The following is a 57671-nucleotide window of genomic DNA, read 5'->3' on the forward strand; positions in this document are numbered from 1 at the left end:
GAAAATAAGCTAACTTGGAATCATGATGAAATAAACAAAAATCATAGTACAGGTTCAAATTATTATATGAATTTTAATTTAAAAGGAAGAGAGTCAGTTTTATTTGATTTACAAGCTGTAGCTGTAAAAAGGGGAATTGCGAGATGGGAAGCAGTTGAAATTGTCATTACAGATCCCTTTGGATTTATGACGAACCATATAACATATAAACGAGTTGAAACGCCGACCTATTTAGTTTTACCAGCTGTTCCGAAAATGCAAGTTCCTGAATTACAAGAATGGTCACGAGGATTTCGAAAAGCGATGTCATCACCCTTATCTGATGAAACGAAGGTAATGGGAGTGAAGTCGTATGAAAATGAAGATTTTCGTTCTATCCACTGGAGTGCGACAGCGAAAACAGGGGCGATAACTGCAAAAAAATACGAGCGAACACAATCAGATAAATATGCGATTTATCTAAACTTGCAAAACAAAAGTGGTATTTCTTTGAGAAATGATACAGAGGAACTAATTGAATTAACGGCAGGCGTATGTAAACAACTGCTTATGCAAAACTGTTCATTTGAAGTATGGATTAATAGCGTAAAAGATAATGGATTACTACATATAAAAAACGGGGATAATCGGAAACACTTGCAAAATGTATTAAAGGTGCTTGCCTCCATATCAGATCAGGATACACCTGTATCTTCTTCTTATTTTTACACAGCTGGATTCCGGCGAAAGGAACTGGATGCGGTTCCTTTAATTTTTGGTACTTCCCCAAGGAAATACACCAGAACGAATAAATGGGTCGTAATTAAAGAATAAGAAGGGGTTTATGTCATGGCTAATAAAGAACGACATATAAAGGTAAAGATTTGGAGTATTAGAGTTTTCATGATACTTTTCTTTACGGTTAGTGCGATAACGTTATCACAAGGTGTTGTGCATGTACAAGACATAGTGAAAGAACGTTTTTCCAGTAAGACTAAGATAATATCGGAAAGAAATTATGATTTTACTAGTATAAACGAACAGTTTGATGAGCCTGAAAGAATTATAGAGGAAGAAACAAGAGTTGTAGACACCAGAACGAAAATAGATAGGAAAATCCCGCTTTTCAAACAGGGGAATTCATGGAACGACGTGTTTTCTGTTCTTTCAAATGCATGGATTAGTGTCATTTTTTATGTAGTTATTGCAGGGATAATTATATATTTTCTTTATAAATCCGTTAGGAAAAAGGTAACGAAATCAGAAATACAACAGGATAAACAATCGATAACAAAAGAAAATACGGATAGAATCGAAAAGAACGAGAAAGTGAAGCATCAGTTAGAACGGCCGTTACCGACAAATACGATAAGAAAAACGTTAGTTGAATGGGAAAGAACATTACCATTTCATGAACAGAGAAGGTCCTATGAAACGATGCAACAATGGTTAACGAGAATTTGTAGAACGCGAGATATTATTCCGATATATGAGTCTGTCCGTTATGGAGAAAAGACGTATACAGAGTTAGATGTGGAAAAGACTGTGCAATGGATAGAGCGAGACGGGAAGGTTTGAAGTTAATATAAGTAAATAAAATTAACTGTAAATTAATTTTATTTACTTATATTTAATTACGTGGTAATGTATACTTACTTTTTTATATCGCTACCAATGGAAAAAGGTTACCTTAGTAGAGTATTGCTCGTTACATTTTTTGTGAGGCTATCTTCACTTCATCAATATAGAATGAAAAATAGATGAAATAATTACGAGTAGCATGTAAATAAAAAATTATTATTTATGTTTAAATTTTTGTAAGGGTGTGAAAATAGAATGAAACCGGTATTGAAAAACATACTCCTTTCCTTTATTTTTTCTGCAGCAGGGATGTGTTGGTTTCTGTTTATATTAGTTAGAGGAGGCGGAGACTGGTTATTGTCTTGGGTAGGTGTATTAATGGCATTTTTATCTTTATACACGTTAATCGATTTATATTGTAAGTATACATACGATAAAAAATTAAGTAAATTGTTTATTAAAACCACAGTTACTACCTTTAGTTTTGCAGTATTGGGAATTACCTTTGGTATTGTACACGAGCTATTACAGCCATGGAGTCTCAGTCTAATGGTTTGGTATTGGTTGTTAGTATTACTTTTATTTGTAATGACGATAATATTATTAGTGATTTTAGTATTTGTTAATCGTAAAAATCACCATATTCCTAGGAGATATAGAATACTTATACTGCTAAATTTATTTCTTACGTTAGCACCAGTATTATGGCCACTATTACTTTCTATTATCGGAAATGGCATGAACGCTAGTGCAGGATGGTAAAAGTGAATAAACTAAAAAAATGATATAGGGTTTTAAATATAAAAGAGAACGTGTTTTCATAAATTGAAAACACGTTCTCTTTTATTTTCATACATTACTTTTTTCTTGTTGTTAAATTTTAAGAGTAAGTATTTCGTAAGGAATGGATAAGAAAAAAGAGAGTTTTATCATATAGGATAAAAGTATAGCTTGAATCAATACGATAGGAATAGGGGAGAGAATTTTATGAAAAAACGTAATTCAATGAAGTTAGCGAGTTTGACAGTTTTATTAGCGGGTACTACTCTATTTACACCTGGTTTTACTGTGAAGGCAGAGTCTACTCAAAGTATTTCGAATTCGTCAAAAGTACATGATCAAAAGAATCGGAATGGCTGGAAACAAGTAATGCAGGAAACTATACAAATTGGGGCGCCAGGGGTATTAGCTAAGACGTCTAATAAAGGGAAAATTAATAGTTATACTGCTGGCGTGGCGGATTTAAGTACAAAGAAACCGGTGAAATCGGATTATCGCTTTCGGATTGGTAGTGTGACAAAAACTTTTACCGCCACGACTGTCCTTCAATTAGTAGGAGAAAATCGCGTACAACTTGACGATCCAATTGAGAAGTGGCTACCAGGTCTTATTCAAGGGAATGGGTATGATGGTAATCAAATTACGATACGTCAACTATTGAACCATACGAGTGGTATCGCTGAATATTTAAAATCAAAAGACGCTGACGTAATGAATTCGAAAAAAACGTATACAGCAGAAGAAATAGTGAAAATAGGCCTTTCTCTGCCTCCAGATTTCTCGCCGGGCAAAGATTGGTTGTATTCAAACACAGGATATGTAATATTGGGAATGCTAATTGAAAAAATAACTGGTAATAGTTATGGGGAAGAAATTGAAAATCGAATTATTGAACCTTTGGATTTGTCAAATACGTTTTTACCAGGAAATTCACCCGTCATCCCAGGAAAGAATCATGCTCGTGGATATGTGAAAATGGAAGAAACAGGCGAGTTGAAAGACATTACGTATTATAATCCAAGTTTAGCTAATGCAGCTGGAGATATGATTTCTAATGCTGATGATTTAAACAAGTTCTTTTCATCTTTACTCGGTGGTAAGTTACTGAAGGAACGCGAGCTAAAAGAAATGCTTACTACAGTTCCTGTAGAAGGAAAAGGGGTTGGTGATGGATATGGTCTTGGAATCTATGAGACTAAACTTCCAAATGGTGTCTCAGTATGGGGGCACGGAGGATCAATTCCTGGATTTATGACTTTTGCTGGTGGAGTAATTGGAGGCAAGCATACATTTGCTGTCAATGTTAACTCTTTAGGTCCGGTTGATATTCTTACACAGTTTAATAAAATGATGCAAGTTGAATTTAATAAATAATAGATGAAAAGAGTTCTACTATAGAGGTATATAAGGATTTGTATGTGATTTAATTGTTATTAAAATATACTCTTAAAAAATCCCGAATCATGAGCAATTTACTTCCCATGATTCGGGGTTTTTATGTGCTGTTACAAGAAAAGTAATGATGTATTTGAATTTTTTCATTTTACTATAAATCTATTATATTTATTTGATATTTCTTATTTATAGTGACTTTTACATTTTTAAAATATTGAAACATACAAAGGTAAGTAGTTCTAGATTTCGGAGTTAATAATAAGTAAATTCTGATTTTTGTTGAAAAATATTTAAATGCATTTCCGTAATTTACATAATAAGGTACTTTTATCGTATGAATTAATAACAAATAGAATTAAGTATACAAACATAGATAATTATGATTTGCATCAAAATGATTGACTATTATGAAAATAATGATTAATATAGGTTTTATATTTTAATTTCATTTATGTTACAAATATGTATTTTATTTCAAATTTAATTGTGTCGTAAACTATAATTGAATATATTGTGAAAAAGAATAGGGAGCGGGAACAGCAATAGAAAAGGCTATCTTTTCAAATTGTGTAATGAAATCAAAGGGGAGGATAAATATGTATAAACAAGTAGTAGAACTGTTAGAAGAAGCAGCTATATCGTATAAACAATATACATATGAGCCAATATTAGATTATGAAACAGATAGAAAAATTAGAGAAAGGTTTAAATGTCCTATTACGGGGGTAAAGATAAATGATTAGCATGATATTCAGTTATATATTATTAGGGATTTCATTGTCTGCACCAGTCGGTCCGATTAATGTTGCTCAAATAAATAAAGGAATAAAAAATGGTTTTTTGAGTGCATGGTTAGTAGGAGTCGGGGCGATGTCAGCAGATGTTGTAATGATGTTTTTAATTTACTTTGGTATTTCGACTTATTTAACAACTCCCGTTGCTCAACTTTGTATTTGGATTTTTGGTTTTGTAACGATGATTTATTTAGGCTATGAAAGTATGAAAGAAGCTACTAAACAAGTTCAATATATTTCATCAGGTGAAAAAGAACATCCTTTAAAATCTTTTCTATCGGGGTTTGCTATCGCAATTTCTAATCCATTAAATATTATTTTTTGGATAGGGATATATGGATCAGTTTTAACTAGTGCTATGAATACTATTGGAAAAGAACAAGCTTTATGGTATAGTGCAGCCATTTTTGCTGGGATTATGCTTTGGGATATATTTATGGCTACATCTATTCATTTTGGTAGAAGATTTATTAATCATACAGTAATGAAATGGATTTCTATAGTAGCAGGCATTGTTTTAATTCTGTTTGGAATATATTTTGGCTACGAGGCAGTAAGAGGAACTGCTCAACTATTGTGAACTTTTTGATGATTAGAGAGAATAGTGATTTATTAGAAATTTATTCATCGCGAATCTTTTGGTTTTTGGATTTGTTAATCGATGGGTAGGTTAATTCTTTATAGTAAAAGACTTATAGAATCATTCTATAAGTCTTTTTATTGCTGTATAGAAAAATATATAGGCACATTCTCTTCTCACAAGAATAAATAAAATTTTTAACAAGAGTGATAAAATAAATATATAAGCAGTAAACTTTGTTTTAAACCATTACAACCTAAATTAGAAGCAAACTTAAATATTATATGGAAAAAGAATCAAGTGTTTTCAAATGCAGCCTATGACTTTATCAATCAGCTCCGAAATAGTATAAACTAATTATAATTTAAAATGAAAAGTAAAAAACGTGCTGTCTTACTTATTAAGATGACACGTTTTTTACTTTTTGAAATAGTCGTTATTTTTCCGAAGATTTAAGTAAAACAACTGCGGAAATGTTTATGTTCAAAAGGAGAAGTAGTGAACAATAAAAAAGATTTTAGTTCTGAAAATTGTTATTTTGTGATTGATAAAGCAGTTTTAGAAAGAACTCCCTCGCTCTAGTAGTTATGTAAAGTGGGGGAGTTTTATATTTTAAGTGTATTGTTATGAATGGAGTTACATATAAATAATGTTCAACAGCAATAAATAGATAAATTAGAACGAAATACTTTTAAAACCTACTTGACAGATAGGTATTAGTGGATTAATATGTGGGTATTACTTATTTTACCACTCATTATTTTAATGCTAAAACAATTTGAATAGCTGATTGGATAACCAAAGGCACGTATACATTTCGAAATTTTGAAATGTGTTCGTGCCTTTTTGTATTATTCATAGAGCAAGGAGCGGAGGAGATATGAACAAAACGATGCCAACATTAATTGAAGAAACAGATTGGTTGTTTCGTAAAATGGTCCGTAAATTTGTGAAGGAACGCGACAAAATTAAGATTGAAGGTATTATGTTGCCGGGCTTCTTAATATTAAACAAAATTATTCAAGATGGTGAGCAACGTCTAACTGATTTGGCAGAAGAACTGGATTTGACATCAGGAGCGATTACGGCATTATGCGATAAGTTAGAAGAAAGAGGCCTGGCTATTCGGAAACGTCATCAGGAAGATAGACGAATCACTTTACTTGATATTACTGAAGATGGCCTGAAATTTATAAAGCGAAATCATAATATAAGAACAAGTTTTATGTCTGTTTTATTCGATGGATTTTCAACAGAAGAATTACACGTGCAGGCCGAAGTTTTTAAACGCTTAGCCCATAATTTAGAACAACTTTCTCATACGATTATGAAACTAAGTAATGAGAATAGGGAGGAGTAACGAAGAATGCTATTAGTCTAGTTATTTAGGACTGAAAATTCAAAAAAACATCGATAATATGAATAGGAGTGGAAAGAATGGGACATCCAACAATTTATCCAACAGGGGCAACAGTATATAATCCCGGGAAAGCTTGGAGTGGTTATACAATTTATCAAGCTGCAGATCATGGTGCTTTATTAATTGATATGAATGGGAAAGAAGTACACTTATGGAAAGGGTTACGGGGATTTCCAAACAAGGTGTTACCAGGCGGATATGTTTTTGGTCATACAGCACAAAGAGATCCTGAGTTTGGTTTTCAGGATGAAGTCGATTTAGTTCAAGTTGACTGGGAAGGAAACATCGTCTGGAAATTTAACCGTCTGGAACATATTGAAGACCCAGGACATGCCTCGCAGTGGATGGCTAGAGCTCATCATGATTACCAACGTGAAGGAAATCCTGTCGGGTACTATGCGCCAGGATTAGAGCCGAAAACAGAAAGTGGAAATACGCTAATTTTAGCGCATAAAAATGTACATAATCCGAATATCTCCGATAAGCCGTTATTAGATGATGTAATTATTGAAGTAGATTGGAAAGGGAATATTATTTGGGAATGGGCTGTCAGTGATCATTTTGAAGAACTTGGATTTGATGAAAGTGCTAAAAATGTACTATTCCGTAATCCTAATATTAGATCCTTTGGTGGTAATTCGGATGGAGATTGGATGCATATCAATTCTATGTCTACAATTGGTCCGAATAAGTTTTATAATCAAGGAGATGAACGTTTTCATCCTGAAAATATTATTTGGGATGCTAGAGAGTCAAATATAATTGCCATTATTGATAAAAAGACAGGAAATATAGTTTGGAAACTCGGTCCTGATTATTCTAGCCCAGATGTTAAGCATTTAGGATGGATCATTGGACAACATCATGCACATATCATTCCGAAAGGATTGCCTGGAGAAGGGAATTTACTCGTATTTGATAATGGTGGTTGGGCAGGATACGGTCTTCCAAATCCTGCATCTCCATACGGTTCCAAAAATGCTGTTCGTGATCACTCGAGGATTTTAGAAATTAATCCAGTAACTTTAGAAATTGAATGGCAATATACGCCAACTGAAGCTGGGTATCAAGCTCCTTTAGATTCATATCGATTTTACAGTCCATATATTAGTTCTGCTCAAAGGCTGCCAAACGGAAACACATTGATTACTGAAGGAGCAGATGGTCGGATTTTTGAAGTTACTCGTGAGCATGAGCTTGTATGGGAATATATTTCACCATATAAAAATAACAGAAACTCAAATATGGTTTACCGTGCGTATCGTGTACCGTATGAGTGGGTACCTCAACTAGAAAAACCAGAGGAGAAAGAAATTATTCCCCTTGATATAGCAGCATTTAGAGTACCAAATGCTGCAGAAGCTGGTACGGAATCCGTTGTGACAGTCGAAGGGACAATATCTTACGGCACCGGAGATTTTTGTGTAGCGACATTGGAAGAAATAAATAAAAAACGAGATTAACGCTAGTAAATTAAAGTGTGGGGAGAGTAATTTCCCCACACTTATTAAAATGAACTTGATAGGTTCGTTATATGACAAAATGTTGCCATTTCTTTATTTGTAATAATTTAACGTAATATTGTGGTGAAATAAAATCCCGCTTCAAGTTTGAACAAATTGTTATGGAGGAGTGATAAATGGTGAAATTAAAGCCTTTATTTTTAAGCTTATCAATGATTACCAGTTTAGCTGTCGCAGGGTGCTCAAGCTTTTCAAAAGAAAGTGCGGGAACGACGAAAAGTAATGGGAAAGAAACGGCCACGGTGAAAATGGCTATAGATACAGCGGCGGGTGGTTCTTTTCAGTTTAGAGCTGCCGAGAAACAAGGTTATTTTGAGAAAAATAGTATTAAAGCTCAACTATCAAATTTTGCTTATGGAATTGATACAGTAAATGCGGTATTAACCGAACAAGCTGATACAGGTCTTGCTGCTGATTATGCGCTTTTAAATTCGTTAGGAAAAGGGGATATGGTCGTAATTTCAACACTTACGCGAGGAAATGAAAAATCATCAAAAGACAATGAGCTTCTAGTTAGAGAGGGGATTAAAACAGAAAATGATTTAAAAGGTAAAAAGTTAGGCGTACCTAAAGGGACTGTAACGGAGTATGTTTGGGCGAAATATTTGGTAGCGAAACATATTAATGAAAAGGATATTACCTTCGTTCCATATAGTACACCAGACGAAGCTATTGTAGGGATGAAAAATGGTGATATAGATGCTGTTTGGAGTTCTGGTGCGTTAAAGGATAAATTTAAAAATATAAAAGGTGTAACAAAATTAGGTGATTTAGAAAGTGCGGGCGTTACAATTGACAGCTATTTACTAGCAAAAAGATCATTTGTCGAGAAGAATCCAAAAGCAGTTGAAAATGCACTTAAGGCTCTTTCTGAAGGCATAAAATACGTAGAAAACAATAAAAAAGAAACAGCAAAACTTGCTTTTGAACAATTGAAACTACCAGAGAAAGACGCATTAAAAGATATTGAAAGACAGAACTATGTTCTTGGATTTACTAAAGAAGATGCTAAGCATCTAGAAGATATGAAAAAATGGTTAGAAGAAAAAGGGAAGCTGAAAGATAAATATGAATTGAAAGATAAGATTGATCTTGAATCACTAAAGAAAGCTTTCCCTGAATCTGTTACTTATAAATAGAATAGGAGTGAAGTATGGTGAGTACAGTAAGTGAAAAAGAAGTATTGAAATCTCCTGTAGCCATTTCTATTTCTGGGTTATCTAAATCATTTAATAATGAACAATTTGTTTTAGAAAATGTAAATTTAACAATTGGGAATGGTGAATTTTTTATATTACTTGGCCCGAGCGGATGCGGGAAATCTACATTACTCAGTATGATTGCTGGATTTGTTGAAAAAACATCAGGAGAACTTATGGTAAATGATGAAGAAATAAAAAAGCCGGACAGAAATCGCGGTGTCGTTTTTCAACAAGCAGACGCAGCACTTTTTCCGTGGCTAACAATTAAAGAAAATGTTGAATTTGGTTTGAAAATGAAAAAAATGATAAAGCAGACTCGAAACGAAATATCCTCTTATTATATAAAACTAGTTGGGCTAGATGGGCATGAAGGAAAATACCCAAGAGAACTTTCTGGAGGTATGAAACAAAGAGTCCAATTAGCACGTGTTTTAGCCAACGACTCGGAATTTTTATTAATGGATGAACCATTTGGAGCGCTCGATGCAATGACTCGAAGAACGATGCAAATAGAGTTAATTCGAATTTGGAAAGAAACAAACAAAACGATTATTTTTGTCACTCATGATATTCAGGAAGCTTTATTACTTGGGCAAAGAATAGGGGTAATGTCTAAAGGACCTTCTTCAAAAATTGAAAAGATTTACGATATTCCACTACCGTATCAGAGAACATTTACAGATAAAGAATTTAATTACTATTATCAAATGATCCAATCACACTTTGATTGAAAGGAGGTCCCAATATGAGCGCATTGAAAGATGAGAGTGCAAGAAAAGATACTATTTATGAAACAAATAATTTCAAGACTGGTTTAAAAAAGAAGCTATTACAAAGTGGAATTATCGCTTGGATACTTATCCTTGCAATATGGAGTGCTGTGGCGAGTTTTTCTGATCCGCAATTTTTGCCAAGTCCGATAGCAGTTTTGTATGGAGCGATTGAACTGAGTCAAAATGGTTCCTTATTTATATATATAGGAGTTAGTTTTTTAAGAGTAATAGCTGGATGGATTTTAGGGAATTTTGTAGCTATTCCGGTAGGGTTATTAATTGGCCGAATCCCATGGTTAAGAGCGCTATTTGATCCAGTTATCAATTTTATTCGTTTTATTCCACCTCTTGCCTTTATAACATTATTTATGCTTTGGTTTGGTATTGGAGAGCAATCTAAAATTTTCCTCATTACGTATGCAACTTTCTTTATCGTGACGATTAATACAATTACCGGTGTGCAAGCTGTTGAAGAAGATAAAATTCGTTCAGCGAGAAGTATGGGAGCATCAGAATGGCAAATTATGTTCCATGTCATCATACCTGCTGCACTTCCTTATATGTATACTGGAGCAAAGCTTGCGATGGGATCCTCATTTATGGCTATTGTTGGAGCTGAAATGGTTGCAGCTAATGAAGGAATTGGCTATATGATTTGGAATGCAAGGTTATATTTCAAAACAGATTGGATTTTTGTCGGTCTTGTTATTCTTGGATTGATGGGCTTCTTGATGGATCGGATATTTAATAAATTCGGAAGTGTAGTTCTGAAAAGATATAATGTGGTAAAAAAATAAAAAAGAGCCATTTAGCTGACTAAAAACGGTTAGATAAATGGCTCTTTTTTATGAATAAAAGTCGATGCGTGCTTACGTCTTATTATTTTTTTATTTCGGTTTCAATCCTCTTCACCAAATCAACAGACACGTTATGAAAATACCCTAAAACGACCTTCCTAATATCATCGGATATAACTTTCAAATCACCAGCTAAGTTTTCAGCAAGATGTTCTTTTTCTATCGGTTTTAACGTCGCATAAAATTCGCCAGCCTGCGTAAAGTCATCTTGTTTCGATATAGAAGTTCTCTCAAGTTTACCATCAACGTACCTTCCGTCACCGCTCGTTATTTGATTAGCAGGTGTCCAATTTTGCTGTTGGTTAATCGTTAATTTGCGGAATTCAGGACCAATTCTTTTTCTTTGGGAATCACTATAAATGTTAGCTCGCCCTTGCAACATTTTATCATCTGATAATTCAGCACCGTCAAGTAAATTAGAAGGGGAGAAAGCGACTTTTTCTATTTGTTCCATAAAATTTTCAGGGTTTTTATTTAATACCATTTTGCCGACTGGTATAAGAGGATACGCTTTTTCATCCCATATTTTTGTATCATCTAAAGGATCGTAAGAAAGATGCGCTTCATCTTTCGGGTCCATGAGCTGGACATATAAACCATATTCCACTGGTTTACCGTTTGCAATTGCATCATATAAATCTTTCCCGCTATAATCAGGGTTTTCCGCAGCCAGTTTATTTGCTTCCTCGCTAGTAATGAATTGTACACCTTCAAATGGGTACCAATGATACTTTACGTACTTTCGATTACCTTCTGCATTTCTCCAAACATATGTATTTACACTATGTCCTGGAATGTGGCGAAGGCTTTTGGCTGTACCATTATCAGAGTACAAACGGACAACGAAATGTATGGATTCAGGTGCTCTAGCGACAAAGCTCCAAAATCTATTAGGGTCTATTAAGTTATTTTTAGGTGAAGGTGACAACGCTTGAATTGTTTCAGGGAAACGCATCGGATCGCGTACAGAAAAGACAGGAATGTGATTACATAATAGATCGAAAATACCTTCTTTTGTATAAAATTTTGTAGAAAAACCGCGTACATTTCTAGAAGTATCAGGTGTTCCTTTCGTACTAACAGCTAGTGAAAATCGTACCATAACAGGAACTTTCTCATTAGAATGTTGTAGAAAACTTAGTTTCGTATGTTCAGACATTGGATAGATCGTTTGAAAATAACCAAATGCACCAAATCCTTTTACATGAACAGGTCTTTCTAAAATTTTTTCGTGAATAAATTGTTGTAACGCCTCGTGAAGCACACTATCTTGCTCTAGAACAGGTCCACGTGAACCAACTGTTTGAGAGTGAAGTATAGCTTGTTCATTACGTTCTTCATTATCATTAAAGTCTTTCCCTAGTAAAGATTGCCTCTGTTTATCATAGTTTTCATCCATCAATATAGCCTCCAAATCTTTTTTGTCCATTGTTACTAAATATGATTTTATAGCGTTGATTATGTATAACACGCTAAGTTCAAACCAGTAACAGACCGCTAGATGAGAAAAACGCGTATGTAGTGGACCTGTTGAAATAGAAGAAATTATGGAAAAATGAATATCGGGAAGAACATTACTATTAAAATTTTAAACTTAAAAATGAATTTATATATGAATTTAAAGAAAATGAACAGAAATAAAACAGGGAGAATAACTAGGAGGAATGTAACATGTCGGATTGGTTTCAATTAGATAAAGAGTATATGATGTCAACGTACTGTCGTACAAAGCTTGCGATAGAAAGAGGAGAAGGGTGTAAGCTGTATGATGTGGATGGTAAAGAGTATTTAGATTTATTTTCTGGTGTAGGCGTAAATGTATTAGGATACAATCATCCGAAAATTGTGCAAACGACAATGGATCAAGTTACGAAGTCGTTGCATCTACCGTTTCATTTTTTAAACCCAGTTGCAATTGAGTATGCAAAGAAATTAGTTGATTGCTCTTTAAAAAACGGAAAGGTCTTTTTTACAAACTCTGGTACGGAAGCGACAGAAACAACGTTGAAATTAATTGATAAATATAGAGCTATTATGCATGAAGAACGTGAAGGAATTGTAGTGCTGAAGAATAGTTTCCACGGGCGTACGTTAGGAGCACTTCATTTTACGAGACAAGAAAGTGTATATCAAAATTTCCCTAAAACATCGATCCCGGTATATGAAGTTGAGCGCGAGAATATAGAGCAATTAGAAGAAACAATTATTCATGAAAATCCAATTGCAATTATGTTAGAACCTGTATTAGGAAGCGGGGGAATTTATCCATTATCGGGTGAATATTTACATGGTGTTCAAAATTTATGTGAGAAATATAATGTACTACTTATCGTTGATGAAGTTCAAAGTGGTATGGGGAGAACAGGAAAACTATTCGCTTATCAAAATTTCAATATTACACCACATATTATTCAAATTGGTAAAGGAGCAGGAGGCGGGATACCACTTGGCGGAATTATTGTAGGTGAAAAGTTATGTGATGTATTTGCACCAGGAGATCACGGCACCACATTTGCTCATTCATCAATGGGAACGGCTTTAGGTTTAACGGTATTAAATACATTACTTGACGATGGTTTAATGCAAGAAGCATATGAAACGTCACTATATTTGAATGACAAACTGCAAGACATTCAGAAAGAAAATTCTTATTATATTCAGGAAGTGCGTCATGCGGGGATGATGTTTGGAATAAGTGTGAATGACACGAATGAAAATGTGAAGAAATTACAGATTGAGTTAATGAATAAAGGAATGTTAGTCGATGTAACACAAGGGAATATTATTCGATTACTTCCGCCGTATATTATTACGAAAGAGGAAATTGACGCATTCACTTATGAGTTTATTTCTTGTGTTCATAACATAGCTGCTACAGCAAGTATTTAAAAAAATATAAAAAAATATAAAAAGCTGAAGAAGGCGCTATTTTAGCGGCTTCTTCAGCTTTTTAAAATAGTAAATTACTTAACATAGAGAGCATCTCATTGGACAAATAATTAATTATGTGAAACAATAATAACAGATAAGGAGACGTTAATTTTCCTTAAGTGCTTCGAATTAATTTTATTCAATAAGAGAAGGTGTGCTTAAAGAAGTTAAATTAAATAAGGAGCTGTTTTATTATATGCAACAAAATAATGATTTAAATTTTGAACCTCAAGACGTTAATATTGTCAATCCTAAACAAGCCAGGAAAGCAGTAGTTGCTACTGGTATAGGGAATGCAATGGAGTGGTTTGACTTCGGATTATACGCGTATTTAGCGGTAATTTTAAGTCAATTATTCTTCTCAGGTGTTGATAATAGTGGATTGCAACTTGTACTTACATTCGGTACATTTGCTGCAGCCTTTCTCGTTCGACCAATCGGGGGTGTATTCTTTGGTAGAATAGGAGATAAGTACGGCCGAAAAATCGTGTTAAGTACTACTATTATTTTAATGGCACTTTCTACATTATTCATCGCATTACTACCAACCTATGAACAAATTGGTGTATGGGCACCAATACTACTTTTAGTTGCCCGAATGATTCAAGGCTTCTCTACAGGCGGCGAATATTCAGGAGCAATGGTTTATATCGCAGAATCTTCTCCAGATAAAAAGCGTGGTATACTCGGTAGTGGTCTTGAAATTGGAACACTCTCAGGTTACATTGCTGCTTCGGTAATTGTTACCATTTTGACGTTATTGTTAACAGATGAACAAATGCTCAGCTGGGGCTGGCGTATTCCTTTCTTAATAGCTGCACCAATTGGCTTGGTCGGTTTATATTTACGCCGTCATTTAGATGAATCTCCTATCTTTGAAGAGATGGAAAAAGCACAAGAGGAATCTGAAGACAATGAACAATTTTCATTTATGGATATTATGAAATATCACAAAAAAGACTTCTTATTAAGCACAGTAATTGTCGCCTTCTTTAATATTACAAATTATATGATTCTTTCGTATATTCCTTCTTATCTAACTCAAGTACTTAAAGTCAAAGAAACAACTGGCTTATTAATTATTTCAATTACGATGGCACTTATGATTCCGCTAGCACTTTATTTCGGTAAATTAAGTGATAAAATTGGTAATAAACGCGTCGTGCAAATCGGCTTACTTGGTTTAACTGTATTTGCAATTCCAGCATTTTTACTGATTGGTAACGGACATATTGCTGCTATATTTGCAGGTATTTTCATATTAGGTTTCTTCCTAAGTGTGTATGAAGGAACATTACCGTCATTATTACCATCACTCTTTTTCACCGATGTACGTTATCGAGCACTTTCGATCTCATTTAATATTTCTGTATCAATATTCGGTGGAACAACACCACTTGTATGTTCATACTTAGTTCATGCGACTGGTAACCCGCTAGCACCGGCATTTTATTTAACAGGTGTAAGTATCATTGGATTAGTCGTATTTAGTGTTCTATTCGTTACAACATCAGGACGCGCGCTAAAAGGTTCATATCCTACAGTAGAAACGAAAAAAGAAGCACACCAAATCGCTAAAGAAGACCCTGAAGAAACACTTTGGTGGCATGAAGAGTCATTAGAGATTGAAGCAGGGAAAAACGCCTCAATTTAAAAAGTAACGTAGAAGTATAAAAAGACTCCTATGAAAATAGGAGTCTTTTTGTTGTATTATTTTTTTCTTTTCTTTAAATCCTTCTGATACATGTAAAGCTTATGAATTTCATCCTTAAATTCCTGCAAAAGTACGGTGTTTTCCTCATTTGAATAACGCACTGTATTATAAGCATTAATAATAATATGACTCTGAATATTTACACCTTCTTCACTATTTATTCTATCTAACCATGCCTCAATAGTTTCGCCTCGATTTCTATTTAAAGGGGGATTTAACTTACTTTCAAGCTTAAAAATCTCTTTTCGAATTTCGTTATGTGGCGGTTTGTTTCGTTTCAAACGTTTTTGGCTCATGCCTTCTTTATCAGTGATGATAGTAGATTCAAAGACAGGTATATTTGGTAAACTGAATTGTTTTCGTTTTTTTATTATTTTCCAAACGACATAAATAGCAATGGCTGCACAGGCTATTATGGTTATGCTATTTATAAGAGTTGGATCAAAAGGACGTGGCTCCAATCCATCCTTAATTGTAGGATCTTTTAGATTTCCTTTATTCGACCAAAAATCATCTGTTTCTTTTAACGCGGCTGCTGAAAATAATGGATTAATAGCGTATCCGAACCCTAATGCAACTGCTTCTATGATAAATGAAAAAACAAGCCGAATGAAAGGAAACACTTGAATAAGTACTATACTCATTACACCAATCGTAATAATAGAAGCGAAACGTAATAACTGTTGATTACGATTTGCCCCAGTTAACCCAAATGTAATCATAATGTGTATAACTAATAGTAATAGTTTCCCGAGTGGTGGAAAAGGCGCATAAAATATAGCTGAAACCCCAAACCAAACAATACCACCTAACGATTTTTGAACTGGATATCCTGGTCCAACTACATGTACGATAAAGAAGAAAAGCGGTAACATAATGGTGCCAAATAGAGAGAAAGGGAGAAAAATAGAACAACCGATTATTTGAGTTATTAACAGTATGACAAATCCTGTTGTTTTTTTCTTCATTAATTTATGAACAAGAAATACACCAATATAGCCTGTTGCTAAAAATATAACAACAGCAACAAGTTCGTCCCTTTCTGTTAATAACGAAAGGAGGAGCAGCAGAATAAAGTCATTAACGTGATAGAGCCAAGTTTTCAAGCTTTTCCACCATCCCTTCGTTATTTATGAGAAACGTAGGTTGCGATAGAAGAGAGAGGTCATTCTTCTGCAAGCCAATGTAAATCATTGTAGAGAATCGTTCTCCTTTTCTATTTGTATAATGGAGAAATCCTTGTTTCGGAATTAATGTGCTATCGTCTGAAATACGTGCCAATTCCTCTAAAGCTTTGGCGTAATGTGTTTGCCCTTCATTTAATGGTAAGTGCAGAGGACCACCTTCGGCTAATATACTAATAAATAATTCAAACGGTATTTGATGCTTCGTAGCGTATTGACAAATGTATGTTGCAAATGAAATAAGATCTTCTATATTATCTTTCCAACCAAACCCGCGATCAGCAGCTAAAGAAAGACAGATCGTCCAACTATAATTTTTTACAGGTTCATATTGCTTCGCCTGTAATTCCTGCATTTTAGCAGATGCTTTCCAATGAATAGAACGGAAAGACTCACGTTCATATCGTTTCACACCGATAATAGATGTTTCATCATTGTAAAAAGAAAAATTGGTTCGATAAGATCCATTTAAAAGTTGCTGAAGTTCTTGCAAACCTGCTACTTCTTTAGGAGAAGGGTACACAATAAATTCAGTTCTTAATTTATCAAATACAGGTAAATGTACAGATAATAAATGAAAAGGATCTTTCAAAACACATTCGAATTGTTCAATTTGAAACACGCCACGCTTCGTAGCGGTTAATGATAAATCCCATTTTTGCGCTGAATGAGCAGGTTGTGAAAATGGAAAAGAGAATAGTGTTTTTGATATTTGTTCAATTCCTTGATCTTTATTCGGTAGTAGGGACGGATCTAAATGAAAATAACAAACACCATTAACGAGTGGTATATTTGCTCCATTTTTTAAATGAATAAAAAACTGTCCAGATTCATCAGGGAAAAGCCGAGTTGTTTGTTTCTCATTTATTACTTGAAACTTTTTCTCTATGTAAGCGACATATTTATAAATGAAAATCGCAAATAAATAGTAGAAGAAAAAGAAAAACATAATGATTCGTTGCGGCATAAAAAATGTAAATAGTATCGCGCCTGGCACAGATAGTTGAATAATATGAAGTTGAAAAAATAAAGGTACAGTTACAACGCGCTGTCCATTCATGCTTGCTCAATCTCCACTGGTACGTCAACCTCTTTTAAAATCTTTTGCATCATTTCATTTTTTGTCGTACGTAATGCGCCTTCCATTGATAAGACGATACGGTGATTCCAAACAGAAGGAACTAACAATTGTATATCTTCTGGTGTGCAATATTCTCTCTCTCGTAAAAAGGCTAGCGCTTGAACAGCACGTACTAAAGCTAATGTGGCACGTGGACTTACACCGTTAGCGATATAATCATGATTTCTTGTAGCGTGAGCAAGTTTAATAATGTAATGTTCTAACGGTTCTGATACGAAAATTTCTTTCACTCGTTTCTGTGCCTCTAAAATATCATCTAAAGTAATAACAGATGTGACACTTTCTAGTGGTGCATCGTTACGAAAACGTCGCATCATTTGTAGTTCATCTTCAGGATTTGGATAACCTATAGAAATTGTCATTAAAAAACGATCAAGCTGTGCATCTGGAAGAGGGAACGTTCCTTGTGATTCAATTGGATTTTGCGTCGCAATAACAAAGAACGGTTTTGGAAGAGGAGTTGACTGCTTTTCAAGCGTCACTTGTCGTTCTTCCATCGCTTCTAATAAACTAGACTGTGTTCTTGGCATTGCACGGTTAATTTCATCTGCCAATAAAATATTTGCCACGACTGGTCCTAGTCTTAACTCAAATTCGCTCGTTTTCGGATTGAAGTATTCAATACCTGTCACATCACTCGGAAGTACATCGGGTGTAAATTGAACGCGAGAAAAATTACCACCAATACTTTTTGAAAGTGTTTTCGCAAGTAACGTTTTCCCAGTACCAGGTACATCCTCAAGAAGCACATGACCGTCAGCAAGCAAGGAAACAATTAATAGATCTATAACATTTTCTTTACCTACAAAAACTGATCCTATATTTTCTTTCAATTTATTTATCATATGTATCATTCCTTTCAAAATATAAACGGATATTTCTATATTTTAACAAATTATTCAGAAAATTTATACGGTTTTTCAATTCAAAGAAATAAATATTCAATTATTAAATTATATTCTTGCACATTTTGGAATGCAAATATATAATATCGGTATACGATGTATCGTAAGTCGATATATCATGAAGCGATGTATCGGAGGTGGTTATAATGAATACGAAAGCGAGAAAATATATTCCGTTAACTGAGGCGACATATTACATATTGTTATCACTAGTGAAACCAATGCACGGATATGGAATTATGCAATTGGTAGAAGAGATGACAAATGGAGAAGTAAAGCTCGGTCCTGGAACTTTATACGGGAATACGACGAAGTTACTAAAAGAGAAGTTAATAGTTGAAGTGGCTTCTACAGATAGAAAGAAGTGCTATGAATTAACGCCGTTTGGGAGAGAAGTGTTGGAGCTAGAGTACAATAGATTACAGCGTTCGGTTAAAAATGGGAATAGTATATTAGGGGAGTGATTGGAAGATGGAGACAAAAAGGGTATTTAAATTTTACGCGGGATGGAGTTTAGAAAAAGAGGAAGCCTTTTTAAGAAAAATGCATCAACAAGGCTGGGCGCTACAAAGGTATAATATGATGTATACGTTTAAGAAAACTGAGCCGAAAGATGTAATTTATAAAGCAGATTTTAGGTTGGATTATAAAGATTCAAAAGAAAAGAAAAAAGAATATATTGATATATATGAAATGTGTGGATGGAAACATGTAACGAGTTTTGCGAAATGGAATTATTTTTGCAAAGAGGTAGAAGAGGAAAATGAGTTGCCTGATATATATTCAGATAAGGAAACGAAGATACAAAAACTTAATGAGTTGTTACAAGTCATTGCAATTATGTTTGCAACATTAATTCCAGCACTTTACTTATGTCTTTTTGGAGTATCAGAATCTGGATTATATAAAGGTATGGTAGGTTTTTTTGGTTGTTTATATTTGTATATACTTATTAATTTATATTGGAAGATTAATAAAATGAAAAAGGAAATATTGTAACAAAGGTTGCGACTATTAAAAGGGGAGATTGTATAGAATCAGCTCCTTTAATTTTTATATATGTTTATTTTGTTCGATCTTTTTTACATAATAAAAGACCTCCTTTTTAATTCATAGAACTAACAGTTACAAAGATAATCCCAGTAATGATACCTAAAAAAATCATAAATGAAGAAGTAATTAATAATAACGAACTAGTAATTAATATCACTTTATTAGATTTTTGTTTTTTATAAATGAAATAAAGTAAAAGACCACAAACAGTAGAAAGTATCCATGTAGCTAAACCGTAAGAAGTCGAGATTTTCTTCCAGTCGAAAATCCAAAAGTAAAAGATGACTATGTGACAAGTTAATAGTAGAAATGTTGATGGAAGCATTATCTTTTTATTTAAAATCATTTGTTTTACCTCCCTTATGTAAATATTACTAAAAAAGTGTAGAGTTTAATATATATAATAAGGAAGAAATACATTTTTAATTAACGTATTAAACGAAAAAATCCCTTATAGAAAAATCTATTTCTACAAGGGATAATCATGTTTTTATTAGAAAGACTGATTTTGAGCAGGTTTAATAAATTGTTCAGGATTTTCAACAAGTCCGCATACAGCACATTGGACACGGTAAGTAGGTCCTTGGTAAGCCATATGAAAAGCATTCATCGTTTCATTTGTGTATTCCTCTTCTACTTGACCAGTTTGTGGATTTAACTTAACGGGTTTTACTTGTTGCTCAAGAATATTAAAGCGCGTGCGGTTCGTTTTACAACTTGGACATAGCATTGGTTCCATATGTATACACCTCCATTTGTAGCATTTCTTAAACTCATTAATTTTATGCAAACAAAAAAACTTTCTCAATATAAATAGGTGTTTAATGTATTTAAAATTCAGAAAAAATAAAATATAATAAGGGTACGAACTGGTTATGTCCAAACCAAATCTCCTGTTTTATGCCAATAAGCTGGGGGGCCGAGAAATCGGCCTTATTTTTTGTGCTCGCTACTATAGGAAACAAGGTTTTTATGAGACTTTTGTCGAAATTTTAGGGATGGATATAAAGGGGGATTAATAATGGATTTGAAGATGAAGTACATCATTTTATATGTAGAAAAGTTTGAGGAATGTTTAAAATTCTATAAAGATATTTTACAGTTGCCTATAAAAGCAGAGCACGGTACATATATTGAATTTAATACGGGATCTACAATATTAGCAATGAATACGCGGCAAGACGTGAAAGAATTAACAGGATTACCACTTACAGAAGGCGAGTTACAATCTTCTCATTTTGAATTAGGATTCGTTGTTGAAAATGTAGAAAAAATGATTGAGCAATTTAGAGAACAAGGTATTACGATTTTAGTTGAACCAATTGTAAAGCCGTGGGGACAAACAATTGCATACATTGCTGATCCAGATGGGAATTATATCGAAATTTGCAGTTCATTAGAATAGAAGGAGAAAAAGAGATGGGGTTTCCGAAACTAGAAACAGAACGTTTACAATTAAGAGAATTAACGCTGTTAGATGCAGAAACGATGTTCCGTTATTTTTCAAAAGAATCTGTTATACGTTATTTCGGAATGGATTCTTTCGAAAATATTGAGCAAGCGAAAACAACGATTCAAACGTTTAAAAATCGTTATGAAGAGGGAAGTGTATTTCGCTGGGGAATAGAGAAAAAGGGGACGGGCCAATTAATCGGAACGTGTGGTTTTCATTTAATTAACCATCATCATAAGCGAGCTGAAATTGGTTATGAATTAGACGATACATATTGGGGACAAGGATACGCATCGGAAGCGTTACAGTCGATTTTAGCTTACGGGTTTGAAAAGTTGCAACTTATAAGAATTGCTGCTGTTGTATATGTAGAAAATAAAGCTTCTCAAAAATTATTAAATAAAGCAGGATTTCAAGAAGAAGGATTACTTCGAAAACATATGATTCAAAATGGAGTTGCGCATGATACGATTTTATATTCTTTATTAAAAGAAGAGTGGAAGAAATAATGAGTACAAACGAACTTATAACTATTATGAAGAAGCATAGGGAAAATAGATTCATTTTAGGTATAGATGGTTTAAGTCGTTCAGGAAAAACAACATTTGTTGCAAATTTAAAGGAAAATATGAAACAGGAAAGCATTCCGTTTCATATTTTTCATATTGATGATCATATAGTGGAGCGTAATAAACGCTACGATACCGGATTTGAAGAATGGTATGAGTATTATTATTTGCAATGGGATATTGAGTGGCTTCGGCAGAAATTTTTTCGAAAGTTACAAAATGAAACGAGACTGAAATTACCGTTCTATCATGATGAGGTAGACTTATGTGAAATGAAAAAAGTACAGATCCCCATAGTAGGTGTCATAGTAATTGAAGGTGTTTTTCTACAGCGAAAAGAATGGAGAGATTTTTTTCACTATATGGTGTACTTGGATTGTCCAAGAGAGACACGGTTTCTACGGGAAAGCGAAGAGACCCAAAAGAAACTTTCGAAGTTTCAAAATAGGTATTGGAAAGCAGAGGATTATTACTTAGAGATGGAATCGCCGAAGGATAGGGCGGATTTAATCATCAAATGATTTGAAAATAGAAGGTGGACATAATGAATATTTTATGGGATTTTGATGGTACGTTATTTGATACGTATCCTGCATATACAATGATGCTATCTGAAATATTGGGTGATAGTGTAGATGAACAAGAAATTTACAAAAATCTAAAAATATCATATTCACATGCAATTCAGTATTATAATATTTCACGTGAACAGGAAGAAAGGATTAAAATTTTGAAGGTGAAAATCACTCCAAAAGATATGAAACCTTTTGGAGGTGTTGAAGAGATTTTGAAATATGCGGATAAAAATGTGATTATGACTCATAAACATAGGGCGGGGGTTATGGAAATTTTAGAATATTACGGCTGGGACAAATACTTCGTCGACATGGTTACAATTGACGATGGTTTCCCCCGAAAACCGAACCCTTTATCTTATGATTATTTGCATAAAAAGCACAATATTGATTTAGCTATTGGTGATAGAGAGTTAGATTTATTACCTGCAAAAGAATTAGGTATTTCAACATGTATGTTTCAAGGGGATTGTGATGTAGCGGATTATTCTTTATCGCATTACTCGGAATTTTTTAAAGTGGTGAATGATAGAGGGTTTTCTTTATAAAATAAGTGATTATTAAAGACTGTATCGTTCCATTTAAAGATACAGTCTTTATTTTTTAGAGTTATTGCATCTTTATTTTCTATACACTTCAATACGTTCGTTCCCCCATGTATTCAACAAGGTTTCTATGTGTACCAATTGCCATGGATTAAAGAATGATTGTCCATCTTTATTAAAGAAATAACCGTCGCCTAGATGAAAAGAGGCATGTAGTACTTTGTTCTTTTCATTTTTCCAAACAAGGATATCGCTAGGTTGTAAAGAATCGATGGAAGCTGATTTTAATCTATACCTTTTTATTTGTAAACCTTTTAGAAAGCTATTATCATGTACCCATTTCGTAATCATCCATTTTACCTCAGATTTTTCACTACAAATACTCGCTAAAGTAGCTGCAAGACAATTTGCTCCGTTTGCAGTTGAAAAAGTATTAAAATAGGGAGCGATATGGGGGGATTTTTCTTCGAATTTTTTGATTTTCTTTTCACTTAATGAAGTTTGATAAACAAATTGTTTTGTTAGTAGAAGTAGGAATTTATATTGAAACTCTTTATGTAAGTTATCCCATAGTGCTTTTTGCATACTTATATAACGCTTAGAATTATATGTAAATGAATAAGGAGATACATGTTGCAATATAGTTGCTTTACTTGAAGGAGATGTTATACCTTCTAGTACACATTCAATTATATCCCATTCATAAATAGAACCTCTATTAACTTCAAATTGAATTTGAAAAATCCTTTCGCGTGTTTCTTTGTCCCATTGCATAATCAAACTAGGGTTTGCCACACAAACAAATTGAATGTCCTTATGAATATTCCATACTTGATAACTATTTCTGCTATTAATATTGTTAAAAATGGTATGGTTAGAAAATTCCTCCTTAGGCATTAGTAAAGTATTAGATGTGAAATGTTCTACTACTGTTCCATACTTTTTAGGGAAAAAGAATAAATCATATTCAGGTAGAAATTGTTCAATCCATTTATTTAGTATATTTGTTTCGATTTGTATACTTGTCATTAAAAATCACCTCTAAATCTATATTCTACACTAGTACTTTAAACGCCTTTTTAATATACAGAAAAAGCAATATTACTTATCATTGGATATGAAAATATAGGAAATATTATTCAGTGTTTGTAAGTATTCATGTTATTCTAATAATAGATTTCAATAAAGCGAGTGATCACATGAGTATTTTCATTTTAGAAGACGATGTCATACAAGCACAGCAAATGAAGCGGCTAGTTGAAGAGATTTGCGAGAAATATATGTTGCCTTTTGATTTTATTGAGGTAACTAGTAAAAGTGAAAACATCATTACTAACATTGCTAAGGCGAAGTATGTCCCAATCTATTTTTTAGATATAGAGATTAAAAGGGAAGAGCGTAAAGGGTTACAAGTAGCACAAGAGATACGAAAGTATGATACGCAAGGAATTATTGTTTTTGTAACGACGCATTCCGAATTTGCACCTATTTCATATCAATACATGGTATCAGCTTTAACTTTTATTGATAAAGGGTTGCCATACGAGGAGAGATATAAAGTTTTTGAACAATGTTTACTTCAATATGAAGCAAGAAATAAGCATATTATTCCGTCGGATGACTTTATCGTTGAAAATAGTAATGCCACTGTGCGGGTTCCTTTTCATGAAGTTGAATATGTTATGACTGATGAACCGCACCGGTTAGCATTAGTGACGTTGGGGCGAATCGTTTATTTTTATGGAACTTTAAAGGAAATTGAAATAATAGATGAACGTTTATTTCGTTGTCATCAATCATATATCGTGAATACGAAGCAAATGTCTTCTTATGATACGAAGCAAAAAATGATAGTTTTAAAAAGCGGGAAACGTATTCCAGTATCACGTCGTTTAGTGAGTAAAGTACGTAACATGTTAAAGGGTGAGATGTAATGTATATTTATGATTTATTTGCAATACTGCTTACTAGTATGTGTCATACGTTTTTATACATACAATTAATCCGGTACAACAGATTGTCAGTTAGAATGTTAATAGCTTTAAGTGCGGTATTCATTATTTTACTTGCTATTGTCGTAACAGTAACGAGATATCCAGAATTGAATAGTACGATTGTGTTATTTTTAATAAGTTTAGGATTAATGCAAAATGAACTAAAACTTAAGCATAATGTATATTTTGCACTAGTGAGCATGGTGATTATAACGTTAGTAAAAATGTTGCTTTTGGATTTAGGAATGAAACTCTTTATGTTAACGCCATTCAATTTATATTTATGGACAGGAAGTATAATTCATCTTACCGTAACGACACTTACTTTTATCGGTATTCTATTAGCGCGTAAAAGAATTCAAAAAATTGCTCAATATATAGTAAGTAGTCCGTTATATTATATAACTTACATATTATTAATTGTCGGGTTTATTATTGAACTAATTTTAACTCAACCGTCAACTGAGTTTTTAGCAAAAATAAATCAACAATACAGTGAAGTAAGTTATAATTCAGCGATTATTATTTTTTTATTATTACTAATCATTGTACTAATAAGCTCACATTTATCGAAAGAAAAGTTACGAGAAGAGCATGAAAAACGTTTAGATAAAGAGTTATTAGATTATGTGGAGAAATTAGAGAATATGCATGATGAGCTTGCTAGTTTCCGTCATGATTATATGAATGTATTACTATCGTTAGAAGAGGGAATACGTACAAAAAATGTGAAAGAAATTGAGCAAGTGTACTACGATGTTATTGCTCCCACATTAAAAACAATAAATGATCATGAACTTGATATCGCAAAATTATCTCGCATACATATTCCTGAAGTAAGGAGTGTATTAAGAGCGAAAGTCGGTACTGCCCAGCAGCAACAAATAAAAGTAATGCTTGATATACCAGAGAACATTGAAAGTGTTTCGATGGCGATTATTTCATTTATTCGCATCATTTCAGTTTTAGTAGACAATGCAATTGAAGAAGCAGTACAAAGTGAGGAGAAGATATTGCAAATCGCATTCTTTAAAATGGATTCACGACAATATTTCATCGTGCGTAATAGTTCAAAGAGTGAAGGGATTGATTTGCAAAAAATTTATGAAAAAAACCATTCAAGTAAAGAAGGGACTAGAGGATACGGGCTATTCTCATTAAAACGGATCATGAATAAAACAAATAATGCGACGTTAGAAACAACTTATGTAAGTCCTTATTTCACGCAAACATTTATATTAAAAGAGATGAAATAACCATCTATGATGAAAATGTAACCGAATAGGAAATAACTACATACTTTTTTCACTCGTTTTTATACACTTCAAGTAAGAGGTGAAGCGAGATGAATGGTCTTATTTTTACAGCAATGATTAGCTTTGGTTTACCGCTTATTGCACTTTTATATGCTGTTTGGAAGAAACGCTATATTCCATATATGTTAGGGGTATTGGCTTTTGTTGTATCACAAATATTGATTCGTATACCAATACTGAATTATATAAATGGAACTAGCACAGATTTTCAAATGTTTTCTGTTATGCAGCCTGTCCTATTTGCGCTTTTGCTTAGTTTATCAGCTGGAATTTTTGAAGAGGTAGCTCGTTTTATCGCCATGCGCTATTTTATGAAACAACGAGATTGGCAGTCTGGTTTTTTATTTGGGGCAGGACATGGTGGTATTGAGGCAGTGTTAATAGTTGGCATCCCAGTAATATCCCTATTATTTTCACAAACAGTCATTCAAAATGGTGACAGTTACTATTTCGGCGGCATTGAGCGTATTTTTGCGATGGTATTACATGTTGGGCTTTCCTTCATTGTATTACAAGCTGTCGTCCAAAAAAAATTTCGTTATGTTGTATATGCAATTCTCATCCATGGGGCTGCAAATGCAATAGCGGGCATTATATCACTTTATGTACCAGGAAAAAGCGGGATCATTATATCAGAAGTTTCAATAGCAATTTGTGCGTTACTCGTTTTTAGTTATAGTTTCATTTTAAAAAGAAAGGGTGTATGAAAATGAGAAAAATGTTACTTATTATTATAAGTGCTATCGCGGCGTTCGCGCTCGCGGCATGTACCGGTAATAAAGTAGATGAAAGTACGTCAAAAAAGTTTATTCCAAAGGCGGAAGAAATTGTATCATTATTAAATGAGGCAAAGTATAAAGACGTGCGTGAAAAATTTGATAGTAAAATGAAAGCTGCATTGTCAGAAGAAAAGATGAAAGATCTTACACCTATAATAGAGAAAGCTGGTACATTCGAAAAAATTGAAAAACAATCGATTGAAGAAAAAGATGGCTTATATACTGTTATTCTTGTAGCAAAATATAGTAAAGAACAACGGACATTCATTATAACTTATAATGATAAAGAAGAAATAGCAGGTTTAGTTATTAAATAAAAAGAGTCCTTCTCGTATGAAGGACTCTTTTTATTCGATATCTTCAGGTCGATATTCTAAAATATCCCCAGGTTGGCATTCTAATGCTTTACAAATGGCTTCTAAAGTTGAAAACCGAACTGCTTTTGCTTTTCCGTTTTTCAAAATAGAAAGGTTAGCCATTGTAATTCCAACCTTCTCCGAAAGCTCTGTTACACTCATTTTTCTTTTCGCTAACATTACATCAATATTAATAATAATTGCCATATTATTCACCTCAGACCGTTAAATCATTTTCTGATTTTATATCTATCGCATCTTTTAATAGTCTTTGGAGAACGGCAGCAAAGACCGCGATTACCATTGAAGCAAAAATCATAATCATTCCAATAATAATAATGCCAGGGGCGTCATCTCTCTCTGCCACAAGATAGAAAAGTGGCATACCTAATACATATAATACACTAATTGCTAGTGCGCTGTACTTAATATTTTTTAAGGCTTTAACAGATAGTTCTGAGAATGCATTGTTCTTATCAATATAGTTTAAAAGCTTAAATGTTTGGTACAAAGCAAAATAATAAGGTATTGCTGTTGCGTATAAGTTGATAAATACAAGATATTTAATATATGCAATATCAGGATATAGTTCAGCAGCGAAGTTTCCTATTTTAGGAACTAAAAAAATGCACATAGCAAGAACAGGGATACCCATTAGAATCACAGCTGTCTTTAGGAAGAGTGTTGATCCTTGTTTCATAAAAAGCACCTCATTTATTTAATATCTTATTAATTTACCACGGAATTTATTGTTAAACAATAAATTTTTATTTAATTCAATTGGGGATTTATTGTTTAACAAGTTAATAATAAAAAATCTTCTTTATAAGATAGATGAACTATACCGACATGTAATGAATAAGAAAGTTACTATTGTTAGCTTTAGAAAAATTGGGAACTAATAAAACATATGTAGGCAGTCAGAATTTTGTATGTAAATGAATGTGAAACTAATGGAGGCGCAATCATGTTTGTATTGGGTTTAAAGATGAAGAAGTTACTGTTAGTAGGAACGATCACACTAAGTATGTTATGTACTGAAAGTATGATGGATGATCATACGGTGGAAGCGAAAGTGAAAAAAGTAGAACGTCAACCGAAAAATGTAATCATAATGGTTATGGACGGAACGAGTTCTTCAGCAACTACATTAGCTCGCTTGTATAAAGGGAAACCACTTGCATTAGATGAAATTGTAACAGGAGGAGTTCGTACATATTCGGCGGAATCAGCTATAACAGACTCAGCTCCAGCAGCTACAGCTTTAGCGACGGGGAATAAATCGAATTCTGGATATGTAGGGGTATTACCTACTATTGTGAGTTCACCTGGCTTAAAATCAATAAAAGAAGAGGACAAGTTACGTCCAGTTGCCAATGTTTTAGAAGGTGCGAAACGTACTGGGCGCGCAACTGGAATTGTTGCTACAGCTGAAATTCAGCATGCTACTCCTGCTGGATTCTCTGCTCACCATGTAAACCGCAAGCATTTTGACGTAATTGCGGAGCAACAAGTGTATCAAAATATAGATGTCGTATTAGGCGGGGGAAAAGCGGCACTGCTACCTATAAAAAGAAAAGATGGTGAAGATTTAGTAAAGGTGATTCAAAACAAAGAATACGACTTTGTTGAAACGAAAAATGAATTATTGAACTCTAAATCTAATAAAATTTGGGGCTCTTTCTCACATAATGCCTTAGCGTTTGATATGGATCGTGAAGCAACAAATCTGGAGCAACCAACGCTTTCGCAAATGACGGAAAAAGCAATTCAAACGTTATCAAAAGATAAAGATGGGTTCTTTTTATTTGTGGAAGGAAGTAAGCCAGATTGGGCTGCACATGTGAATGATCCAATTGGGATGATTAGTGATGTATTGGCATTTGATAATGCAGTTGCAGAAGCATTAAGATTTGCAAAAAAAGATGGTAATACGATGCTAATAGCCGTAGCGGACCATGGTAACAGCGGTATTTCTATTGGCAATATGAATACGACAAAAGGTTATAATACTACGCCGGTCTCTACATATATTGATCCGTTGAAAAAAGCGAAAATGACACTTGAAGGGACTATCAATAATTTGAAATCTGATATATCCAATGTAGAAGAGGTAGCTAAATTATACGGGTTGGACAATTTAACTTATGATGAAAAAGAAAGGTTAAAAGTGGTTAAAAAGAAAATAGATGTAGGTCCAATTTTCACTACATTATTGGCTAACCGTGCGAACATAGGCTTCACAACAGGAGGGCATACTGGTGAGGATGTATTTTTATATTCATACGGTCCTCAAAAGCCAGTTGGCTTGATTCAAAACACGGACGTTGCAAAGACAATGGCGAAAGCGATGGGCTTTAATTTAGAAGAAGTAACAAACAAATTATTTGTAGAGAGTGAATTAGCCTTTAAGCAGAATGGTGCAACTGTAACAGTAGATAATACTGATGCAGTAAATCCTGTGCTCATAGTAAAACGTAATAATGTAACAGCTCAATTATTTGTTAACAAAAATATAATTCGTATTAAGAATAAAGATTATGAATTAGGAAGTGTTGTTGTAGAAAGCAATGGTAAATTCTATGTACCAGAAGAAGCAAGTCGTTTATTCATAAAGCATTCTCGTTAAAAAAACGCCAATTCCTTAGCTACTACTTAGGAATTGGCATTTTTGTGTAGATGAGATTTCACTTGAAAAAAGAGGAAAGAGAACCACAAATTCTAGAGTGAACTTCCTGTAAATTCACCTATTTATGTTTTTCATCCTAGAAAAAATATTTCTCAACATTTTAGCACTTTAAAAAGATTGAATATTCGTATTATAACGAATATTATATTGCTATCGGCAAAAATCGATAATTTGCAGACACTGGGGAGGAAATACATTGAAAAAGAAAAAGAAATTAAAACCTTTAGCGGTATTAACAACAGCAGCAGTGCTAAGTAGTACGTTTGCTTTTGGAAGTCATGCAGCGTATGCTGATACGCCACCATCTCTACCAATTGATGAACATTTAATACCAGAGGAACGCTTGGCAGAAGCGCTGAAGCAACGGGGAGTAATCGATCAATCTGCATCACAAGCTGAGACATCAAAGGCTGTCGAAAAATATGTTGAGAAAAAGAAAGGGGAAAACCCTGGAAAAGAAATCTTGACAGGAGATAATCTTACGCAAGAAGCTTCAGATTTTATGAAAAAAGTAAAAGATGCAAAAATGAAGGAAAATGAACAGGCGCAGCAACCCGAAGTAGGATCAGTAGCTGGGCAAGGTCTAGGATTGAACCCAGGAAAATTAAATGGAAAAGTACCGACTACACCAGCGAAGCAAGCTGAGTACAATGGGGCTGTTCGAAAAGATAAAGTACTTGTATTACTCGTAGAATTTAGCGATTTTAAGCATAATAATATTGATCAAGAACCGGGTTATATGTATTCTAAGGACTTTAATCGTGAACATTATCAAAAAATGCTATTTGGTGATGAGCCATTTACGTTATTTGATGGATCGAAGATTAATACATTTAAACAATATTATGAAGAACAATCTGGCGGAAGCTACACAGTTGATGGAACTGTAACGGAATGGCTTACTGTTCCAGGAAAAGCGTCAGATTACGGTGCTGATGCGGGAACTGGCCATGATAACAAGGGACCTTTAGGACCAAAAGATCTTGTGAAAGAAGCATTAAAAGCAGCGGTAGCAAAAGGTATCAATTTAGCAGATTATGACCAATTTGATCAATACGATCAAGATGGTGATGGAAATAAAAATGAGCCAGATGGAATTATTGATCATTTAATGGTAGTACATGCAGGCGTGGGTCAAGAAGCTGGCGGTGGTAAATTGAAAGATGATGCAATTTGGTCTCATCGTTCAAAACTAGGGTCGAAGCCATATGCGATTGATGGTACAAAATCTTCTGTTTCGAACTGGGGCGGAAAGATGGCTGCATACGATTATACAATCGAGCCTGAAGACGGAGCGGTTGGTGTGTTTGCACATGAGTATGGTCATGATTTAGGCTTACCAGATGAATATGATACAAAGTATTCAGGACAAGGTGAACCAGTTGAATCATGGTCTATAATGAGCGGCGGTAGCTGGGCCGGAAAAATTGCAGGTACAGAGCCAACAAGTTTCTCACCGCAAAATAAAGAGTTTTTCCAAAAAAATATGAAGGGGAACTGGGCGAATATTGTTGAGGTAGATTATGATAAACTTCGTACGGGAATCGGTACTGCAACATATTTAGATCAAAGTGTGACAAAATCAAAACGACCAGGAATCATTCGTGTTAACTTGCCAGACAAAGATATAAAAAATATTGAGTCAGCATTTGGTAAGAAGTTTTATTACAGCACGAAAGGAAATGACATTCATACAACACTTGAGACACCAGTATTTGACTTAACGACTGCAACGGATGCTAAGTTTGATTATAAGGCATTTTATGAACTGGAAGCGAAGTATGATTTCCTTGACGTATATGCGATTGCAGAAGATGGAACGAAGACACGCATTGATCGAATGGGTGAAAAAGATGTAAAAGGTGGTATAGATACAACGGATGGTAAGTGGGTTGATAAATCATATGATTTAAATCAATTCAAAGGAAAGAAAGTAAAACTGCAATTTGAGTATGTAACAGATATTGCAGTAGCATATAAAGGATTTGCGTTAGACAATGCAGCGTTAACTGTAGATGGAAAAGTTGTTTTCTCTGATGACGCAGAAGGCCAGCCAGCAATGACATTAAAAGGATTTACTGTGTCTAACGGATTTGAACAGAAAAAACATAACTACTATATTGAGTGGCGTAATTACGCTGGGTCTGATACTGCATTACAATATGCACGTGGTCCAGTATTTAATACAGGAATGGTTGTATGGTATGCGGATCAAAGCTTTACAGATAACTGGGTAGGCGTTCATCCAGGTGAAGGGTTCCTTGGAGTAGTAGATTCTCATCCAGAGGCAATCGTAGGAACATTAAACGGACAACCTACCGTGAAGAGCAGTACACGTTATCAAATTGCCGATGCGGCATTCTCATTTGATCAAACGCCAGCATGGAAAGTAAATTCACCAACTCGCGGTATCTTTGACTATAAAGGATTACCAGGAGTTGCAAAATTTGATGATTCTAAGCAATACATCAACAGCGTTATTCCAGATGCGGGACGTAAGTTACCTAAACTAGGATTGAAGTTTGAAGTAGTAGGTCAAGCTGAAGACAAGTCTGCAGGTGCAGTTTGGATCCATCGATAAAATAAAAGGAAATGAAGAGGAGCTGCCATAAGCCGGTGAAACTGACTTATGGCAGCTCTTTTCTGCTTGTGAAAAAGTTTGTAGAAGTTCATTTTATAAATAAAACGCTCCATTTGTCCAATTATAGCGCGATTTGGGGAGTAAGTAATTTGTAAGTATTGAGTAAGAAAAAAGAGATTTTTATAGTATATAATATTTATTACATCTACTTTTAACACCTGATACTAATAGTATGCTATAATATGAATTAGCAACAAAAAGGAAAGGAATTAGTAAAATGACATTAGAAAATACTAAAAATTTAAAAAAACAAGTTGCTCCGTATGAAAAATCAACAATTAAAAAAAGTGTGTGGCAACTTATTAACACAGTCGTGCCATTTGTTGTTTTATGGTATCTCGCTTATAAAAGTTTGTCTGTTTCTTATCTGTTAGCATTAGTTCCATCTTTGTTAGCTGCTGGTTTTATGACGCGAATTTTCATAATTTTTCATGATTGTACCCATTATTCATTCTTTAAAAGTCGACGTGCAAATAGAATAGTAGGTACATGTATGGGTGTGTTAACGTTATTCCCATTTGATCAATGGGGGCATGAGCATGCGATTCATCACGCTACAAGTGGTAATTTAGATAAGCGAGGTACAGGAGATATTTGGACGCTTACAGTCGATGAATATGTAGCTGCACCATTTAGACTTCGTTTAGCATATCGTTTATATCGCAATCCATTCGTTATGTTTGGATTAGGTCCGATTTATGTTTTCTTGCTTAAAAATAGATTTAACCGAAAAGGTGCAAGACAGAAAGAACGTATGAATACGTATTTGACGAATATTATTATCGTTGCTGTAGTAGCAATACTTTGCTGGGCAATAGGGTGGCAATCGTTTCTGTTAGTACACGGTACGATATTCTTAATAGCAGGTTCAGTAGGGATTTGGCTGTTTTACGTACAGCACACTTTTGAGGATTCTTATTTTGAAGAGGATAAAGATTGGGAATATGTAAAAGCAGCAGTAGAAGGAAGTTCATTTTATAAACTTCCAAAAATCTTGCAATTCTTAACTGGTAATATTGGATTCCATCATGTTCACCATTTAAGCCCAAGAGTACCTAACTATAAGCTAGAAGAGGCACACAATAATACGCTTCCGTTAAAAAATGTACCAACAATTACACTTGCTACAAGCTTACAATCACTACGTTTCCGTCTTTGGGATGAGAAAAGTAACAATTTTGTTAGCTTTAAAGATGTAAAAAATATAATTAAAAATAATGTTTCTGTTCGGGTGAAATCGGAATTATAATTTCATCGGCTATAAAACTCCCCTTAATCATTTTCGATTTAAGGGGAGTTTTTGTTATATATAACGGATATTGAGGACGTGGAATCATATGTAGGTATAAATTAAATGATACGATAATAATATTATGTAAATAAGATAAAACGTCATTATTTTTTATTATTGTGAAGGATATCATACATATATAATGGAAAGCAGAAGGTAGAGGAGAGTAATGATAAGAACAGAAACAACGTAATAAAATAATTCTTTCAAAAGGAAGGGGATAGGAAAGATGTTGAAATTACAAGGAAAATACAATGAAGCGAAAGTATTTACAAATAACGTTGATGAAACTGCGACTGGGCAGATTATTGATCTTTGTAATCAAGAATTTGTAAAGGATAGTCAAATTCGTATTATGCCAGATACACATGCGGGAGCAGGGTGTACGATTGGAACAACAATGACAATACAAGATAAAATTGTTCCTAATCTTGTAGGGGTAGACATTGGGTGTGGGATGGAAGTGGTTGTAATTGATAAGAAAAAAGAAGAAATTAATTTCGATTATTTAGACGAAACAATTCGGAAATTTGTTCCAAGTGGTTTTCGTATCCGAGATAAAGAACATCGATTCTCAAAAATGATTGATTTTGATGGTGTGAGAGCACCATTTACATTACAACGCGCTCAAAAAAGTATAGGTACTCTTGGAGGAGGGAATCATTTCATCGAACTAAATGAAGACGAAAAAGGGAATGTATATATTGTCATTCATAGTGGTTCTCGTAATTTAGGAAAGCAAATAGCAGAGTATTATCAGAACTTCGCATATGAACAACTCATTTATGTTACATCAATGAAAGATGAGATTATTAAGAGATTAATGAAAGAGGGGAGAGAAAAAGAAATACAAGAAACTTTACGTGGAATAAAGAAGCCTAATATTCGAAAAGAATTAGCTTATTTAGAAGGACAGGGATTCAAAGATTATATGAATGACATGAATATTGCTCAAAAGTATGCTGCGTTAAATCGTAAAGCAATGATTGATGAAATTGTCACTAAAATGGACTGGCAAGTAACCGATCAATTTACTACAATACATAACTATATAGACATAGAAAATATGATTCTACGAAAAGGTGCTATTTCAGCTCAGAAAGATGAACGAGTCATTATTCCAATTAACATGAGAGATGGTTCAATTATTGCATTTGGTAAAGGTAATCCAGACTGGAACTTTTCTGGTCCGCACGGGGCAGGACGTATTATGAGTCGTAAGAAGGCTAAAGAATCATTGAGTCTAGAGGAATTTCAAAATACGATGACAGAGGTGTGGACTACATCAGTAGTAGAAAGCACAATTGATGAGGCACCAATGGTATATAAGCCAATGGGTGAAATTATCGAAAATACGAAAGAGACAATAGATATAAAGCATATTATTAAGCCATTATATAATTTTAAAGCGAATTAAAATGATAAAAGACCGCACATGAAGTGAAAGCCATGTGCGGTCTTTTATATAAGCAGGGTATTACATCGTCTCGCTAATTTTAGTCTCACTATTAGTGTTAGTAGAAATTCTTTTCTTAACTTTTAAGTGATAATAAGTGTAGCAAAAGATAATAAATGGTACAGTGCAATAGATTCCAAGTCGTTGTTCTGGGATAAAGATTAGACTGATTAATATAATGCCGTACAATCCAAAACCAAGTATTGGTACAAGTGGATAAAGTGGAGTTTTGAACTTTAAGTCCTCTAATTTTCCGCAGTCTGCTAAATAATGTTTACGGAAAAAGAATTGAGAGACACAAATTGACATCCAAACAATGATTGTTATGACGCCAGAAATGGAAATGAGCCATAAGTAAACCGTTTCAGCAGCTACAACGCTTGTTAAAAGAGAAAAAGCAGAAATAGCAATTGTCATAATTAAAGCATTCAAAGGTATTCCTCGTGATGATAATTTCTTTAAAAAGGCTGGAGCCATTTCATTTTTGGATAATGACCAAAGCATGCGAGTTGCTGCGTACAATCCTGAATTGGCGACCGAAAGAACAGCAGTAAGAATAACAAAGTTCATAATATCAGCGGCATATGGAATACCGATATTATCAAATACAGCAACGAACGGACTTTTTGTTAATCCTGCTTCTTCCCAAGGAATTAAAGCAACGAGAACAAAGATTGCTAAGACGAAGAAAAACATCGTGCGCCATATAATATTTCTAATAGAACGAGGTAAAGTTTTTGCTGGATCTTCACTTTCACCTGCTGCGATTCCGACAAGTTCTGTACCTTGGAAGGAATAATTGACTGTAACCATTGTTAATAGGATAGCTGCAAGTCCATTTGGAAATAAACCACCATGATTCACGAAATTTGATAATAGCGGTGCTGGTTCGTCGCCTTTTAAATCGATAAAACCGAACATAGCGGCGCCGCCAAGAATAATAAAAGCGATAATGGCAGATACTTTTATACTTGAAAACCAAAATTCTGTTTCTGCATAACTACGAGCAGATAATGCGTTAATTGTGAAGATTGTAACGCCAAATATTAAACACCAAACCCAAACAGGAATATCAGGAAACCAGCGCTGCATTGTAATGCCGGCAGTTGTAAATTCAAGGCCGGTTGTATTTGCCCAGCTTAACCAATACAACCATCCGATTGTAAAGCCAGTTGCAGGATTAATAAACTTAGTGGCATATTCCTGGAAAGAGCCTGAAACAGGCATGGCTACAGCGAGCTCACCAAGACATAGCATAACGAAATACATTAATAATCCACCGGCCATAAAGGCAAGTACGGATCCACCAGGTCCAGCTTGACTTATAATAAAGCCAGATCCGTTAAATAACCCCGTTCCAATCACACCACCGAGTGCAATCATGAATAAGTGTCTACTTTTCATCGTACGTTTTAATTCATTGTTTGTATTATTTACTTGCGCCATTGTTTTCCTCACTTTCGTAGTTGATAGAATAAAGTTTGATGTTTTTCCGTATTGTGGAATATATTCCGTGATGTGAAATCTTGTTATAATTTTCAGATAATTAAAAAGAAAAGTCAATATTTTTTTGTTTACGCTTTCAAATTATTGTTCGCAGTATATTTTTATTTTTAGAAAATTGAATAAATAGATTGATTTCATTTCGGATTTTTGTTAAATTGATAGGTAATTGAGCGTACTAATATATTACAAGTGAAGTAGAGGTGAGTTATGGTACAGTCCATTGATCGAGCGATAAGTATTATAAAGTTATTAAATTCTACTAATGAAAAAGAGTATTGGGCCATTTCTGATATAGCGGACAGAACACATCTCCCAGTTAGTACAGTACATAGATTACTTAATTCTCTAATCGAGCATGGGCTAGTTATGCAAATTTCAGAAACGAAACAGTACAAAATTGGACCGATGTGGATGGAAATAGGATTACGACAATTGGAGAAGGTAGACTACAGATCAGTCGCAAGAGAAGTAATGAAGCGATTGGCCTATGAGGTGGAAGAAAGTGTTTATTTGAACATTCCAAATGGAACACATTCTATTATCATTGAAAGAATGGATAGCCCATTAAAAATTCGAGTTATTGATAATCTAGGGGAACAAATTCCTCTTTCAATTGGTGCCGCAAATAAAACGATGCTAGCCAATATGAAACAGAATGAAATGGAATATATTGTTGAGCAGCTACTTTCTGCTTTACCAGAACAAAAGCAAATTCTTCTTGAGCAAATAAACCAAATAAGAAACGAAGGATATGCTGTCAGTTATGGAGAAAAAACAGAAGGGACAGCTTCAGTAGCTGCACCTATTATCGGATTTAATCATAAAGTAGTAGGAGCATTAAGTGTTGGGTTAATTAGTCATCGCATTAATGATGATCGACTTTCTTTTCTTATTAGTAAGGTGAAACAAGCAGCTCATGAAATATCAATAAAAATCGGCAGTACATCAGAACTATAATTTTGATAACTGTCGTCATTTTTTATTCATATACTGGAATTGATTTTCATAATGCGGAAAAATAGGGGGATATATATGTCAAAGTGGCAATCAAAAGAACAATTGATTCAATTATTAAGCAGTCTTGTTGAAATTCCTAGTATTACAGGGACAGAAGCTGAAGTGATATTGCCAGACTTCGTTGTGGAACAATTATCTGATTTACAGTATTTCAAAGAAAATCCGCACCATTTGCAAAAAAATCCGACAGGGGACGGACGATATTTTGTTACAGCACTAGTAAAGAAAAGCGATCGTACAAAAAATACCGTAATTCTAGTAAGTCACTTTGATGTTGTAGATGTACAAGATTACGGAGTGTGGAAAGAAGATGCATTCAATCCTAAAAAGTTAACGTCTATGTTTTATGCTCATAAAGATGAGCTTCCAGACCATGTACGTGAAGATATAGAACAAGGAGAATGGTTGTTTGGTAGAGGAACAATGGACATGAAATGCGGTCTAGCTTTACAAATGGCAATGATTGAGCAAGCTTGCGAAGGAAGATTTGATGGGAATGTTCTTTTATTGGCTGTACCAGATGAAGAAGTAAACTCGGTAGGGATGAGAGCTGCTATTCCAAGATTACTAGAATTAGCAAGAGAACATGATTTAGAGTATAAAACGGTACTAAATTCAGAGCCTATGTTTGCAAGACATCCTGGTGATCAAAAGAAATATATTTATACTGGTTCTATTGGTAAGGTGTTACCTGGTTTTCTTTGCTATGGTAAAGAAACACATGTAGGTGAACCTTTTGCAGGCTTAAATGGGAGTTATATGGCTTCATTAATAACAGCAGAATTAGAGTTAAATACAGACCTTTGTGATATTGTAGAAGGGGAAGCGAGTCCTCCGCCAACTAATTTACTTCAAAGGGACTTAAAGGAGGATTACTCTGTACAAATTCCGCATCGTGCAGTCACATTATTTAATTTGTTTTTATTAGAAAAGTCAATGACGGATGTCGTTTCATTGCTACGTCAAAAAGTAACGAAAGTAGCAGAGAAAATAGAAGAGAAATATGAAAAGCAAGCATATCGTTTTTCTAAATATAATCCGTTTATACCGCCTAATATGAAGGTGAATGTATTAACGTATGAAGAGCTTATCGCATATGCAATTGAACAACATGGGCAAGAGAAAATAAATGAAATTCAATCTAGCATTATAAAAAATAGAGAAGAGAAAGATGATCGTGCGGTAACCATTGATTTAGTAGATAAACTAGCTATTTTATGTAAAGAAAAGGCGCCGATGATTGTACTTTTCTTTGCTCCGCCATATTATCCAGCCGTAAGTTCACGCAACAATCCGTTAATTAAAGAAGTAGTTACAGAAATGGAAAAGTATGCAAACCTCAATCATAACATTACATTTGAAAACCAAAACTATTTTGGAGGAATTTCAGATTTGAGCTATGTGGGCTTACAAAATCCATTACATTCAATGAGTTCACTTGTAGACAATATGCCACTATGGGATAAAGGTTACTCAATTCCACTTCAGGAACTAGAAGAATTTGACGTTCCAGTTTTAAATATGGGACCGGTAGGAAAAGATGCCCATCAATGGACTGAACGTCTAGATGTAAATTACGCATTTGAAACGCTATTAGATATGTTGCCGAAATGCATTGAAAAATTATTAGTTTCTAATAAAATTACACAAGCGTAGTAGGGAAGGGATAAGTGAAGTTATTTTAATATAATTAAAAACTAAAACGGCCAAACTCAAGTATATTCGAGTTTGGCTGTTTATCATGTAGTGCATTTCTAATTACATTCATGTGAAGTTATAGTTTTACTTTTTCGTTTGACCAGATAGTTCAACAGACTTTTGTGTACAACGTTGCATAGCTGAAATGATGGCTGTTCGTAAGCCTTTTTCCTCTAAAGTTGCTACAGCTTCTATCGTTGTTCCGCCAGGAGAACAAACCATATCTTTCAATTCACCTGGATGTATTCCTGTTTCTAGTACCATTTTTGCAGAGCCTAATACTGCTTGAGCAGCGAATTTATATGCTTGATTTCTTGGCATGCCATCTAGTACAGCAGCATCTGCCATCGCTTCTATAATCATATATACGTATGCTGGTGAAGAGCCACTTACAGATGTTACAACATCCATTAACTTTTCACTTACGATCTCTGATTGACCAAAACTATTGAAAATGTTTAGCACATCTTCTAAATCCTTTTCTGTCACCATTTCATTTGGGCATAATGCAGACATTCCTTCTCCAACAAGAGCAGGAGTATTAGGCATTACTCGTACAACTTTTAATTTTTTATTAAAGGCATTTTCAGTACTTTCAATACTTTTACCAGCAGCGATCGTAACGATGATAGCATCGTTTTTTATTACTTCTTTAATTTCGTTAATTACTAATGGGTATAAGTCTGGTTTAATTGATAAAATTAAAATATCAGCATTTTTAGCGACTTCATTGTTGTCAGTAGTTATAGTTATTCCGTACTTTTCACTAGCATTTTCTAAATTCGTCGTGTTTAAATCTGAACACATGATTTTATTTGAAGACACTATCTTTTTGTTTAGCATCCCGCCAATTATAGCCATCCCCATATTTCCGCATCCGATGAATCCAATTTGTTTATCCATAATAATTCAATCTGGCTCCTTTTTAATAAATTATATCATTTCGAAAGTATTATCTTAATATAACAATAACATCTCTGTGCAATATAAAGAAACATTCTAAGAGAATATATTCCTTTTTGCAATACGAAAAGATAAAAATCGATTATATTCAACATTCTGTAAATATATACACTATAATATAAGATTTATGTTTATAAATATGAGTTGAACTTATATCGATTTGTATTTTCATTCAGTAGGGAAATAATTTCATACAAGTAACTGGCAGCTCTATGTATTTTTAAAAATACCTCTTGACACGAAATCGAACTATATCGCATAATATAAAAAAATTAAACAGTAAATCGTTGAAGGGAAATAGTACATATGTCTTCTTGCGAAAGAGAGTGGAATTCACCGGCTGAAAGATTCCTCGTATAGAATATATCGAACCTATCCCTGAGTCTTAAATGAAAGTTTAGGCGTTCGCCTGCGTTATAGGCGCCAAGTGGATATCTATGTATATCAATTAAGGTGGTACCGCGGAACAATGACCGTTTCGTCCTTTTTATTTTATGAAGGGCGAAGCGGTCATTTTTATTTTGCTCTTAAATAGGCTAGATGCAGCACTCATTAGAATAGAAATCGTTGCAAGCTGTATGAATAGAAGTGTAATGTATAAAAAACTTTGATTTTAGACTTGGGGGATAAAAAAGTGAAGAAACAGCGAATAGTTGTAAAGATTGGGAGTAGTTCTTTGGCGGATAGTCATGGAGGCATTTCTAAAGAACAACTTTCAGATCATGTTGCCGCATTGGCTCGATTGAAAGAGGAAGGGCATGAAGTTTTATTAATTACATCTGGGGCCGTTGCTGCAGGTTTTTCTGCTCTAGGATATCCTAGCAGACCTGTAACAATTAAAGGGAAACAGGCTGCAGCAGCTGTCGGACAAAGTTTATTAATGCAGGCGTACACGGAGGAATTCCGTAAATATGGTATTGTTACTGCGCAACTTTTGCTGACGAGAAGTGATTTTTCTAGAAAAGAACAATATAGTAACGCATACGCTACGTTAGGAGAGTTACTAAACCGTTCTGCTCTTCCAATTATTAATGAAAATGATTCCATCTCTTTAGAGGAGTTAACGTTCGGTGATAATGATATGCTGTCAGCTTTAGTAAGCGGACTTGTTTCGGCAGATATGCTTATGATTTTTACAGATGTGAACGGTTTATATGATAAAAATCCTCAAAAAAATGAGGATGCGAAAAAATATTATTTCCTTCCTGAAGTTACAGAAGAAATTGCTTCTCTTGCTGGAGATGCTGGCTCAAAACTTGGGACTGGCGGTATGAAATCAAAAATTGATGCTGCAAAGACGGCGCTATCTCTTGGGGTAAGTGTATTTATCGGTACAGGACGTGGACAAGAGAAATTTGTTGATGTTTTAAAGGGGAAAGGTGACGGAACGTATGTCGGAAATGCCCCTCAAAAAGAAATAAAGATGAACAAGCAATGGATTGCCTTGCATTCGGTTGTTAGCGGTCAAATTGAAATAGACGCCGGAGCAACTACAGCTATCATTCAGCATGGTAAAAGTCTTCTTCCTGCTGGTGTTACAAATGTGTCAGGATTTTTCAAAGTTGGCGATGTTGTAGAAGTCATGACGCAACAAGGGCGCGTAATTGGAAAAGGACAATGCACATATAGCGCAGAGGAATTAAGAGAGATAAAAGGTATGCAAAGCCAACATATTCAAGCAAGAGGCGAAAGGCATAATTATGAAGTCATCCATAGGGATCATTGGGTTTCACTTTAAGATAATCTTAAAAAGGAGGAAATAAAAATGAATGAAGTGTTGGCAAAGGGGAAACGAGCAAAAGAGGTTGCTAGGGAACTTGTACTAAAATCTACAAATGAAAAAAACGAAGCACTTGTTGCAGTTGCAAATCAATTAATACATGAAACAGCTTATATTTTAGAGGAAAACAAACGGGATATAGAAGCAGGTAAGGCAAAAGGATTTTCTGATTCACTTCTTGATCGTCTTATGCTAACTGAAAATCGTATTATTGATATGACAGAGGGGATTAAGCAGCTAATTGAATTACGTGATCCTGTAGGAGAATGTGTAAGGGAATGGGAACGGCCAAATGGATTATCTATTCAGGAGATGCGTGTACCACTTGGTGTTGTTGGCATGATTTATGAGGCAAGACCGAATGTAACAGTGGATGCTGCTACAATTTGTTTGAAAACAGGAAACGCAGTCATATTACGTGGTAGTTCTTCTGCTATTCATTCTAATAAAGCACTTGTTGCCGTTATTCACAGAGCGCTCAAACAAACAAGCTTACCAAAAGAAAGTGTACAGCTTATAGAAGATACAACGCGAGATAGCGCAAAGCAGTTGTTTACAATGAATGATTATCTAGACGTTCTTATTCCAAGAGGTGGTAAACAATTAATCGATACTGTTGTGAGAGAAGCATCTGTTCCAGTACTTGAAACTGGTGCGGGAAATTGTCATATTTTCATTGATGAAACAGCGAATACGCAAATGGCAATTGATATTATTATAAATGCAAAAACGCAGCGACCATCTGTATGTAATGCGATTGAAACGATTGTACTTCATGAGAAGTGGGCACAGCAATATGGTAGCGAGCTGTTCTCTTCTTTGAAGGAAAGAGGCGTGGAGCTACGTGGTGATCAGAGAGCATTGGCATTGGATTCTTCAATTGTACTTGCTTCAGAAGAAGATTGGGGAACAGAATTTTTATCTCTCACGCTGGCGGTTAAAGTAGTTTCTTCTATTGAAGAAGCGATTCATCACATAAATACGTATGGGTCTATGCATTCTGAAGCGATTATTACAGAGGACGAGGAAAATGCCAGCAAATTTTTCACTGCTGTTGATGCGGCTGCACTGTATCATAATGCATCAACTCGTTTTACTGATGGATCTGAATTCGGATTTGGAGCAGAAATTGGGATCAGTACACAAAAGCTACACGTAAGAGGACCAATGGGGCTTCCAGCATTAACTTCCACAAAATATATAATTCGTGGTAATGGACAAATTCGAAAATAAAAATAAAAGACACTCAATTTTCGTTTGGGTGTCTTTTATTTTTAAAATTATTTACCATACAAAAAGCCCAACGAGCATAGCGCTTAATAAGGAAACAGCCATTCCGCTCACAAGAAGCTTCCAAACATTTTTACCGATGACTGATGATTTTTCTCCGCCAAATAATGAATTGTAAGTTCCGTAAATCATACCTACTGTACTAAAGTTAGCAAAAGAAGCTAGAAATGTCGTTGCAACCGCAACCGTATGCGGTTGTAACGACTTTAAGTTTGATTTTAAATCCATCATTGCAACAAATTCATTCGTCGTTATTTTAATCCCCATTAATTCAGCTACATACATAGCATCGCTGCCCGATAAACCGAGTAAAAAAGCGAAAGGACTAAAGATAATGGAGAAGATTTTTTGAATTGTTAAACCTGTTACAAAAAATCCTAAAATCCCATTTAAACATGCTGTTAAAGCTACATAACCAATTACCATAGCTAAAATAACGATAACCATATTCATCCCGACTAACATACTGTTGGAAATAGTAGAAAAGAAATCCTTTTTTTCATGTTTGGAAGGTGTGTAAACAACGTCTTCTTCTTTCGAAACTTCCACAGGATTTAATACATTGGCTAAAATTAAGGCGTTAATACAGTTCAATGGGATTGCACTGAAAATATAAGTTGCTGGAACCATTGATAAATAAGCGCCAAGAATGGATCCGCTAACGCTACTCATACTCATAATCCCAAAAGTTAATAATCGATTTTCTTTTAAAACAGATAATTGATCACGAACAACCGCAAGTGCTTCGGTGTTTCCTAAAAACATCATTTGAATCGAAAAGAAACTTTCTAACTTTGGTAAACGAGAAATCTTTGAAATAACTGCACCTACTTTATCAATAATCCAAGTTAAGATTCCGAAATAAGATAGAATATCGAAAAAAGTAATAACAAAGATGATAGGAAGTAATGCACTAAAGAAGAAATCAATGTGTGGACTGTCCATAGATGAAGGAAATGCAAATCGAATTCCTTCATTTGCACATGCCAGTAGCCAACTAAAAAATGACGCTATTTGATTAATAATAATACTGCCTAGCTTTGTGCCTAACATAAACCACGTAATAAAAAGCTCCAATATGATGAGAATTACAATCGGTCTCCATTTTATATGTTTTTTATTAGGCGAACATAAGAAAACGATTAATATGACAATGAAAACTCCTAACATATTCAATAAGAAATGCATCTCAACAACTCCTTGAAGATTATTATTTGTATATAAAAAAGCTCCTATTCTTTTTAATTTAGAATGAATGTATTTCAAATTATATTTTATTTATTCTAAAAATGTTGAAGGTAAAATTCGATAAAAATAGAATTTAATATATAGCAAACAAGGAGGGGATAAAAATGGAGGTCTATCACATAACGAGTAGAAAGAGGGAAACTTATCATGTTCAAGTGAAATATTCGATACTTTTCGAATGTGCACTTGGCATTGCAGCAATTACTCATAAGAGGTTAATTGATACTCTTGAAAAGAGTCAAAATGAATGGGAAGAAATTAAGAAATCATTAACAGAAGAAGTGAGAGAGCACTTACAATTTGTTGAAGAACATAATACGTGGAAAGCATTGCTTCAGTTGTTGTATGAAGGGGATTTTCAGGACTTAGCACAGTTTCATGGTAAAATCGATTCGCTTTCAGAAGTAGATTTGAAATATATATGTTTACCGTTTTTAGGGGAGAAGTATGAAGAGAAAAGACATTTAGCAGCAAGTGGAGATGTAACTGCAATATATGAATTAGAGGAGCTGACACAAGATCATCAGTTTTTCTCTACATATATTCGTTTTATATGTAATGTTGATGTACAAGTGCTGAAACCTCATTTAATCGCTGTAATGACAGGTTGGTATGAGAGTGTTATTCAGAAAGAGGAAGAAGAAATACTTTCTATATTAAAACGAGACTATGAAACAAAGGTTGAAATGAATAAAAAGATGAAACCAGAAGAGTTCGTCGAGTGGGCCACTGGTGGCGTGAACTATATGCCAGAGCCAAGTGTTCATCACGTACTTCTTATTCCGCAAATGACGTACAGACCGTGGAATATTGAGGCCGATATTGAAGATACGAAAGTATTCCATTATCCAGTTGCAAACGAAAGTATTCATCCTGAAGATCCATATGAACCGAATTATTTTTTAGTTCAAAAACATAAAGCTCTTGGAGATGAAGCGAGGTTACGTATTGTAAAAATGTTGTTCGAAAAAGAACGAACATTGCAGGAAATTACAGAAAGACTGCAACTTGGTAAATCGACTGTACACCATCATTTGAAATTGTTACGTGCAGCGAAGTTAGTAGATATACATGACGGGAAATATGTATTGAGAAAGAAAGCAGTACAGTCATTAGCGAAAGAATTAGATATGTTTTTGAATAGATAATTAACAACGAGAATGTACATAAAGGGAGGAATATAAAAGAAAAGTTGGTGTATGAAATTGAAAAATGTATTGAAAAATCGTTCGTTCTTTTTTATGTGGATTGGTAGTGCAATCTCAGAATTAGGCGGGGGTTTCGGAACGTTATGTAATTCAATTTTAGTATATGAGTTAACAGGATCAAAAACAGCATTAAGCAGTATGTGGCTACTATATTTTATCCCGTCCCTCATACTGCAATTAATCAGCGGCCCATTTATTGATAAATGGAGCCGCAAGTGGATTATGATTTTTTCACAATGGGTGCGAGCTTCCGTTTTCTTGCTACCTTTGGTGATGTTAGTTTCAGGTAGTATAGAAGTTTGGCACATTTATGTTGTTCAAATTGTAGTGGGACTTATTACACCACTTTATACACCTGCAAGTCAAGCAATTACACCGAGCATTGTAGGGAAAGAACAACTTCAAGATGCAAATGCGTACATTGATGGAATGACTCGCCTTATGATGTTTCTTGCACCAGTATTAGGTGGAGTAGTCATTCATTTCATTGGAACAGAACTTACATTATCTTTCGTATGTATTTGTCTATTTGTTAGTGGTGCATTATTACTTTATATGAAAGAAAAGAGAACAACACAATCCATTCGGAAAACGTGGCTAGAACAGTTTCTTCACGGCTTTACATATTTTTTCACAAAACCAGTTATCGTTTGGCTTGGTGTCTTTCTTACTTTCGTACAATTTGGGGTCGGGGTAACGCTGGTTACAAATCTTCCTTATATAAAAGATGAGCTGTCAGCAGGTTATACAGAGTTTGGGTATTTTATGGCTGGTTTCCCGTTTGGCTATGTAATTGGATCTATACTAGTCGGAAAAGTAACATATAAAAGCAGGCGCATACTTATGCTTGGAGGATTGTTTATAGGGGGACTCACATACATTTCACTAGGTTTTAACCACAGTATTGTAATAGCGGTAATAATTGAAATAGTTGCAGGTGTTTGTATTGCCTTTTTCAATGTTCATAACACAACGATATGCCAGCAATCAGTCCAAAATAATATGATAGGACAAGTGTTTTCAGTGCGTTTATTTTTCATACGATTCGCTATGCCGTTAGGTGTGTTAGTAGGGGGAATATTGAGTGAAATGTGGGGAGTAAGAGCACTATACTTTATTATCGGTTCAATTATATGTGTCACTTCTTTAATCGGAATATTACTCCCATATTTCAAATTTTTAGATGAGGCTATAGAAGAGAAATCCGCATAATTTAAAACTTTTTAATTGAAAATAATTATCATAATCAACTATAATGGAAGAATAATAGTATTCGTATTATAAAGAGGGAGTGGGATATATGTTTATTGAAACGAAAACATTTACAGTAAAAGAAGGTACATCAAATATAGTTGTAGAACGTTTCACTGGAGAAGGAATTATTGAAAAATTTGAAGGCTTTATCGATTTAAGTGTTCTTGTGAAAAAAGTAAGACGCGGCGACGAAGAAGTTGTCGTTATGATCCGCTGGGAATCTGAAGAAGCGTGGAAAAATTGGGAAACAAGTGAAGAACATTTAGCAGGACATAGAGCGAGTCGTGGTAAACCAAAACCAGATCATATTATTAATGTGGATCATGCAGTTTATTATGTAAAATCATCGAAAGCGGCTTATCAGCAGTCGTAATATATAAGTAGAGGATACATGTTGTAGATGCTAACATGTATCCTCTTTTTGTAGTAATGGGGGGTGGAAATGATGGAGAGTTTTTCATTCATTATAAATGAAAAACATAAAAAATTGGTACAAACAATTTTAAATGAATATGTATTTAGAGATAAAGTGAATGGATTGATGCTAATTGGATCTGTCGCAAGAGGTGACGCATATCCTGATTCGGATTTAGATTTTTATATTCTTTTACAAGAAGGACAAAAGAAGAAATTTCATTCTGAAATGAGAGAAGATATTTTAGTTGAATATAAGAGTGCAGATTTTAATCAAATTCAAATAAACTTTAAAAACAATCCGATGGAACTATACTCATTTCTAGAAGGGAAAACTTTGTTTGATAAAAGCGGTGAGTTAAAAAAGTTAAAGGAAATAGCTACATATGAATTTGAAAACTATCGAGTTTCTAGCGACAAAATGAAAGGCATTTCTCATTGGTTGCATAGTTCGCTTATTAAAATTCAATCTGCTTTAAAAGCAAATGATGAGTTAAAAGCAAATGATGAGTTAAAAGCTTCATACATAGTTCAAACTTCAACTTGGACATTGTTAGATGGGATATGGGCTGTTAATAATAAGCCTATACCACCAGCGGGATCTGTTTTGAAGTATATTGAAACGTTATCTAAAGTACCAACTCATTTTGAAGGTTTTATAAATAAACTGTTTTTAGGTGATACGACAGAGCGTACCTCTGCAGCAATTTTCTTAATTGAGTGGGTTTTACACAATTTGAAAAATAAATAATGTGGCTATTTTATATAGGTAAAATAATATTTCGCGTCGAACAGTTTATGGAATTGCAGTCATAAAAAAACGTTCTAGGCTATAGAAAAAAGTATTAAACTATAAAGCATAGTCTTAGACGGAACGCTTGAATATCTTACCTTGCATATTTACGTGTTATGAAAATGAGTCTACATACCCTCTGCTTAAAAGGAGATGAGTGAATGAAGTTAAATCATTTGAATTTATGTGTTGATGATTTATTAGAAGCGAGACATTTCTTTGAAACATTTTTTGATTTTCAATTTTTGGAGCAAAAGGGAAAAGCACTAGTAGTAATGAGTGATGAAAGTGGATTTATACTTGTGTTAAGTGACCCAAAAGCATTTAAGGGAAATAAGGAAGTGATGTATCCTGAGGCTTTTCATATTGGTTTTTTAGTGGATACTTCAAATGAAGTTGATCAAGCATATAATCGTTTAGCAGCTGGCGGCATTGAAATAGAAAAGGCACCGTATTCTATGCGAGGTAGTAGTTACGGTTTTTATTTTTCAATGTTTAATGGTTTGTTAATTGAAGTGTCTTGCCTTGACTATAAAGATGGTAAGAAAGTTCAATAGCATTAACAAGAGTAATTGTTTGAAGATGTAAATTTATTAGCCCCTTATCCGGTATGGAAAGGGGCTTGATCATTTTAAGGGACATAAAAGTAAAAATAAACGAATTTTAGTCAGGAAAAGGGCATGTGAGACAGCTTCTTTATTAATCTATTTGAATTACAAATTCAAGCACAGTTTGATCTTTCCTAAACGGCATATTGAGTTCTTTAAATCGTAAGCTTATTCCAGACAAATTATCAGGAAGGGCAGGAGATATAACGAAATGATGACTAAAATGTCCATCAGTGCCGCCCCCACCTTCTGACCAGCAGTCATATGTATCATCTATTGATAATTGGAAGAAACTATGAGGTTTGTTTTCATTAAAAGCGTCATTCACCGAATCCCAATCGCTATATAAATAAACTACACTAGCATTTGCATATTGCCGAATAAAAGTTACGGTATACATGATACCTTTATGTTCATACGTTTTAAAAACAGGTATATGTTTTTGGAATTTAGTTGGTTCGACACGAGGTTTAAATTCACTTTCGTCCATCATGGAAGAGAATAGTGAATTTAGATAGTCTGGATAAAATTCGTATTGCTTTGCCCATTTATAAATCGTTTCATCATGTGGAAAACCTGGATCACCACCTGAAAGTTCTTTTCGTTCTTTTAATAGGGCACAAATTTTTTCATCGATAGTATATAATCTTTCATCGTAATAATCGGTAGGGCGTTCAAAACCCATTCGTTTCATAATCATTCCTCCTTTTCTTTATTTTAACAAATAAGAAAGGACGATATATTTTTTAATGTAAAAATTAAGTGAAAACCTAAAATCATTTATAAATCAAATATTGTAGATTTAAAATGAAGTTTGATAACAAGGTCTATTTTGCAGAGAAATTAATTATGTATAAAATAACAATAATGTATCTTAATGCAAGAAAATCTAGAGAACCAAGCATGTTTCCCATATGGTACAGTACGAAACGATTATAAGTAGTACAGTGATATAAATAGGAGGTTACCACTATGACAGATGTATTTAAAGATATGGCGTTCCAGCTAAAAACGGAACGACTCGACCTGAATATGTGGGAGGAATCCGATGCAGTCTGGCTTAGAAAACTAATTGGTGAACGTGGAGTGGAAATGCCAACCATTGAATCTGTTCGTAGCTCTCTTATCGAAATGCGCAAGAAAGCAATTGAAAATGGTATTTCTCTTCTCACAATTCGTAGACGAGACGAAGGCGATTTCATCGGATACTGTGGCTTAATCATCGGTCGTGCTACGCTTGAAGAGCCGGAGATTGCATACGAATTGTTCAAAAGTGCTCATCGCAAAGGTTATGCGACAGAGGCAGCATCAGCAGTGCTGGAAGCTGCGATTGCTACGGGGCGCCATAGACTTTGGTCTACTGTAGGCGCTTGGAATACTGCGTCTTTTCGGGTATTAGAAAAGTTAGGGTTTCATCGGCATCACAGTACTTATGGTGAACGCGGTGAGATTGTTTGGAATGTGCGCGATCTGTAGGTTAAATTCAAAACAATGAAAAATGTAAAAGAAAGCCCATATGTTAGATTCCTCAGTAATCTAACATATGGGCTTTTCTTTTAAATGCAATAGTTTGCTCGTTTGTTTTAATTTTTTACATCTTCGTATAATTGGAGTGCCTCTTTCACATTCAATCCATTTTTCACAATACCATGTATCGCTTGAATCATCGCAGCTGGATGTTCAGATTGCCATATGTTTCGGCCCATGTCTACGCCGATTGCCCCTTCTTGTAGTGCATTGTACGTAATGTTTAATGCGTCTTCAATTGAATCCAGTTTTGGCCCACCAGCAATTACGACTGGGGCAGGGCATGTGCTCGTAATTTTTTCGAACCCTTCGCAGTAATACGTTTTAATAATGTCAGCACCCATTTCAACACATACACGGGAAGCAAGTGCTAGAAAGCGAGCTTCACGTTTTTGTAGTTCTTTCGCAACTGCGGTAATGCCGAGTACTGGCAGACCATAATCGTGAGCTTCTGAAACTACGTTTGCGAGATTCGTAACCGTTTGTGTCTCATAGTCGGACCCGACGAAAACAGACACACCTACGCCAATCGCGTTTTGTTTTACTGCTTCTTTTACAGGTGTAACAATTGTCTCATTCGCTAAATCTTTACCGACGACAGTAGCCCCGCCAGATACACGCATAACCATCGGTGTACTGCAGTTTTCAGGAATGCAGGAGCTAAGTACACCACGCGTCAAAAAGAGAGAATCCGTATAAGGAAGTAAGTTTTTAACTGTTTCAAGTGGCTGTTCAAGCCCATGAATTGGTCCTAAAAAGTAGCCGTGATCTATCGCTAACATAACCGCTCTGCCATCAGGTAAAATTGTATTTAATCGATTTTTAAATCCCCAAGTCATTCGAAATCACTCCTTTGTTAATGTTGGATTTTCCGTTTGTACCGTATCTTTATTTGGTAAATGTGGTGACTTTATAAAAACTGCTTTAAAAGGTTTGTCAGAATGGTTAATAAGATAGTGAGCTTCATGTGGGCGAACTTGCAGGACATCCCCTTGTTTAATTGGAACTCTTTCGTTATTTACATAGAAATCTATTTCACCTTCTAATGCATAGAATACCTCTTCGCACGTTGTATGATAATGGTTTTGAAACTCTTGCCCAGGCTGAATGACAACAAGGCCTAAATCAATATTCGGCCCTTGTATTAAATATTTCGGCCCATTATCACCGAAGCGATAAGAGAAATCATTTTCATTAGCTTTTAACATACATTTCACTCCTTTATCCCGTATTAACGGGCAGTAAAACTCCCATCTCAAAATTTGTCTGGAGCAAAAAAGGTAGGTGGAGATCAACTGCCCGTAAAAGCCTGATTAGTTGAACTTTATGTAATCTGTTACAGTGCACCAGGCGCAATCCACATATGTGAAGTGAGCCCTTTATCAGCTAAAGCGAGCTGACTGTCATACACAGTTTTCCATGTTTCATAGAACTCTTTATATAGTTCGTGATTTTCAGTAACTGGTTCGAATGTTTGCTCCCACTGTACAAACTGTTCGGCAGTTTCTTCCATAGATGCATATATGCCAGCGCCAAATCCAGCAGCAATTGCGGTTCCTAAAGCAGCTGCTTCTTTCACAACAGGTACTTTTACAGGAATACCAAGGACGTCTGATAGAATTTGTGGCCATAGTTTTCCTTTAGCGGCACCACCAGCAAAAACGACTTCAGAAGGGAATGTCCCTGTGAGATTTTCTATTAATTTTAAGTTTCCAAGTGTAACGAAGGCTGCATTTTCTTCAATAGCACGGAACAGTTCTTTTTTTCCGCATTTGTCAGCATCTAAACTTAAATTTAAAAAAGAAGGTGCGGCATGACGCCAAGAAATGTAGTTCATTACGTTTGAAAAAGTAGGGATAATCCCATGTGAGCCGACAGGTACGTCTTTCGCTTGTTCTTCTAGTAATTCATAAGCATCTACACCGAGTTTGTCAGCAAGTTTCTTTTCCTCTTGGCAAAAAGCGTCTCGAAACCAGCGCATAACGAGTCCTGGGAAAAAGGCAATCGTTTCATATTGCCATAGATTAGATACGACGTGACAGTTTATACGAATCGCAGCTTGTGGATCTGGTATTGGCTCAGTAACATTCACTTCTTGTTGCCAAAAACTACCTCCGCATATTAATGTTTGATTCGGTTTCACGACTCCAGTTCCGAGCGATGCCATTTGAGCATCTCCGCCCCCGGCTACGACAGGAATCCCTTCACGTAATCCAGTTAATGCTGCACACTCTTTTGTAACGTTGCCAATTACTGTACCAGCTTCATTTACTGTTGGTGAAAATGGTAAAGATAGACCGCACTCCTTAGCGACATCGTTATCCCACACTCTATTTTGTAAATCAAAAATACCTGACGTGCATCCGTTTGAGGGATCAATTTGCAGTACGCCGCTTAGTTTATATAAAATCCAATCGTTTAACATTGTAAAAGAGTGAATAGTATTATAGACGTCGGGTTCATGTTTTTTAATCCAAAGTAGGCGGGGTAAAGCACCTAATGAAAAAGTTTGACCAGACTTTGTATATAAATCTTTTTCAAGATGTGACCGAATTTCTTTTAGCTCACTAACTTCAGCGGATGCACGCCCATCAACATTTGCGCAAGCCCAAATTTCTTGCCCATTTTTATCATATAAAACAAAACCTTCTCGCATACTAGTAGCGCTAATAGCTTGAATGGAAGAGGGCGAGATATTACTTCTTTGTAAAACTTCTTTCGCGCATTGTTGTACTAGCTTCCAGTTTTCTATTACATCAAAATTCATAGAACCTGGGTAACGAGGATCTGTATTATGAACCCATTCTTTTTGACTGACAGCAATTTGATTACCTAGTAAATCAAAAAGAACAGCTCGAATGCTTCCTGTACCAGCATCAAAAGCTAATAAATGAGACATTAACAATCACCATCCTTTCGTAATAAGGAGAGGGCCGTTTCCTCATCGGTAATTAATGTATGAATAAACTTTCCTTTTAAGGCACCATAAATTGCGTCTATCTTTTCTGTACCTCCAGCAACACCGACGACATGATTCATATTGCGCAGGATAGAGAGAGGCGTGCCAATTAGACGATTGTGATGCGAGAGCTCTAGCAAATCGCCATTTGTATTATAAAACTGTCCTAAAATATCGCCAGCACCGTTTTGACTACGAATATATGTCATCTCACGTAGTGTTAATTTTTCTTCTTTTACAATCGTAGCGTCTTGAGATAATCCGCCAATACCGACAATAGCTGTATGTGCAAGTGAAGCGACATGAAGCATATCTTTTACACTCGGTTCTGATAAAATACTTTGTGCCATTTCGGTTGTAGACGCTAGAAACGGCGTAGGGATAATGTGAAGATCACCTTGCATGTAGTGTAAATAGTTTTGTTTTCTCGAGAGATAGTGATTTACTCCGCCTGTTAACGTTACGATTGAAAGATTAATAGAAGTCTCAAAATGAATGTTTTCTAGCATTTTGCTAATTGTTTCTCCCCATCCAATACCGAGTAAATCGCCTTGCTGGAGATGAGTTTCTAAATATTGTGCAGCAGCTTTTCCGAGAGAAGCGTGATAATTGTTTACTGGGGTCGGGATAATAAAAGCATCTTTTAAGTGGAATTTTTTCATTAAGTCACGCTCAATACTTAAACAGTGCAAACCAGTCCCTTTTACGTGAAATGTAACGATACCTTCACTGCGTGCCTTATCTAATAACCGGACGACTTTATTTCTTGAAATGTGAAGAAGTGAAGCGATCTCTTGTTGTGTTAATTGGTCTTTATAATAGTACCAAGCTACTTTAGTTAATAAATTCTCTTCAAAGTTCAGCTGAGTCATACTCTTCATCCCTTTCAACAATTGACCACTGCTTAAACATATGTGCCATATATTTTGTTTATTCCAGTTGAAACGATGAATAGTATGTAGAAAAAAGTGTTCTAGATATAAAAAAAGGAATATACAATGCTACAAAACAAGTAGAACAAATAATCATTTTCTCAAAAAATGTTCTGGATAAAGGCAGGTGACATCAAGTGGAGAACGTACCTTTATTACAAGTAAATAAAATGAGTAAGGCGTTTTCAAATCAACTTGTATTAAAAGAAGTGAACTTACAAGTAGAGCGCGGAGATATATACGCTTTAGTTGGGGGAAATGGCGCCGGGAAATCAACATTAATGAAAATATTAACGGGGTTATATTCGTATGATGATGGAGAAATGTATGTAAAAGGAACGAAGCAACAGTTTGCAAATCCGTCAGAAGCACACCGAAAAGGTATTTATTTAATACCGCAAGAACCGCTCATTTTTCCGCATATGACTATTGAAGAAAATATATGTATCGGGTTAACAGAAAAGAAAAAGAAATTAAGAGTACAGATTGAGCAATTGATTAACAGTCTAGGGTGGGATATTGACCTTAATGAACTAGGAGGATCATTATCGATTGCGCAACAACAGTTAGTAGAAATTGTTAGAGGATTAATACGAGAAGCTGAGATTCTTATTTTAGATGAGCCAACATCGACATTAACAACTCACGAAATTAAGAGTCTTTTTGTGTTGATGAAAAGTTTACAAGAAAAAGGAATTGGGATGATTTATATTACGCATCGCTTTCCAGAAATCTTTGAAATTGCCAACAAAGTAGCAATACTACGTGATGGAATGATTGTAAGCCAAGGTGACGTATGTGACTATACATATGACATGCTGATGGAGGGGCTATTGCCAAAAGGGTATAAACAGAAAGAGAAAATAGAAGTAGTTCAAGAGACAGCAAGGACGAAAAAAATATTAGAAGTGATCGATATAACGAGCCACGCATTCAAAAATATATCATTCACTGTACATGCGGGTGAGATTGTAGGTGTTGCTGGCATTATAGGATCTGGCAGGACTGAATTAGCAGAAGCGATATTTGGATTGAAAACTATAAAATCAGGGTCTATCTTATTAGAGGGGAAATCAATTGATGCGTGTTCTTTGCATAAAAGGCTAGAAAAGGGACTGGTTTATGTCCCAGAGGATAGGGCGAGGAATGGCATTTTCTCAATTGCTTCTGTTAAAGAAAATATTGCAGCAGCAAGTTTACAACAAAATAATCGCTTTTTTATAAATCAAGAAAAAGAAAGCGCTTTAGTTAATTCGTTTATAGAACAGTTCCGAATTGTTGTACAGAATATGAATGAAGAACTAGTATCTTTATCAGGAGGTAATCAGCAGAAGGTCGTGCTTGCGAAATATCTCGCATGTAATCCTAAAATTATTATTCTTGATGAACCGACTCGAGGAATTGATGCGAAAGCAAGGATTGAAGTGTATGAGACGATAGAAAAAATGAAAAGGGAAGGACTCGCAATATTATTAATTTCTTCCGATGTTGAAGAAATTGTTCAATTAGCAAACCGTGTATATGTAATGCGAAATGGGCGATTTGTTTCTTATATGGAAAAAGAACAACTAAGTGTGAATGAAGTTACACGCCTTGCATACGGAGGTGTAGCGGAATGAAACGCATGTTAAAAATGCATGAAACGTCTATCATACTGTTACTACTAATGTATATAGCTATTATAGGAATAATAAACCCTAGTTTTATTCAATTTAACTCGTTATCTTTACTGATAAAGTCAAGCGTTATTTTAGTCGTGCTAGCAATTGGCCAATCGTTCGTCTTATTTACGAAAAATATAGATGTATCAGTTGGTTCAAGCATGGGGTTAAGTGCAGCAGTTTGCGGAATGTTGTTAACGGATGGATATCATGCATCTTTGTCTATACTTGCTGCTATTTTACTTGGCGCTATTCTCGGTTTTATAAATGGAATTGGTGTTGCGAAGTTTCGGGTACCGGCCATTATTATGACATTAGGTATGTTAGGGGTCATTAGAGGTGCGATGTTAATCTTTACAGGTGGAAAGTGGATTGAAGATATACCAAACGATTTTAAGCAACTGTCATCGATCATCACACTTGGTTTGCCGATCATTGTATGGATTGTTCTTATTATTTTACTACTACTATACTTCTTTTTAAGGAAAGTGCCATACGGAAGGTACTTCTATGCGGTTGGTGATAATGAAGATGGCGCGAGACTTATTGGTATACCTGTTAATAAAGTGAAGATATATGCGTTTATAATTTCAGGCATAAGCGCTGCGCTCGCTGGTTGCATATTTGTTATGAATATCGGATTCGTTCCAAATCAAACAGGAACTGGGATAGAACTACAGGTTATCGCAGCTGCTGTACTAGGAGGAGTTCATTTAAAAGGAGGAACGGGTTCTATAGTTGGAGCTGCATTAGGAGCGATATTTTTAGAGGCGATAAGCAGCTCACTCGTCTTTTTAAAAATACCAGCATTTTGGAATAATGCTATTTCAGGTTTCTTATTATTGCTAATCGTCATATTAGATAGCGTTATGAAAAAGTGGAAGGCAGAAAGGAGGATGAATCTATGAAGTATGTATACAGATGGGAAGGTGTTCTAATCGTATTACTTCTTTTAGAATTCATTCTCTTTAGTTTTATAAATAGTGATTTCTTAAATATTAGTAATCTCCTTTTTAGTACAAATGATTTCCTATTTATCGCAATTGCGGCGATACCAATGACTTTCGTTATAGTAACAGGAGGAATTGATGTATCGGTCGGCTCCATAATGGGTCTCACTTCGATCTTAATCGGTGTACTTTGGCTGAACGGAATACCTATTTTGTTTGCTGTCATAATTGCCCTAATAATTAGTTGCCTAGCAGGCGCTTTAAACGGACTTATTATAAAAATGACAGATGTAGAACCACTAGTTGTTACACTCGGAACGATGTTTTTATACGGAGGAATTGCACTTGTCATTTCAGGAGGGGCAGGTGCTTCTGGGTATGAAGGAA

At 34.7% G+C, this 57671-nt stretch carries 57 protein-coding genes, 1 pseudogene and 1 other annotated feature (1 of these 59 running past the window's edge); of the genes and pseudogenes, 41 read left to right on the top strand and 17 right to left on the bottom strand.

The genetic code is table 11. The features are described from left to right. The 12 genes and pseudogenes from MR083_RS11265 to MR083_RS11320 form a co-directional block, all read left to right on the top strand. On the top strand, positions 1–813 hold an 813-nt coding region (locus MR083_RS11265; protein ID WP_242269289.1), incomplete at its 5' end, for a DUF58 domain-containing protein. A 15-nt stretch (positions 814–828) separates the two neighbouring features. After that, on the top strand, positions 829–1557 hold the full coding sequence (locus MR083_RS11270; RefSeq protein WP_001284438.1) for a hypothetical protein: 729 nt from the start codon (positions 829–831) through the stop codon (positions 1555–1557). 258 nt (positions 1558–1815) lie between these two features. Further along, positions 1816–2322, top strand: a complete 507-nt coding sequence (locus MR083_RS11275; RefSeq protein ID WP_046647462.1) for a DUF3902 family protein — start codon at positions 1816–1818, stop codon at positions 2320–2322. Positions 2323–2547: 225 nt separating this feature from the next. Further along, positions 2548–3714 carry a serine hydrolase domain-containing protein gene (locus MR083_RS11280; RefSeq protein WP_000747158.1) on the top strand — a complete coding sequence of 389 codons (1167 nt, stop codon included), beginning with the start codon at positions 2548–2550 and terminating at the stop codon, positions 3712–3714. Positions 3715–4331: 617 nt separating this feature from the next. Continuing rightward, entirely contained in the window at positions 4332–4478 is a 147-nt protein-coding gene (locus MR083_RS11285; protein WP_000278062.1) for a hypothetical protein, read from the top strand. Continuing rightward, positions 4471–5109, top strand: coding sequence for a LysE family translocator (locus MR083_RS11290; RefSeq protein ID WP_000624899.1), 639 nt, complete (start codon positions 4471–4473; stop codon positions 5107–5109). The genes MR083_RS11285 and MR083_RS11290 overlap by 8 nt, the downstream gene beginning before the upstream one ends. 228 nt (positions 5110–5337) lie before the next feature. Further along, positions 5338–5466, top strand: a pseudogene (locus MR083_RS11295) (LysR family transcriptional regulator); the annotation flags it as partial. Positions 5467–5989: 523 nt separating this feature from the next. Further along, on the top strand, positions 5990–6469 hold the full coding sequence (locus MR083_RS11300; protein ID WP_001044425.1) for a MarR family winged helix-turn-helix transcriptional regulator: 480 nt from the start codon (positions 5990–5992) through the stop codon (positions 6467–6469). A gap of 77 nt (positions 6470–6546) precedes the next feature. Further along, positions 6547–7992, top strand: coding sequence for an aryl-sulfate sulfotransferase (locus MR083_RS11305; protein ID WP_242269291.1), 1446 nt, complete (start codon positions 6547–6549; stop codon positions 7990–7992). Positions 7993–8168: 176 nt separating this feature from the next. Beyond that, entirely contained in the window at positions 8169–9191 is a 1023-nt protein-coding gene (locus MR083_RS11310) for an ABC transporter substrate-binding protein (protein ID WP_000239836.1), read from the top strand. A gap of 14 nt (positions 9192–9205) precedes the next feature. Next, positions 9206–9985 (top strand): ABC transporter ATP-binding protein, encoded by a 780-nt coding sequence (locus MR083_RS11315; protein WP_000255351.1) that lies wholly within the window; start codon positions 9206–9208, stop codon positions 9983–9985. Positions 9986–9999: 14 nt separating this feature from the next. Further along, a complete protein-coding gene (locus MR083_RS11320; protein WP_001275005.1) occupies positions 10000–10824 on the top strand; it encodes an ABC transporter permease in 825 nt (274 codons plus the stop codon). Positions 10825–10906: 82 nt separating this feature from the next. Here the strand turns inward: MR083_RS11320 and MR083_RS11325 are convergent, their stop codons facing one another. Next, on the bottom strand, positions 10907–12283 hold the full coding sequence (locus MR083_RS11325; RefSeq protein ID WP_242269293.1) for a catalase: 1377 nt from the start codon (positions 12281–12283) through the stop codon (positions 10907–10909). A gap of 272 nt (positions 12284–12555) precedes the next feature. Here MR083_RS11325 and MR083_RS11330 point away from each other — a divergent pair, with 272 nt between their 5' ends. Continuing rightward, positions 12556–13773 carry an aspartate aminotransferase family protein gene (locus tag MR083_RS11330; protein WP_061182449.1) on the top strand — a complete coding sequence of 406 codons (1218 nt, stop codon included), beginning with the start codon at positions 12556–12558 and terminating at the stop codon, positions 13771–13773. Between the two features lie 238 nt (positions 13774–14011). Further along, the gene (locus tag MR083_RS11335; protein ID WP_001186944.1) at positions 14012–15469 is read left to right on the top strand and encodes an MFS transporter; all 1458 of its coding nucleotides are present in this window, start codon (positions 14012–14014) and stop codon (positions 15467–15469) included. A 56-nt stretch (positions 15470–15525) separates the two neighbouring features. Here MR083_RS11335 and MR083_RS11340 read toward each other — a convergent pair whose 3' ends face one another. Genes MR083_RS11340 through MR083_RS11350 form a run of 3 tightly spaced genes read right to left on the bottom strand, consistent with a single transcriptional unit; the run spans position 15526 to position 18699 of the window. Beyond that, a complete protein-coding gene (locus tag MR083_RS11340; RefSeq protein ID WP_242269295.1) occupies positions 15526–16635 on the bottom strand; it encodes a DUF4018 domain-containing protein in 1110 nt (369 codons plus the stop codon). Beyond that, the gene (locus MR083_RS11345) at positions 16610–17773 is read right to left on the bottom strand and encodes a DUF58 domain-containing protein (protein ID WP_242269297.1); all 1164 of its coding nucleotides are present in this window, start codon (positions 17771–17773) and stop codon (positions 16610–16612) included. Before MR083_RS11345 ends, MR083_RS11340 begins: the two co-directional genes overlap by 26 nt. After that, on the bottom strand, positions 17770–18699 hold the full coding sequence (locus MR083_RS11350; protein WP_000608765.1) for an AAA family ATPase: 930 nt from the start codon (positions 18697–18699) through the stop codon (positions 17770–17772). The genes MR083_RS11345 and MR083_RS11350 overlap by 4 nt, the downstream gene beginning before the upstream one ends. 206 nt (positions 18700–18905) lie before the next feature. Here MR083_RS11350 and MR083_RS11355 point away from each other — a divergent pair, with 206 nt between their 5' ends. Beyond that, a complete protein-coding gene (locus tag MR083_RS11355) occupies positions 18906–19223 on the top strand; it encodes a PadR family transcriptional regulator (protein ID WP_001092634.1) in 318 nt (105 codons plus the stop codon). 7 nt (positions 19224–19230) lie between these two features. Continuing rightward, positions 19231–19758, top strand: coding sequence for a DUF2812 domain-containing protein (locus MR083_RS11360; protein ID WP_242269300.1), 528 nt, complete (start codon positions 19231–19233; stop codon positions 19756–19758). 106 nt (positions 19759–19864) lie between these two features. Here MR083_RS11360 and MR083_RS11365 read toward each other — a convergent pair whose 3' ends face one another. Together MR083_RS11365 and MR083_RS11370 are read right to left on the bottom strand one after the other, a co-directional pair. Continuing rightward, positions 19865–20158, bottom strand: a complete 294-nt coding sequence (locus MR083_RS11365) for a hypothetical protein (protein ID WP_000602676.1) — start codon at positions 20156–20158, stop codon at positions 19865–19867. Between the two features lie 147 nt (positions 20159–20305). Beyond that, on the bottom strand, positions 20306–20551 hold the full coding sequence (locus MR083_RS11370; protein WP_000433609.1) for a hypothetical protein: 246 nt from the start codon (positions 20549–20551) through the stop codon (positions 20306–20308). 282 nt (positions 20552–20833) lie between these two features. Between MR083_RS11370 and MR083_RS11375 the strand changes: the two genes are divergently transcribed. Genes MR083_RS11375 through MR083_RS11390 form a run of 4 tightly spaced genes read left to right on the top strand, consistent with a single transcriptional unit; the run spans position 20834 to position 22957 of the window. Further along, entirely contained in the window at positions 20834–21217 is a 384-nt protein-coding gene (locus MR083_RS11375; protein WP_000364494.1) for a VOC family protein, read from the top strand. A 14-nt stretch (positions 21218–21231) separates the two neighbouring features. Then, a complete protein-coding gene (locus MR083_RS11380) occupies positions 21232–21774 on the top strand; it encodes a GNAT family N-acetyltransferase (RefSeq protein ID WP_242269302.1) in 543 nt (180 codons plus the stop codon). Further along, entirely contained in the window at positions 21774–22355 is a 582-nt protein-coding gene (locus MR083_RS11385) for a kinase (RefSeq protein WP_242269304.1), read from the top strand. The genes MR083_RS11380 and MR083_RS11385 overlap by 1 nt, the downstream gene beginning before the upstream one ends. Positions 22356–22378: 23 nt before the next feature. After that, positions 22379–22957 (top strand): HAD-IA family hydrolase, encoded by a 579-nt coding sequence (locus MR083_RS11390; RefSeq protein ID WP_242269307.1) that lies wholly within the window; start codon positions 22379–22381, stop codon positions 22955–22957. Positions 22958–23029: 72 nt separating this feature from the next. Here MR083_RS11390 and MR083_RS11395 read toward each other — a convergent pair whose 3' ends face one another. Beyond that, positions 23030–23983, bottom strand: coding sequence for a hypothetical protein (locus tag MR083_RS11395; RefSeq protein ID WP_242269310.1), 954 nt, complete (start codon positions 23981–23983; stop codon positions 23030–23032). A gap of 170 nt (positions 23984–24153) precedes the next feature. Here MR083_RS11395 and MR083_RS11400 point away from each other — a divergent pair, with 170 nt between their 5' ends. The 4 genes from MR083_RS11400 (at position 24154) to MR083_RS11415 (ending at position 27360) form a co-directional block, all read left to right on the top strand. Then, complete coding sequence (locus MR083_RS11400) at positions 24154–24888, top strand: LytR/AlgR family response regulator transcription factor (RefSeq protein WP_242269312.1); 735 nt, start codon at positions 24154–24156, stop codon at positions 24886–24888. Further along, the gene (locus tag MR083_RS11405; protein WP_098924386.1) at positions 24888–26204 is read left to right on the top strand and encodes a GHKL domain-containing protein; all 1317 of its coding nucleotides are present in this window, start codon (positions 24888–24890) and stop codon (positions 26202–26204) included. The genes MR083_RS11400 and MR083_RS11405 overlap by 1 nt, the downstream gene beginning before the upstream one ends. A gap of 89 nt (positions 26205–26293) precedes the next feature. After that, entirely contained in the window at positions 26294–26971 is a 678-nt protein-coding gene (locus MR083_RS11410) for a YhfC family glutamic-type intramembrane protease (protein ID WP_001013690.1), read from the top strand. Between the two features lie 2 nt (positions 26972–26973). Further along, the gene (locus tag MR083_RS11415) at positions 26974–27360 is read left to right on the top strand and encodes a DUF3887 domain-containing protein (RefSeq protein ID WP_001230585.1); all 387 of its coding nucleotides are present in this window, start codon (positions 26974–26976) and stop codon (positions 27358–27360) included. Between the two features lie 30 nt (positions 27361–27390). Here MR083_RS11415 and MR083_RS11420 read toward each other — a convergent pair whose 3' ends face one another. Beyond that, positions 27391–27606 (bottom strand): helix-turn-helix domain-containing protein, encoded by a 216-nt coding sequence (locus tag MR083_RS11420; protein WP_000974624.1) that lies wholly within the window; start codon positions 27604–27606, stop codon positions 27391–27393. 10 nt (positions 27607–27616) lie between these two features. Continuing rightward, positions 27617–28099, bottom strand: a complete 483-nt coding sequence (locus tag MR083_RS11425; RefSeq protein ID WP_000809097.1) for a DUF2975 domain-containing protein — start codon at positions 28097–28099, stop codon at positions 27617–27619. Between the two features lie 267 nt (positions 28100–28366). Between MR083_RS11425 and MR083_RS11430 the strand changes: the two genes are divergently transcribed. The 4 genes from MR083_RS11430 to MR083_RS11445 all read left to right on the top strand — a co-directional run bounded on the left by MR083_RS11430 (position 28367) and on the right by MR083_RS11445 (position 35437). Continuing rightward, positions 28367–30028, top strand: a complete 1662-nt coding sequence (locus MR083_RS11430) for an alkaline phosphatase (RefSeq protein WP_242269314.1) — start codon at positions 28367–28369, stop codon at positions 30026–30028. A 256-nt stretch (positions 30029–30284) separates the two neighbouring features. Further along, entirely contained in the window at positions 30285–32669 is a 2385-nt protein-coding gene (locus MR083_RS11435; RefSeq protein ID WP_242269316.1) for an immune inhibitor A domain-containing protein, read from the top strand. Between the two features lie 277 nt (positions 32670–32946). Further along, the gene (gene desA, locus MR083_RS11440) at positions 32947–33978 is read left to right on the top strand and encodes a Delta(5) desaturase DesA (protein WP_000171516.1); all 1032 of its coding nucleotides are present in this window, start codon (positions 32947–32949) and stop codon (positions 33976–33978) included. Positions 33979–34249: 271 nt separating this feature from the next. Further along, the gene (locus MR083_RS11445; RefSeq protein ID WP_000916225.1) at positions 34250–35437 is read left to right on the top strand and encodes an RtcB family protein; all 1188 of its coding nucleotides are present in this window, start codon (positions 34250–34252) and stop codon (positions 35435–35437) included. Between the two features lie 60 nt (positions 35438–35497). Here MR083_RS11445 and MR083_RS11450 read toward each other — a convergent pair whose 3' ends face one another. After that, positions 35498–36922, bottom strand: a complete 1425-nt coding sequence (locus MR083_RS11450) for an amino acid permease (RefSeq protein ID WP_242269318.1) — start codon at positions 36920–36922, stop codon at positions 35498–35500. Positions 36923–37189: 267 nt separating this feature from the next. On the opposite strand from MR083_RS11450, the gene MR083_RS11455 reads away from it, so the two are divergent. Next, positions 37190–37939 (top strand): IclR family transcriptional regulator, encoded by a 750-nt coding sequence (locus tag MR083_RS11455; protein WP_000250763.1) that lies wholly within the window; start codon positions 37190–37192, stop codon positions 37937–37939. A gap of 75 nt (positions 37940–38014) precedes the next feature. Continuing rightward, positions 38015–39655 (top strand): M20/M25/M40 family metallo-hydrolase, encoded by a 1641-nt coding sequence (locus MR083_RS11460; protein WP_242269321.1) that lies wholly within the window; start codon positions 38015–38017, stop codon positions 39653–39655. 126 nt (positions 39656–39781) lie between these two features. On the opposite strand, the gene proC is transcribed toward MR083_RS11460, so the two are convergent. Then, positions 39782–40600: a pyrroline-5-carboxylate reductase gene (gene proC / locus MR083_RS11465; RefSeq protein ID WP_000360707.1), complete on the bottom strand. Its 819-nt coding sequence runs from the start codon at positions 40598–40600 to the stop codon at positions 39782–39784. Positions 40601–40938: 338 nt separating this feature from the next. After that, positions 40939–41149, top strand: a binding site (T-box leader). A 145-nt stretch (positions 41150–41294) separates the two neighbouring features. Here proC and proB point away from each other — a divergent pair. Together proB and MR083_RS11475 are read left to right on the top strand one after the other, a co-directional pair. Beyond that, positions 41295–42398 (top strand): glutamate 5-kinase, encoded by a 1104-nt coding sequence (gene proB, locus MR083_RS11470; RefSeq protein ID WP_000744721.1) that lies wholly within the window; start codon positions 41295–41297, stop codon positions 42396–42398. Between the two features lie 27 nt (positions 42399–42425). Then, a complete protein-coding gene (locus MR083_RS11475) occupies positions 42426–43673 on the top strand; it encodes a glutamate-5-semialdehyde dehydrogenase (protein ID WP_242269324.1) in 1248 nt (415 codons plus the stop codon). A gap of 51 nt (positions 43674–43724) precedes the next feature. Here the strand turns inward: MR083_RS11475 and MR083_RS11480 are convergent, their stop codons facing one another. Next, positions 43725–44918, bottom strand: a complete 1194-nt coding sequence (locus MR083_RS11480) for a NupC/NupG family nucleoside CNT transporter (RefSeq protein ID WP_242269327.1) — start codon at positions 44916–44918, stop codon at positions 43725–43727. A gap of 164 nt (positions 44919–45082) precedes the next feature. Between MR083_RS11480 and MR083_RS11485 the strand changes: the two genes are divergently transcribed. From MR083_RS11485 to MR083_RS11505, 5 genes are all read left to right on the top strand, one after another. Next, complete coding sequence (locus MR083_RS11485) at positions 45083–46126, top strand: ArsR/SmtB family transcription factor (protein WP_242269329.1); 1044 nt, start codon at positions 45083–45085, stop codon at positions 46124–46126. A 51-nt stretch (positions 46127–46177) separates the two neighbouring features. Continuing rightward, positions 46178–47398, top strand: a complete 1221-nt coding sequence (locus tag MR083_RS11490; protein ID WP_242269332.1) for an MFS transporter — start codon at positions 46178–46180, stop codon at positions 47396–47398. 88 nt (positions 47399–47486) lie between these two features. Continuing rightward, positions 47487–47813 carry a heme-degrading monooxygenase HmoA gene (gene hmoA / locus MR083_RS11495; protein ID WP_000469503.1) on the top strand — a complete coding sequence of 109 codons (327 nt, stop codon included), beginning with the start codon at positions 47487–47489 and terminating at the stop codon, positions 47811–47813. Positions 47814–47882: 69 nt separating this feature from the next. Next, entirely contained in the window at positions 47883–48605 is a 723-nt protein-coding gene (locus MR083_RS11500) for a nucleotidyltransferase family protein (protein WP_242269334.1), read from the top strand. Between the two features lie 203 nt (positions 48606–48808). Continuing rightward, entirely contained in the window at positions 48809–49204 is a 396-nt protein-coding gene (locus MR083_RS11505; protein ID WP_000773072.1) for a VOC family protein, read from the top strand. 142 nt (positions 49205–49346) lie between these two features. On the opposite strand, the gene MR083_RS11510 is transcribed toward MR083_RS11505, so the two are convergent. Next, positions 49347–49949 (bottom strand): hypothetical protein, encoded by a 603-nt coding sequence (locus MR083_RS11510; protein WP_000827107.1) that lies wholly within the window; start codon positions 49947–49949, stop codon positions 49347–49349. A gap of 278 nt (positions 49950–50227) precedes the next feature. Between MR083_RS11510 and MR083_RS11515 the strand changes: the two genes are divergently transcribed. Then, on the top strand, positions 50228–50731 hold the full coding sequence (locus MR083_RS11515) for a GNAT family N-acetyltransferase (RefSeq protein ID WP_000132884.1): 504 nt from the start codon (positions 50228–50230) through the stop codon (positions 50729–50731). A 107-nt stretch (positions 50732–50838) separates the two neighbouring features. Here the strand turns inward: MR083_RS11515 and lsrF are convergent, their stop codons facing one another. The 4 genes from lsrF to MR083_RS11535 form a co-directional block, all read right to left on the bottom strand. Next, the gene (gene lsrF / locus MR083_RS11520; RefSeq protein WP_070806325.1) at positions 50839–51621 is read right to left on the bottom strand and encodes a 3-hydroxy-5-phosphonooxypentane-2,4-dione thiolase; all 783 of its coding nucleotides are present in this window, start codon (positions 51619–51621) and stop codon (positions 50839–50841) included. A gap of 6 nt (positions 51622–51627) precedes the next feature. Then, the gene (locus MR083_RS11525; protein WP_242269336.1) at positions 51628–51990 is read right to left on the bottom strand and encodes a cupin domain-containing protein; all 363 of its coding nucleotides are present in this window, start codon (positions 51988–51990) and stop codon (positions 51628–51630) included. A 128-nt stretch (positions 51991–52118) separates the two neighbouring features. Continuing rightward, positions 52119–53681: an autoinducer-2 kinase gene (lsrK, locus tag MR083_RS11530; protein WP_000018827.1), complete on the bottom strand. Its 1563-nt coding sequence runs from the start codon at positions 53679–53681 to the stop codon at positions 52119–52121. Further along, the gene (locus tag MR083_RS11535; protein WP_000192711.1) at positions 53681–54613 is read right to left on the bottom strand and encodes a sugar-binding transcriptional regulator; all 933 of its coding nucleotides are present in this window, start codon (positions 54611–54613) and stop codon (positions 53681–53683) included. Before MR083_RS11535 ends, lsrK begins: the two co-directional genes overlap by 1 nt. A 197-nt stretch (positions 54614–54810) precedes the next feature. Between MR083_RS11535 and MR083_RS11540 the strand changes: the two genes are divergently transcribed. The 3 genes in view from MR083_RS11540 to MR083_RS11550 are tightly spaced (each overlapping or abutting the next) and all read left to right on the top strand, a layout consistent with a single transcriptional unit that may run on beyond the window. Further along, positions 54811–56292 (top strand): sugar ABC transporter ATP-binding protein, encoded by a 1482-nt coding sequence (locus tag MR083_RS11540; RefSeq protein WP_046647435.1) that lies wholly within the window; start codon positions 54811–54813, stop codon positions 56290–56292. Beyond that, positions 56289–57242 (top strand): ABC transporter permease subunit, encoded by a 954-nt coding sequence (locus tag MR083_RS11545; RefSeq protein ID WP_000827501.1) that lies wholly within the window; start codon positions 56289–56291, stop codon positions 57240–57242. Before MR083_RS11540 ends, MR083_RS11545 begins: the two co-directional genes overlap by 4 nt. Further along, a protein-coding gene (locus tag MR083_RS11550) for an ABC transporter permease subunit (protein ID WP_000878516.1) crosses the window boundary here: on the top strand, positions 57239–57671 show its 5' end (the start). Its footprint extends 557 nt past the window's final position; the window shows 433 of its 990 coding nt (coding positions 1–433); the start codon lies at positions 57239–57241; its stop codon lies beyond the right edge, outside the window. Before MR083_RS11545 ends, MR083_RS11550 begins: the two co-directional genes overlap by 4 nt.

The sequence above is a fragment of the Bacillus cereus group sp. BfR-BA-01408 genome (assembly GCF_022663305.1).
Lineage (GTDB): Bacteria > Bacillota > Bacilli > Bacillales > Bacillaceae_G > Bacillus_A > Bacillus_A pacificus.

What these genes read in the sequence shown, in the direction of transcription:
- MR083_RS11290 (WP_000624899.1), top strand. Translation starts at nt 4,471, where the DNA reads ATGATTAGCATGATATTCAGTTATATATTATTAGGGATTTCATTGTCT.
- MR083_RS11380 (WP_242269302.1), top strand. Translation starts at nt 21,232, where the DNA reads ATGGGGTTTCCGAAACTAGAAACAGAACGTTTACAATTAAGAGAATTA.
- MR083_RS11515 (WP_000132884.1), top strand. Translation starts at nt 50,228, where the DNA reads ATGACAGATGTATTTAAAGATATGGCGTTCCAGCTAAAAACGGAACGA.
- MR083_RS11375 (WP_000364494.1), top strand. Translation starts at nt 20,834, where the DNA reads ATGGATTTGAAGATGAAGTACATCATTTTATATGTAGAAAAGTTTGAG.
- MR083_RS11285 (WP_000278062.1), top strand. Translation starts at nt 4,332, where the DNA reads ATGTATAAACAAGTAGTAGAACTGTTAGAAGAAGCAGCTATATCGTAT.
- MR083_RS11455 (WP_000250763.1), top strand. Translation starts at nt 37,190, where the DNA reads ATGGTACAGTCCATTGATCGAGCGATAAGTATTATAAAGTTATTAAAT.
- MR083_RS11355 (WP_001092634.1), top strand. Translation starts at nt 18,906, where the DNA reads ATGAATACGAAAGCGAGAAAATATATTCCGTTAACTGAGGCGACATAT.
- MR083_RS11490 (WP_242269332.1), top strand. Translation starts at nt 46,178, where the DNA reads ATGAAATTGAAAAATGTATTGAAAAATCGTTCGTTCTTTTTTATGTGG.
- MR083_RS11475 (WP_242269324.1), top strand. Translation starts at nt 42,426, where the DNA reads ATGAATGAAGTGTTGGCAAAGGGGAAACGAGCAAAAGAGGTTGCTAGG.
- MR083_RS11365 (WP_000602676.1), bottom strand. Translation starts at nt 20,158, where the DNA reads ATGATTTTAAATAAAAAGATAATGCTTCCATCAACATTTCTACTATTA.
- MR083_RS11270 (WP_001284438.1), top strand. Translation starts at nt 829, where the DNA reads ATGGCTAATAAAGAACGACATATAAAGGTAAAGATTTGGAGTATTAGA.
- MR083_RS11390 (WP_242269307.1), top strand. Translation starts at nt 22,379, where the DNA reads ATGAATATTTTATGGGATTTTGATGGTACGTTATTTGATACGTATCCT.
- MR083_RS11485 (WP_242269329.1), top strand. Translation starts at nt 45,083, where the DNA reads ATGGAGGTCTATCACATAACGAGTAGAAAGAGGGAAACTTATCATGTT.
- lsrF (WP_070806325.1), bottom strand. Translation starts at nt 51,621, where the DNA reads ATGACTTGGGGATTTAAAAATCGATTAAATACAATTTTACCTGATGGC.
- MR083_RS11305 (WP_242269291.1), top strand. Translation starts at nt 6,547, where the DNA reads ATGGGACATCCAACAATTTATCCAACAGGGGCAACAGTATATAATCCC.
- MR083_RS11545 (WP_000827501.1), top strand. Translation starts at nt 56,289, where the DNA reads ATGAAACGCATGTTAAAAATGCATGAAACGTCTATCATACTGTTACTA.
- MR083_RS11370 (WP_000433609.1), bottom strand. Translation starts at nt 20,551, where the DNA reads ATGGAACCAATGCTATGTCCAAGTTGTAAAACGAACCGCACGCGCTTT.
- MR083_RS11445 (WP_000916225.1), top strand. Translation starts at nt 34,250, where the DNA reads ATGTTGAAATTACAAGGAAAATACAATGAAGCGAAAGTATTTACAAAT.
- MR083_RS11480 (WP_242269327.1), bottom strand. Translation starts at nt 44,918, where the DNA reads ATGCATTTCTTATTGAATATGTTAGGAGTTTTCATTGTCATATTAATC.
- MR083_RS11360 (WP_242269300.1), top strand. Translation starts at nt 19,231, where the DNA reads ATGGAGACAAAAAGGGTATTTAAATTTTACGCGGGATGGAGTTTAGAA.
- MR083_RS11275 (WP_046647462.1), top strand. Translation starts at nt 1,816, where the DNA reads ATGAAACCGGTATTGAAAAACATACTCCTTTCCTTTATTTTTTCTGCA.
- MR083_RS11300 (WP_001044425.1), top strand. Translation starts at nt 5,990, where the DNA reads ATGAACAAAACGATGCCAACATTAATTGAAGAAACAGATTGGTTGTTT.
- proC (WP_000360707.1), bottom strand. Translation starts at nt 40,600, where the DNA reads ATGGATAAACAAATTGGATTCATCGGATGCGGAAATATGGGGATGGCT.
- MR083_RS11405 (WP_098924386.1), top strand. Translation starts at nt 24,888, where the DNA reads ATGTATATTTATGATTTATTTGCAATACTGCTTACTAGTATGTGTCAT.
- MR083_RS11510 (WP_000827107.1), bottom strand. Translation starts at nt 49,949, where the DNA reads ATGAAACGAATGGGTTTTGAACGCCCTACCGATTATTACGATGAAAGA.
- MR083_RS11525 (WP_242269336.1), bottom strand. Translation starts at nt 51,990, where the DNA reads ATGTTAAAAGCTAATGAAAATGATTTCTCTTATCGCTTCGGTGATAAT.
- MR083_RS11535 (WP_000192711.1), bottom strand. Translation starts at nt 54,613, where the DNA reads ATGACTCAGCTGAACTTTGAAGAGAATTTATTAACTAAAGTAGCTTGG.
- desA (WP_000171516.1), top strand. Translation starts at nt 32,947, where the DNA reads ATGACATTAGAAAATACTAAAAATTTAAAAAAACAAGTTGCTCCGTAT.
- MR083_RS11500 (WP_242269334.1), top strand. Translation starts at nt 47,883, where the DNA reads ATGATGGAGAGTTTTTCATTCATTATAAATGAAAAACATAAAAAATTG.
- MR083_RS11410 (WP_001013690.1), top strand. Translation starts at nt 26,294, where the DNA reads ATGAATGGTCTTATTTTTACAGCAATGATTAGCTTTGGTTTACCGCTT.
- MR083_RS11315 (WP_000255351.1), top strand. Translation starts at nt 9,206, where the DNA reads ATGGTGAGTACAGTAAGTGAAAAAGAAGTATTGAAATCTCCTGTAGCC.
- MR083_RS11450 (WP_242269318.1), bottom strand. Translation starts at nt 36,922, where the DNA reads ATGGCGCAAGTAAATAATACAAACAATGAATTAAAACGTACGATGAAA.
- MR083_RS11350 (WP_000608765.1), bottom strand. Translation starts at nt 18,699, where the DNA reads ATGATAAATAAATTGAAAGAAAATATAGGATCAGTTTTTGTAGGTAAA.
- MR083_RS11420 (WP_000974624.1), bottom strand. Translation starts at nt 27,606, where the DNA reads ATGGCAATTATTATTAATATTGATGTAATGTTAGCGAAAAGAAAAATG.
- MR083_RS11395 (WP_242269310.1), bottom strand. Translation starts at nt 23,983, where the DNA reads ATGACAAGTATACAAATCGAAACAAATATACTAAATAAATGGATTGAA.
- MR083_RS11400 (WP_242269312.1), top strand. Translation starts at nt 24,154, where the DNA reads ATGAGTATTTTCATTTTAGAAGACGATGTCATACAAGCACAGCAAATG.
- MR083_RS11310 (WP_000239836.1), top strand. Translation starts at nt 8,169, where the DNA reads ATGGTGAAATTAAAGCCTTTATTTTTAAGCTTATCAATGATTACCAGT.
- MR083_RS11280 (WP_000747158.1), top strand. Translation starts at nt 2,548, where the DNA reads ATGAAAAAACGTAATTCAATGAAGTTAGCGAGTTTGACAGTTTTATTA.
- MR083_RS11415 (WP_001230585.1), top strand. Translation starts at nt 26,974, where the DNA reads ATGAGAAAAATGTTACTTATTATTATAAGTGCTATCGCGGCGTTCGCG.
- MR083_RS11505 (WP_000773072.1), top strand. Translation starts at nt 48,809, where the DNA reads ATGAAGTTAAATCATTTGAATTTATGTGTTGATGATTTATTAGAAGCG.
- MR083_RS11385 (WP_242269304.1), top strand. Translation starts at nt 21,774, where the DNA reads ATGAGTACAAACGAACTTATAACTATTATGAAGAAGCATAGGGAAAAT.
- lsrK (WP_000018827.1), bottom strand. Translation starts at nt 53,681, where the DNA reads ATGTCTCATTTATTAGCTTTTGATGCTGGTACAGGAAGCATTCGAGCT.
- hmoA (WP_000469503.1), top strand. Translation starts at nt 47,487, where the DNA reads ATGTTTATTGAAACGAAAACATTTACAGTAAAAGAAGGTACATCAAAT.
- MR083_RS11335 (WP_001186944.1), top strand. Translation starts at nt 14,012, where the DNA reads ATGCAACAAAATAATGATTTAAATTTTGAACCTCAAGACGTTAATATT.
- MR083_RS11430 (WP_242269314.1), top strand. Translation starts at nt 28,367, where the DNA reads ATGTTTGTATTGGGTTTAAAGATGAAGAAGTTACTGTTAGTAGGAACG.
- MR083_RS11425 (WP_000809097.1), bottom strand. Translation starts at nt 28,099, where the DNA reads ATGAAACAAGGATCAACACTCTTCCTAAAGACAGCTGTGATTCTAATG.
- MR083_RS11460 (WP_242269321.1), top strand. Translation starts at nt 38,015, where the DNA reads ATGTCAAAGTGGCAATCAAAAGAACAATTGATTCAATTATTAAGCAGT.
- MR083_RS11345 (WP_242269297.1), bottom strand. Translation starts at nt 17,773, where the DNA reads ATGAATGGACAGCGCGTTGTAACTGTACCTTTATTTTTTCAACTTCAT.
- MR083_RS11320 (WP_001275005.1), top strand. Translation starts at nt 10,000, where the DNA reads ATGAGCGCATTGAAAGATGAGAGTGCAAGAAAAGATACTATTTATGAA.
- MR083_RS11330 (WP_061182449.1), top strand. Translation starts at nt 12,556, where the DNA reads ATGTCGGATTGGTTTCAATTAGATAAAGAGTATATGATGTCAACGTAC.
- MR083_RS11325 (WP_242269293.1), bottom strand. Translation starts at nt 12,283, where the DNA reads ATGGATGAAAACTATGATAAACAGAGGCAATCTTTACTAGGGAAAGAC.